Raw genomic sequence first — 57671 nt, 5'->3', positions numbered from 1 at the left:
GCGAGAAGCAAGCCATCCAACCCGGACCAGCCGCCACGCTGCAACCAGAACAAAATCGTATAATGAGTCAAAAAAAGCGTAAAACTATAACCCGCCAAAAAACCAAGCAGGTTAGAAGTGAAGGGGCGGCATTCCGCTCGATCAGAATTATAATGCACCGCTAAGAAAAGCAACCCAATGGAAAGCAGCACCCCTGAGAAAATATTATAGGCATCGAGGCTTTTCATATAACCAACTGCCGCTATGGACAAGGCAAAGAATGCTATATATTTCGGAGCAACCCTAAGCTTAAGACGCTCAAAATAAAATGCCCCTAGAGCACCGAAAAACCATATAACTTCTAAATGGCCTGCTTCGCCCTGCGAGTTTACGTAAAAAGTATAGTATCCACCGCAACCTATACAGAGGCTTGACAGGATCCAATTTCTCCTAAAAAACACGATCCCGCCAAACAGGATGTATAGCCACCATTCGAACATCAAGCTCCAAATCGGCCTCATAGTCCCCAATGGCACACTTGGTTTCAACGCAAGATTACTCAAAAAATTACTAACACTTAAATTCTTGTGAAGGTTTCCCTCCCCGACAAAAAAATTGCACGCATAATCCACTACCAATACAAAAATCAAACAAGGCACAAGAGTTGTATATATTCGAGAGAACCTATCCACAAAATACTTAATATAATCCCCCCCTTTATACTCAAAATTCGCCAACACACTTCGACAAATCAAGAAACCAGAAACAAAAAAGAAACCTACCACAGCTATTGACTGAAGATAGGGGACTTGCCGAGGAAAAAAACCGTTCCAATAACCAAAATAAAATCCAAATCCGTGGCCTACTACTACAACTTGAGCAAGCAAAAACCTAATACAGTCAAAATACGCCACACACCTAGAACTTAATGATCGCACCTCTATCCCCCTCAATAAAAAGCCAGCCGGTCATTTTCAGCTACGCATGGCTAACACTTGCCACGGTTAAAATGCCTATACTCCGCACGTAAATATAAACTTGACAGCCTCCTAAAGCAATGAGCAAAAAAAGCCGATCAACTTGATCGGCTTTTTTCAACTACTGTTTCAATTCACTTCCAGCTTGTCACGATTCCTATCGAGAATCGCCTTGCCAATTCCCTTGACTTCGAGCAATTCATCCACCGAGGAAAACGGCCCATTAGTCTCTCGGTACACAACAATCGCCTCAGCCTTGCCCTTGCCTATCCCTGACAACTCGCGCTGCAGTGTTGCGGCATCCGCCCTGTTCAAATCCACCTTGGCGCCTTGAGCTTTGGCCGACTGCTCCACTGCCTGCGGCGTGGCGATTGACTCAGGTTTGTACGCTGGGGCAGCGATAGCAGCAATCGAGGCGCTGGTAAGAAAAGCGAAGACCAGCGAATAGAAGTAGCTTGTACGCATAACTGACGCTCCATGACATGGTTAAGAAAGAAGCAGCTTTCCGAAGCTGCTCCTCAAACTTAGGCGATGATGGACCGCTGTCAAAAATGTGTACGTTACGAGGTGTGTAACAATCAGGGCTCAAGGCGGCGCTGTTGATAGATCCAATCAACGATTTCCCCATCCGGGGCATAACCACTGACTGTATCACGAAGTAACTGGCGTACCCTGGTGTAGTCATCGAGTTCAACGGCGGCCAACAACTCAGCCAGCGCGATCTTGAGCGCCTCCCAAGGCAGGAGATCCTCATTGGCACTCATGATCATTGGGTGTTGAGTCGCAACGACGTTGTCGCCAATCAGTAACTCCTCGTAAAGCTTTTCGCCGGGGCGCAAGCCTGTGAACTCGATTGAAATGTCTCCGTGCGGATTCTTTTCCGAGCGAACACTCAGACCCGACAGATGGATCATTTTTTCCGCCAGTTCAACAATCTTCACCGGCGCGCCCATGTCCAGCACAAACACATCTCCACCCAACCCCATGGAGCCCGCCTGGATTACCAACTGTGCAGCCTCAGGTATGGTCATGAAATAGCGGGTAATCTTGGGATGGGTAACCGTCAGCGGCCCACCGGACTTGATCTGTTTATGGAACAGAGGAATCACTGAGCCGGACGAACCCAACACGTTGCCGAACCGGACCATGGTAAAGCGCGTCTTGTTCACCCTTGATACATTGCTCTTGTCACCAAACAACACAGGGGCCAGCTCACGACTGAGGGCTTGCAAGGTCAACTCCGCGAGCCGCTTGGTACTGCCCATTACATTGGTTGGGCGCACTGCTTTATCCGTGGAGATCAGGACGAAGTTCGATACCCCTGCCTGCAAAGCGGCCTGCGCTGTGTTCAGTGTGCCAATCACATTGTTCAGAACGCCTTCGGCGATGTTGTGCTCGACCATCGGGACATGTTTATAAGCGGCGGCGTGATAGACCGTATCGACACTCCAAGTCTTCATCACGTCTAGCAGCTTGTCTTGGTCTCGTATCGATCCCAGAATAGGCAGCAATCGAACCGATAACGACTCCCGAAGGATGCGAGGTTCAAGTTCGGACAGAATGCTATAGAGATTGAATTCGCTATGCTCATATAGCAGCAGCGTCGTCGGCTTCAGCGCCAGGATTTGCCGACAAAGCTCGGAGCCAATCGAACCACCGGCCCCGGTAACCAGAACCGACTGGCCGGTGATGCAATGCTCCAGCAGATCAGCTTGCGCGGGTACAGGGTCTCGCCCCAGGAGATCGGCAATGTCCACCTCTTGGATGTCATCAACTTTGACCCGCCCACTGGCCAAGTCCATGAATCCTGGGACACTGCGCACATGCAGCGGAAAGCCCTCAAGCAGCGTCAGGATTTCCCGACGACGCCCACGTGACGAAGAAGGCACAGCCAGCAGGATCTCCTGCGCACCTGTTGTGTCGATCATTTTTTGGATATGTCTGGGTTCGTAGACGTGCAGCCCCGCAATCACGCGATCCGCGATGCTGTTGTCATCATCGATGAACGCAACCGGCCGCATCACCCGCCCCATGCGCAGCGCGGCCACGAGCTGGTTACCTGCGGCCCCGGCACCATAAATAGCGACCTTGGGCAAGCCATCGTCACGGTTGGTGAAAGGCACATGTTGGGCTGCGGCAAACCAGTCCCCCAGGAAATATTGCCGCATCATCAGCCGCAAACCGCCAATCATGATCAGGCTCAACCACCAATAGTTGAAGATGATGGACCGTGGCACCACGGTCTTGTGGTTGCTGTACCAATACACCAGCAGGGCCAACAGTAAGGCCGAAAGGCTGACCGCTTTGCAAATCGTGACCAGCGCGTCGTTACCGAAATAACGCATGACCGCGCGATACAAACCAAAACGGATGAAGATAGGGATAGCGACTAGCGGTGCGGAGGCGAAAAGCCACCAATGCGTGATAATCGGGCTAGACAACGCTTCGACACCCAGTCGAACGACGAACGCCAGCCAGAGGGCGATCCAGACAAGGACAATATCCGTTGCCACTTGTATCGCCCGCTTGTGACGTCTTGGCAACGCCAGCAGAGCCACTCTTAACTTATCCATAAATCCTTCATTCATCTTGCCCGCTCCGGCCTTGAATCCGTCGCCATTGTATGTAACAGCATCAGACATCACTTAATAAAAAAATTAAAAAGAACCTGCCGACATTCAGATCAGACTTCATTAACTCCAGCACGGGGCTTGAACGACCGACACCATCAACAACATCGCTCCACGGCCCCACTCAACGCTCCTCGGACTTTGGAATCAAGCGTCGTTGCTGGAATATCCAATCGACAATCTCCCCTTCGGGAGTGTACCCGCTTACGGTTTCGCGTAGCAGCATGCGGACCCGCGAATATTCGTGCTTGGTAACGGCAACCATCAGCTCATCCAATTTGGCCTTGAGTTGCTCCCACGGCAGGTGGTCTTCATTGGCACTCATGATCATGGGATGCTGTGTGGCGATTACATCGTCGCCGATCAGCAGCTCCTCATGGAGCTTTTCACCCGGCCGCAAGCCAGTGAACTCAATGGCTATATCACCGCCCTCATTAATCTCGGAGTACACACTCAAGCCAGACAGGTGGACCATCTTTTCTGCCAAGTCGGCGACCTTTATCGGATCCCCCATATCCAGCACAAACACATCACCGCCTTGGCCCATGGATCCCGCCTGGATCACCAGTTGAGCAGCCTCTGGAGTTGCCATGAAGTAGCGGGTGATATTGGGGTGCGTGACAGTGATAGGGCCGCCTGACTTGATCTGCTGCCGGAAACGCGGAATAACCGAACCTGACGAGCCCAGCACATTACCAAAGCGCACCATGACGAAACGGGTCTTATTGACACTTGCAACACTAGCGCTGTCTGCAAACAGCACCGGAGCCACCTCTCGACTCAGCGCCTGCAAGATCATTTCAGCCAGACGCTTGGTGCTGTCCATGACGTTGGTCGGGCGCAAAGCCTTGTCCGTGGAGATGAGCACGAAGTTCTCAACCTGAGTCTTCAACGCCGCTTGTGCGGTATTCAACGTACCAATGACATTGTTGAGCATCCCTTCGGCGATATTGTGCTCCACCAAGGACACATGCTTATAAGCTGCCGCGTGGTAGACAGTCTCGACACTCCAGGAGGACATGACGTCGAACAATTTGGCCGTATCACGCACCGCCCCCAGAATTGGCAGCAGGACTACTGGGATCGATTGCCGGGCGATGATCTCTTCCAATTCGCTTAAGATACTGTAGAGATTGAATTCACTGTGATCGAACAACAGCAAAGTAGATGGTTGCAGCGCAAGAATCTGACGGCAGAGTTCAGAACCAATCGTCCCGCCTGCTCCTGTGACCAAAACGACCTTTCCCCGAATACAGCGCGACAGAAGCATGGGGTGTACGGGTACCGTATCTCTCCCCAGCAAGTCGGCTATGTCTACTTCCTGGATATCGTCGACTCTCACGCGGCCGCTGGCCAGATCCATGAAGCCCGGCACACTGCGTACGTGCAACGGATAGCCTTCCAAATACTCAAGGATTTCACGACGCCGCACACGACTCGCCGAAGGAACGGCCAATAGCACTTCCTGAGCGTCAGTGAGTTCAATCATCTTCCGGATGTGTTTGGGCTTGAATACCCGCAAGCCGGAAATCATTCGATTAGCGATACTGGCGTCGTCATCAATAAAAGCCACCGGTTGCATGCCTCGACCAATGCGCAAGGCTGCTACCAGTTGATTCCCGGCAGCCCCGGCACCGTAGATCGCCACTCTGGTAAAACCGGCGCTACGGTTGGCGAAGGCGGTGCGACGGGAGGGAGTGAACCAATCGCCCATGAAGTACTGACGCATGAGTAGCCTCAAACCGCCAATCATCACCAGGCTGAGCCACCAGTAATTGAATATGAGCGAGCGGGGAACAGGCGCCATATAAGAAGCGCCCCAATACACCACCAGTGCCAGTACCAACGCACTCAAACTGACCGCCTTGATAATCGCGATCAAGGCATCGTTACCCAAGTAGCGCATGACGGCCCGGTACATGCCAAAACGAACGAACAATGGGGTAGCAATCAAAGAGGCGCTGACAAGGAGCCATGGATGGTTGGTAAAAGGGTTGACCCTGCCGTCGAAACCAAGATGCACCACAAGCGCCGCCCACAAGGCGATCCAGACCAGTACCACATCGGCCATGACTTGCAGCAGGCGTTTCTGTCGACACGGTAGATCCACCAATGCTACGCGAAGTCTATCCATGAATGTTTTCAGCACTTTGTTCCTACCGTTCTCGTTATGTCTGGCGGTCCGGTAACCTTCCATGGACCGTCTCGTAAACTTCTCGGGATACTCAGGAGCCCTCCAACTGACCGGCCTTGAACTTGAGGGCCAATAAAACCAGCGGCATATAAGCCAACACAACACCTGTCAGCCCATCGAGCTTCAAGACCACGACGCACCACGCGAGGGGAAACAACCACAACACGTTGATTGCTGCCACGGCCAACGTGACCGGCCGATGGCGACCATAACGGCGCGAGGCAAATTGATAGGCGTGACTGCGATGGGCCTCGTAGACTTTATCTCCCCGCAAAAACCTCCGAGTCAGGGTGAGCGTTGCATCGACAATAAACACCCCCAGCAGAATCAGCCACGCCCAGAACAACGCCGGAGAGACCCAGGCGGCCTGCAGGGACATGATTCCAAGCGCGATGCCCAAGAAACCGCTGCCCGCGTCGCCCATGAAGATTTTCGCTGGAGGAAAATTCCAGAACAGAAAACCCAGCACCGCAGCCGCCAAGATCAACGGAGACCAGACCAGATCGGTGAAACCAGAGAGTACGTACAGCGCACTCGCCCCCAGACAGGCCAGCACTGCCTCTATACTGGCTATACCGTCAATACCGTCCATGAAGTTATATAGGTTGAGGAGCCAGACAAGATAAAAAGCAGCCAGGGCATGTCCAAACCATGACAAATCGACATTGACACCAAACAGGTTCATTGGCGCGAGTCCGCCAAGCCACATCAGCGCCCAGACAGCCGCACTGAAATGCCCTAGCAATCGCCACCGCGCCGCAATGTGCCCATGATCATCCATAAACCCCACGATGGCGACCAGCGCACCTGCCCCACTCAACGCGACCAAGTAGTGGAGCGGTACAAGATCCAACTGGCCCAGCAAGGGCAATGTCAGCAGGAATGCCACGACGATAGCGACGCCGCCGCCCCGAGGGGTAGGAATACTGTGGGAACTGCGAGCATTCGGAATATCAATGATGCTACGTGCCAAAGCATAGCGACGGAGTCCAGCCGTCATGAGCAGCGAAGCCACTGTGATAGAGGCAAACAACCAGAAGTACATCATTTCGCTTGACCCATCCTGAAATGCCGTGCGGTTTTGGCCAGTGCATCGTCGACACTCACGGGGGGGGTCCAATTCAAAAGTGCGTGGGTTTTCTCGATATTGACCTGCAGCGAACCACACAGGCGCTGGGACAATGCTTTCCTGCCCAGCATGCTGGCGCCGCGCTCAAGTATCCAGGTGGGGACGGGAATCAACCGGGCCGGTTTGCCTAGCGCACGCCCCATCCGACTGAGCAATGCCGTGGTCGACAAGTCTTCTCCATCACTAACCAGGAAGGTCTGATTTGCCGCTGCCGGGTGATCGATGCACGTCACGATGAGGTCAACCAGGTTATCAACGCTCACCAGACTTCGACGGTTATCAATGGCGCCAAATGGCAAAGGTACGCCTTTGTCCAACCAACGCATCATGCTCAAGAAATTGGCCTTCACGCCGGGCCCATACACCAGGACCGGCCGGATGATGACAACCTCCATTCCTGTCGCCTGCGCAATCTGCCGCAGACCCTGCTCGGCCTCCTGCTTGGACACCCCATACGGGTCCGCTGGTGCAGGCATATCGTCGGCGGCGTAAGGCTGGCCGGGCGAAGTAGCTTCCCCGTTCACTTTGATGGAACTGATGAAAACAAAGCGACGGACACCAGATTCAGCCGCCTGCCTTGCGAAATTGAGTGTCCCTTCCACGTTGACCTGACGAAAGGCAGTCAGCGGATCAGCCTCCGTATCATTCATCACGTGCACGCGTGCGGCGCAATGAATGACTGTATCCACATTAGCCAGGTGCGCTTGCCATTGGGTTTGCGCGGAAAATGAATCAATCCGCACAGTGTCGATGGGTATTGATAGATGTCGATCACCGCGAACCACTGCGATCACGGATCTCGCTGCGTCTGCTTGTAACCGTAGGGATACTGCTCCACCTACAAACCCGCTCGCTCCGGTTACAAGAATACTGTTCTGCATCAGGGGTTCACCTTCCGTAGCGTGGCTTTTCTGAAGATATCTTCCAAACGCGCCAGCAAGCGTTGTTTGGAGTAGTGCTGAAGGTAATAGTCACGACCGCTCTCCCCCATGGCTTTGAGTCGGGACGGTGCGATGTCCGCCAGGGCCTGGGTGATACGGGCCAGGCCATCTGCGTCACCTGACGCACAGGTAAACCCTGCGCCGGACTCATTGATGACCCGCGCGGCCTCACCGTTGATCATACCCAGCAGAGGCCTGCCCGAGGCCAGGTAGGCCTGGACTTTGCCAGGAATGGTTTTTTCAAACACATCATTGGTCTTCAGTGAAACCAACAGCGCATCAGCGTTGGCGAACAAGGCCGGCATCGCCTCCAACGGGTGCCTGCCCAGGAGCAGGACATTATCCAAGCCGCGCGCACTTACCTGTTGGCTCAGCCACTGACTCATCCGGCCGTCTCCCACGATGACCCAACGCACGGCAACTTTGCCACGCAATTGCTCAGCAGCGTCCAGTACGGCAGGAAAATCCTGGGCCTCGCCCAGATTTCCAGCAAACACCACGGTAAATACCGACTCGTCATGTGCAAGTATCGAATCCGAGTGATCCAAGGTCGCAGAGAAATCGTCTTCAGCCCAACTTGGGAAATAGATCAAGCGCTGCGGGTCTATTGGCCGAGTGCAGTAGCCTTTAACGTTTTCGAGAAAACCATTCGATTGCAGTAGCAGATAGTCAGCACGGTTATAGATCCAGGACACCATTCGCCCCACCATGGACAACAACTCAGGCTTTTTCAGTACGCCAACGGCTCTTAGTGTTTCCGGCCACAAGTCCAGCACCCAAATGAATACAGGAGCTTTCTTCAAACGACCGATCACCAGGGCAGGAATAGCCGCCATGATCGGAGACACTGCATAGACGAATACGGCATCGAAAGCGCGTCCTCGCAACGCATAGGCACCCACGGTCGAAGCACTGGAAAAAAAACTCAGATAGTTGAGGATCAACTGGATGCTGCGCTTGCCGCGCGGGATCATGGGCACCCTGACAATGCGGGCACCCTGGTATTCGCGGAACTGCCCAGGCGCTGACTTGTAGGCCTCGAACACCTTTCCTTCCGGATAATTGGGCACTCCTGTGAGCACGGTGACCGAATGTCCTTTTTCAGTGAAATCACGCACCAGGTCGTTGATGCGCATGTTCTCCGGCCAGAAGTATTGCGTGACCACCAAAATATTCAGCTTGCTCTCAGGCATATTCACGACTCGACTCAATACCGTTTCCAAACGACACGGTTTACGTAGTCGGTATAGCTGTGCACGATTCTGGCCACTTTTTCGGAAACGTTAGGCATGCTGTAGTCCGATACCAGACGAAGACTGCGCTCGCTACCCGAGAGTTGTGTCTGGAGAATATTAAGTCCTTGCAGGACTCGCTCGACTTCCAGCCCCACCATCATCACTGCTGCTTCTTCCATCCCTTCTGGCCGCTCATGAGCTTCGCGCAGATTCAAGGCCGGGAAGTTGAGAATGGAAGACTCTTCATTGATGGTACCGCTGTCAGACAAGACTGCACGCGATTCGAGTTGCAGCTTGTTGTAGTCCATGAAGCCCAGCGGCTTGAGCAGTCGGACATTTTCATGAAACACGATGCCCATGGCATCAACACGCTTTTGAGTGCGCGGATGGGTAGAGACGATAACGGGCTGACCAAAGGTACTGGCTACAGTGTTAAGCACATCCACCAACTTGAGGAAGTTCTTATCCGAGTCAACGTTTTCTTCGCGGTGCGCACTGACCACAAAGAACTTACCCGCCTCCAAGCCAAGTCGCTCCAGGACGTTCGATGCCTCGATGCTGTTGCGATAATGGTTGAGCACTTCAAACATTGGACTGCCCGTCTTGATGACACGATCAGCAGGCAACCCCTCGCCCAGTAAATAATCGCGGGCAATGGTGCTATAAGTCAGGTTGATGTCGGCCGTGTGATCAACAATGCGTCGATTGATTTCTTCGGGGACGCGCATATCGAAGCAACGGTTTCCAGCTTCCATATGGAATGTGGGGATCTTGCGCCGCTTGGCAGGAATAACGGCCATGCAACTGTTTGTATCACCCAGTACCAGCAAGGCTTCAGGCTCAATGGTAGCCAGTACCCGGTCTACCGCGATGATCACATTGCCAATGGTTTCTGCGCCGGTACTCCCAGCGGCATTCAAGAAGTGGTCAGGCTTTCGAATGCCCAAATCCTGGAAGAAAATCTCGTTCAGTTCGTAATCGTAATTCTGGCCGGTATGCACCAGCACGTGCTCACAATACTTATCCAATGCGGCCATGACCCGGGACAAACGGATAATTTCGGGGCGAGTTCCCACTACGGTGACAACTTTCAGTTTCTTCAGTGCAGTATTCATTGCTAATCCTTCAGGCCTGAGTGCCAACAGCCATGGTGTAAGTGTCTGGCCGCTCACGATCAAAAATTTCGTTGGCCCAGAGCATTACGATCATTTCGGTTTCGCCAGTGTTGGTAATGTCATGGCTCCAACCCGGGACGGTTTCAACGATCTGCGGCGTTTCACCATCAGTGTAAAGCTCGTAGAACTCTCCGCTGATAATGTGCCGAAAACGGAAGCAGGCCTGACCTTTGATAACCAGGAACTTTTCGGTCTTGCTGTGATGGTAATGCCCTCCCCGTGTAATGCCCGGATGAGCAGTGAAATAGGAAAACTGACCGGAGTCCGGGGTCTTGAGCATCTCGACGAATACGCCTCGCGCGTCACCGTGCTTGGGCAATGGGTAGGTGAAAACCTCGGGCGTAAAATAGCTCAGGTAAGTCGAGTACAGGGCGCGGACCAACCCTGTCCCCACCCGCTCGGTCACCATTGTCTCCCGGCTGCGCTTGAAGGCCCGCAACTGATCGGCCAACGCACCGACTGTTGTGGCGTAAACCGGTTGCACATCCGGATAAGGACCTTCCGGCGCGTTTCCATCCATCACATCGATGAAGCTTCTGATTACATCGTCGATATAAACCAACCGCAGCGGCGCAGCAGGATCATTGACGGTGATTGGCAGGTCGCGGACGATGTTATGGCAGAACGTCGCCACCGCGGAGTTGTAATCAGGCCGCGCCCATTTTCCAAAGACGTTGGGTAAACGGTAAAGATAAACCGGTGAGCCTTGCTGTTTCGAGAGTTCAAGCAAGGAGCGTTCAGCGTCCCGCTTGCTCATTCCATAAGGGTTATCGACCTCAGCCTGTATGGACGAGGTATAGATCACGGGTATCGAGCGGCCAGTGGCCTTGATGGCAGCACACAAGATGGCAGTGAGCCCACTGTTCCCTTCGCTGAACTCCTCGACATGAAGGGGTCGATTGACGCCTGCCAGATGAAACACGAAGTCCACATCATCGAGCATCGAGGATAGGTCAGATGGCATATCCTGGCGCCCGAATCGAACCACCTGAACGTCCTTGCGCTCTTGCAGGTGAGCCACAAGATTCTTGCCAACAAAGCCGCCAGCCCCGGTAATAAGAACTTTCATGGGCATCACTCTTCTGGAGTGGCGGGCTCGCCACGTTGTATGGCCCGCATGAAATCCAGCTTCAACAACAACTTCTGCATGCCTTCGACATCAAGGCGCTCGGTGTTATGCGAGTTGTAGTCCTCAGTACGCGAAATTTTTTCCTCGCCTAGTTCGACGAATTTGCTGTAGTTCAGGTCGCGCAAGTCTGGTGGTACACGGAAATAGGCGCCCATGTCTTCAGCGCAAGCCATTTCCTCGCGACTGAGCAGTGCCTCGTAGAGTTTTTCACCGTGGCGCGTACCGATGATCTGAATCGGGTGGTCAGGTTGACCGAGCATTGATGTCAACGCTTGAGCAAGGGTTTCGACAGTGGCAGCGGGGGCCTTCTGGACGAAGAGATCACCATTGTTGCCATGCTCGAAGGCGTATAGAACCAGGTCGACCGCATCGGCCAGGGTCATCATGAAGCGGGTCATGTTGGGATCGGTGATCGACAGCGATTTACCTGCGCGAATCTGCTCGATAAACAAAGGGATGACTGACCCTCGGGAAGCCATGACGTTGCCATAACGTGTACCGCAAATAACCGTCTTGCTCTCGTCGACATTCCGCGACTTGGCCACCATGACTTTTTCCATCATGGCCTTGGAGATACCCATGGCGTTAATGGGGTAAACAGCCTTGTCAGTGCTCAGGCAAACCACGCGCTGGACGCTATTCTGAATGGCTGCCTCAAGCACGTTGTCGGTGCCGATAACGTTGGTTTTCACCGCTTCCATGGGATGGAATTCGCAGGACGGTACCTGTTTGAGGGCCGCAGCATGGAAGATATAGTCAACGCCACGGGTAGCATTCAGCACGCTTTGGTAGTCGCGTACATCGCCGATATAAAACTTCAGCTTGACGTTACTGTAACGCTTGCGCATGTCGTCCTGTTTTTTCTCATCGCGGCTGAAAATACGAATCTCAGCGATGTCGGTATCCAGGAAACGTTTGAGCACTGCATTACCGAAGGAACCAGTACCACCCGTGATAAGAAGTTTTTTGCCGTTGAACATATGATCTTGACCCTTGCCACGAACCGAACGAATTACCTGGCTCGTAGAGCTGAATAAATGATGTCGTCTTTCTGCTGAGTGCTCGGATAGCTGATTAACACCGCCCGGTAAGTGCCCTTGAACACAAAGAAGCTACCTGCCGCCACGCCTACCACGCCACAAGCTGCCACAACGCTGCGCATGTCTTCAAGCGAGCCGCCGCCGCCTAGAATAGTGATGGGAATGCGAACGGCTTCACGAAGCTTGATTGCAAGCTCCACATCGTAGCCTTTCATCTTGCCGTCGTTTTCGATGGAATTGAGTACGATCTCCCCGGCACCGAGCCTTTCAAACTCTTGAGCAGCCTCGAGGACGCTGCGCTTGGTATTGCGCGTGCCGTTGTGCGTCCAGACCTCTTGCTGCTTACTCAAGAGGCGCGCCTTGTGGTCTAGAACTACGACAACACTCTGCCTGCCAATCTCTTCAGCGATCTGACTGATTAACAGAGGATTCTCAAACGCCGCCGAGCTGATGGCAACCTTCTCGACACCCAGCGCGATAATATTCTTCGCCTGCTGTGCTGTACGAATACCTCCGCCATAGCACAGCGGCATCCTGCATTCCGCGGCCAGCTTGGCGATCTGGGCATAGTTAGGTTCGACAGCGTTTACGGTGGCGTCGATGTCGATCACGATCAATTCGTCGGCTTCTTTCTCATTGAAGATTTTCACCGCATTGATCGGGTCCCCCACGTACTTGGGATCCTTGAACTTCACTGTTTTCACCAACCCGCCATTTTGAATAAGCAAGCAGGGAATAATCCTGGGTCTCAACATGTCATAGTTCCGCGAAGTTTTTCAGTAATCCGACGCCGAAGTGATGGCTTTTTTCAGGGTGAAACTGAACGCCATACACATTCTGAGCGCGCACCGCGCAGCTGAACTCCAAGCCGTAGAAGGACGTCGCCTCGCTGTATTGAGGTTCGTCGCAATCAAAAAAGAACGAATGGAGAAAATAAAAACGTGCGTCAGCCTCGAAGCCCTTGAACAACGCGGAACCGCAGGATGGACTGACGTCATTCCATCCCATGTGCGGCAGAGGCAGCTCCTTCAATTCAGGAACTGAGTTGAAGGACCGAACACGTCCAGGCACCCAGCCAAGGCCCGGCAAGCTCCCCTCGTCACTGCTGTTCGCCAGAATCTGCATGCCTACGCAAATTCCCAGGACCGGCACCTTTTGACGCAGGACCAACTCTTCAAGAGTGGGCCGCATGCCCGACGCATCAAGCCGCTCAACCGCGTGATCGAATGCACCGACCCCGGGAAGGATCAACTTGGTGGCACCGTCTAGCTGCGCAGCCGTCTGAGCGACCGCCACGGGGATGTGCAAACGTCGATAGACGTTCACGAAAGCCTGGATATTACCCAGACCGTAGTCAATGATGGTGATCATCTGAACAGTCGTCTTTCCAATCCGAGAGCACTGAGGATACGAGCACCTATTCCAATCAAGAAGCGTTTGTTTTTGTAATCATGGAAGGTCTTGTTTTCGCCGTCGAAAATGCGCTGAAGCTCGGGAACAGTCAAGTCCAACTTATGCGCCACGTACTCAAACTCCGAAGTCAGAAAATTTTCATCCAGCTCGGGTTTAGAGATGCGCTCCAAGGCGGCTTCCCGCGTCATCTGTCCGGTCATGATAAGACTGGAGAAATGGGCGCGACGTTTCTCATAGCCAAATTTACGCGGCATCCAGTAGTCTTCGTAGAAACGCGTGAACCGGGATTCATGATGCTTATGCTGGAAACGCTTCCAGCCAAACAAACGCTCAAGCGTGTCCTCAGCCTCACTCTTTACATAAGGCACAAGATTCAGTGGACGGACAACCTGCATTCCCAACACATAACGATAATAAATCTTGTAGGACAATATATCTACAAGAGGAAAAGTCCTAAGTTTGCCTGTGCCAAATTTAGCGTGAATGTCATTTATGAGCGTTTTATCAATCCCAGGATACCCTCCCCACTCCTCCGGCTCACGGCAGCACTCAGTAGAGTAATTTGCCCCGGTCAGCACATACTTTATTTTATTCGCCTTGGCGAACTTATAAAGCCCTGAAAAAAAGGCAGTATCTTGCGGAATATCCTGATCGGGAATCTGCGCCTTTAAAAAAGCCACTTGCAGACTTTTCATTTCCTCCCAATTAATGACATCCGTATATAAATCCAACCCGAGGCCATCTACCAACTTCTCAATATTGCTAACAGCCTGATCCGTATTCCAGCCCGCATCAACATGAAACAACAAAGGGCGCAACCCCATAACTTCCTTAGCCACGTAACACAAATATGAGCTGTCCAGCCCACCGCTAAGACCGATTATGCAATCAAACTCTCGCCCTACACCATCAGCCTTTATTTTCTCAGCCAGAACCTTAAGCTCAGCAGAACCTCTAACATCAGCGTGCCAATTAGGCTTGATAGTCGCAGCGAAGTTATTGCAGTATTCGCAAACACCCTGCTCATCAAACTTTATATTCGGATCACTCACATCCATAATACACTTACTACAAATAGCATACCCTACAGCGCTGTTCATCTTAACCTCCCCAATTTTTTTTAACACACAAAATCTGTAACTTGATATTAATTATTATACTTCACGCAAAGGAGGGACACCTGCCACTTCGCGCACTTCAGAACAGATTAACAGACCGGACTTATAAAAACATCGCCCCCCCCTATCAATCTCCCCCTCATCCCATACGTACCAAAATCCAACTACGTAGAAAAGCTATCTAAAGACCAGCCATCTTTAAGGAACACCACTTTCTTGCCCAGCGACTTATATTCATACCCCAGGAAAGAGTCATAGGATGCCATATAGTCACTGTCGGGAAAATCCGAGCGTCCCACGACCTCATCCGCCATCCCAAGCAACACGCCGGCCGATTCCTCGTAGATGTGCTTTGGATGCAGTTTTACGAGGATATGATAGTCCAGCCGCGCCTTGACAAAACGAAGAAACTCAATCTCGATATTTACGTAAGGCCCGGATGACGCCAAAAAAAGAGTCGGCTTGGATGATGCGCAGGGGCTCAAACTGATCCTTGATGCAACCTTCCCAATCTGATCAATCGAGAAATACCGAGAAAAAACCTCGACAAATAATGGATCGAATACGTAAAGCTTAGCCAATCGCCCAAACGGCACCTCGAATTCGATGTCCCCATGGACAAAGGCATGCTGGATAAGTGAAGCACGGGACGCCAAATGGCTGATAATAAAATCCCACCGCTGCAGATTGCTATCAGTTATTGGGCGCCTCCCATGAGCATTGACCTGAGCGATAAATACCGCAAAACAACTTATAGATATCAAGTCGCGCAAATGAAGTATCAAGTCTCGAAAACGAATATCTTTATTGTATCGACGCTTTAGACAATACCAAAGCACGCATTGAACGACAAAAAACGCTCGAATAAAATCACCAACAGAGAAGTATTTCACGACAGCTAACACTTCCCTACACAAAAATTTCTGACGCTGATCAAAATCAGAAAAAAGGTAGTAATACAGCTTGAAATCATTATTAACTGGAAAACAGACGTCGTCATCAAGATCTGCGTAGCGTGACTGGCGCCCGCGACAGGCGTAAAGGACTCCCATTAAAACCAGCAAAACCGAGCCCACCCACAAAATTGGAAACAGCATCAGACTCGCAATTAACAATCCAAAAACAACGAGCCCTGGATGTCTTTTATAGAGTGGAAATATCGTCATAATTTTGTAAGACGGAAGAAAAACTGCGACAGGCTCACCCGCAAAAAACTTATTACGCAACGCGACATCTAAACGCACTTCATTCAAATACGCATTAAATACCACGCGCGCAATATTAATTATTTTCATAATTACAAATCAACCTTAACTTTAACAAACATAAAACGCCCAAAAACAATGAGAAAAACATACACCAACATAGTAAACAAATCAATCCACTCCAACATACTACCGCGAAACACACTCAAAAAATGCAAATACCCCAACGCATATATGAACAAAAAAGCGGGCCCAAACCTGAAGCGCATCGAATAAAGAAAGCACATAAACAATGAATACAGAAATACCGGAACAACCCAAAAAACAAAATACCCATAATTTAGATATAGCTCTGTTTCAATCGGCCATTGCTGTGTCGCGGACCCTTCAAACCATTGCTCAGGAAAATAAATAGACGTCAACCAGCGACTGATATCATGAAGGTACTCCTCACTCGCCACCCCAAAAAAAGTCAGCCATTTATTGACTGGAAAATCAAGAGTCTGAACAAATTGAGGATCCATGTCATGAATAATACGATCATGAAGAAATATCGTATTAAAATAACTTAAAAAATACTCCAGTAGCATCTCTGGCGTACTATAAAAACCATTGGATCGAAAATACATTGACAGCATAAAAGCAAACATGAAGGCTATGAATACACCTACACCCTTTGTAATTGAAATCCGGGCAAAAACAAGCCAGGGAACGCTAAAAAGAACGGCGAAATAGAACATCCGACTTTTAATCCCCTGAAGATATGCACAGAACACCAAAGTCGCAAATGCGTAAAAAAACAAAAACCAGCCAACACGCTTTTCAACCCGCCAATAAAAACCCAGCACAAAGGCTAAAAAATTTGCCCCAATGATTAGCAGAAAATTGAGCAACCCATAACCTTTTTTATTTTTTATATAAGTATCACTGTAATCACTCAACCACAATTCCATCCCACCCGTCACTTGAATGAAAACTAGGCACCCAAAAAGAATTAGAGACACAAATAAAAAAAAGGGAAGCTCCCTTACTGTATAACGTTCAAAAAAAGAAGTATCCACAGCGCGACACATACCGATCTCAAGCAGGCGTGTAAATATAAAAAACATCATAAACACGTAAAGATACGATAACACCGCCTCCTCAGATAGGGTGGACCAGTCGTTTGTTTTACCCCACGGCAAGACATACTCCCAATGCACAGCTTCTAAAAAATAGAATAGGCATGCAGGAAACACAAAATACAGCGCATAATTCAAGAACACTATATTAGAAGGACCGAGCGCATTTTTATTCCGAAACGCCAGATAAACGAACGCCATTATGAATGCGGTAAACAATACCATTTGTTTGCTCCGTCAGGCAGCACTACCTAAAAAGTCATACAAAGCTTTGCTTACACCATTGTAGACTTGAGTATGCCCTGCTGCATTCAGATGATGATGATCGCTCATAAACAGGTGATCCCCTTTCTCCGCGTAACAATCATTCAACACATCGTCGCCAAATAATTCGATTAGAGCTTCGTTATAATTGGCGACAGCAGATTCAATCAATGGATTCTTGACTTTGTAATCAGAGCTCGGAGGGGCGATTGGCACAATACGAAATTTCGAACCCGGAAACAGGTCGCGCAACGATTGTAAATTAGCTTTAAATTCTGCCAACTTGACATATTGAATTCGCCGCCACTTTACCAAATATCCATAATTACGCCTGACCTGTCGATGCAAGAACATGCTCAGACTCTTTGGCAGGCGAATTATAATAGACAACTCATTGCGCCTTAACGCACGCGGATAGCAATCTACAATACCAACCTGAAGAACCACCAGATCTGGCGCCATGGCTTGGTGATAATCTCGACTTGCGATTAACAATTGACGAGTATCCATACCTGGCGTACAGATAGAACGGAACTTCAGCACATGGCTAAAGGCATCTTGAAGACGATAAACCCAACATTCCGTGTCCGCTACACGCTCGGGCTTGACTCGGGGCAGCCCCAGGGAATCGGTCAAAATCAAAACGGTCTTCATCTCCGTACTACCTTGGTGATCTGCATTAACAACACGCCAAACATTAGAACAATCAAAATGCAATTTGAAAGAGGCAAGAAAACGATCATTTGCGTACCAGAGAAAAGACCGACCCACAAATTAGTCAACAACAACGAGATGCAGGTAATTACAACATAATATCCTGCCAACTGTTTCTCACCATTATTAGCCAGATAAAAATTGCATAACGTACCAAGTAAAATCATAGCGGTCTTCATCAGCAACATCGAGAATAGTAACTCGAACACTCCACTATCGAACCGCCCCAACATAAATATCAATATAGAAGCACCCGCCAAGAACAACACAAACACACCAACCAGAACAACTGCAATCATTTTCATCGAACGCAGGAAATGGGCCGCAGAAACTGCACCTGCGGAGCTGTATCGTCGTAACAAATCAGGTGTGAAGTAGTACAGTACAGCGGACAAACCGAGAAAATAGATATTCGATAACGTATCGATGTACTGAAAGTTAGCTATGAGCGTCTCTTCAGCCCGATGAAGGTTCAGTATTGCTCTGTCGGAGGTCAACAAAACCACCCCCCCGACTGCCATCACGAACATAAACTTAGAGGCCTTCAAAATCTTGAAAAATAGACTTTGATCGTAGGGCCGAAGACTAAACAGACCAACTTTGTTTCCACACATAGCATAAAACAAAGAGACCACTGAACTGCTAGCAATTAACCACGATAAAAAGAATGCCTGTTCGAGTGGCACTGGCCAAGTGAACAATTGACTCAGTGTAAACAGCAGCAAGAAGGCAACGGCACACGAAATATTAAGCAGATTGAGTCGGCTATTCTCGCCATTGAGTCTGAATACAGCCTGACATGCTGCTTTCAAATGATTGACGGCACCAATCATCATGCCTGCCATCAAGTAAAAATTTGGCTTGAAGATCAACACCCCCGTCAAGAGTCCCAAAGCCACAGCAAGAGAAAATAAGAGCTCCAACCTCAATATTTCATTACGTAGCTCCAGCGTCGCGGCAACGGCCCCATCCCGAGTGACACCATTATGAAAGCCGAACGCCAGGAACACACTGTAGGAGATCACAATAAAGGTAATACTCGACTCCGCTAACACGCTGGCCGAGGCAGTGTTAATGAAATATATGGTAAGCAATGCGCCCAGCGCAAACTCACTATAGACAAAAAACACATAACGCAGCGCACTTTTAAAGTCGGGAATATTAACCGAGCGAACATCACCCCAGCGTTTCAATCTAGCAATCATAACTGGCGATTCGCGCATAGATGACACTATTAGCTAAATGCTCATGCAACGAGCACAACACACCGTCATCATCTTCCAAAAAATGCTTAACCTGCAGATACAGTCCTGGCTTGTATTCCTGATCGAGCGAGTTATCTACTTCACAGAACTCTACGGCAACACTGTTGCGATTTTGAATTTGAAGTCGCTCCATTGGTTTTAGGATGTAACGATGCATAGGGGTCATGATCTCCACTGCCCAACGCCCCGGCGCATTCCAATCACCAGAATAAGAAAATAGAGCCCCTTGGTTAGTTTTACCGGCGCCGGCAAATCTCGAAGCCCGCGAGTGCCATTCCAACCCTCCTGCGGCATAACAGGATATGAGCTCTGGCTGTCCTCCTAAATAAAAAGCCAAGTCAGTAACATGACTGGTATTTGCAAAGAACCAATTTTCTTTAACACCTTCGGCTTTGGGTATCTTGGCGATAGTATCGGACCACTCGGTCAATTCGAAAGTGAAACTGGTTGCCCCTCCTTCGGAAGCTATCATCGTCTTGGCAAGCAGCACTGATGATAAGAAACGCCGATTGTAGGCAATAAAAACATTGGCACCGCGTTCAACCGCTAGATCTTGTAAAGCCTGAATTGAAGTGAGAGTCAAACCACCAGGCTTTTCAACAAGGATGCGCGAAACTCCATGGAGCAATAATTGTCGAGTCGTCGCTTCCAGTTGCTCGACACTTACTGCGACGATGGCGTACTCGATGACCTCATCGCACCCATTCAAGAATAGCTCTAACCCTCCAAGAACAGGTGATATACCAGTTGCGTTTTCGAAACGCGATGCGGACTCACGGCTTCGTCCTACCACACTGAATGTTCTTTTCAAACCTTTAAGAACATGCGCATAATGCTCGGCCATAGGACCGGCACCAACTAGAAGTATCATGGGAACCCTGGTATCAAGTTATCGGACAGTGATCGCGTACGACATTGTCGTACTCATTGAAAAACGCCAACAAAGCTTTAAGTAACGGCTTGTGCAATTCGGCAGATTCGTTGAACGGAGTTAACTCACACTCCCCATACGTTAACAATGAGTTTGCCACAAGATGTGTGAGCTGGCTCTGAAAGGGAGTCGAAAAAACATGTTCTTGCTCAGAATGCCCTGTCAAATCTACTATTCGACAGATCCCTCTGGACTCATAAATATCAATTGTTAATTTTTCGGTTTCGATCCGTATCGTCAAAGGTTTTTTATCGACAGCATCGAACGCCCGCGAACTTAAACGAAAGGCATGACCTGCAGCATATCCAAGCAAGGTCCCAGTGACCTCCTTATACCCCGCACGTTTACTATTGAGAATAGTGGTATCTAGGGCCGAGACATCAATTTCGTAGTCCGTGCATCCGGTCAGATAGGCCCACAGGTCAATAAAATGGATCGCGTTACAGGCTAGCCCCCAATCATCGCCGTCAACTGTGAGTAAGAGCTTCTTGGCATCCTTAAGTTGTTCCCGTAGTTCTTGGTAGATTGGAAACATACGACGTGGACAGTTGACGTAGGCGGTCGTACCTGCTTGCCCAATTAAACGCTGTGCTTGCTCCAACTGATCGACCGACTGAAATAGAACCTTCTCGAGCAAGAGATACCTGACACTAGAGTTTGCCAGCAATTGGTCGATGACATGGAGTCGGCAGTTGGCGTTAGTGGCGACTACTGAAAAATCGATGTTTGAACATCCGTCCTCTAACTTACTCGAATAACACAGCTCGACATACCCATCTTCTTTGCTCACAACTTCTTCGGCACGCTCACGCGCCATGTCCAAAGAAGCCTCGACTGGGTCGACAATTTGAATAGCCGTAGCCTGTCCTGCATGGCCAACCAATGCTTGTAAATGTCGGGTGCCCAATTGTCCGGCGCCGACCAAGAGATAATTCAATTTCAGCTGCTTGGCCTGGCTCATAATGAAAACCCGTCGTCTACTACTAAATTCTGACCGTTCACATACCGTGATTGCTCACTTAACAGGAAGGCGATAGAGCCAAGAACGTCTTCTACATCAAGCATCCCTTTGCCCAGAGTATGGTGCTGATAACGATCCAGGAAAGGTTCAGGCTGGTGGTCGAATAGCCCTCCCGGACTGACGACATTGCAACGGAAATCACTATGACCAACGTAACGGACTACATATTTGCTCAGATGAATCAGAGCGGATTTGATAGCCGCATATTCAACAGGCATCGTCATCTTGAGCCCTTCATACACATCAAAACGTGGAGCTACAACGCCGTAGATGGATGCGATGTTGACCAGCGAAAAAGGTGTTTGCACACGCTTAAAATAGGCGGCTGCTTGTTGCATAAAGAGAAAGGATGCGCCCAAATGCAACGAAACGTTCTCATTAAAGCTCGAAAGCTCTACATCGTAAAAATGCGCGCCATACTTACTATTGCGCGGATAGGAACAGTTCACGGCTCCGTCGAGATCGTTCCTCTCCCCAAAGAAACGGATTACCGCCTGCTCATCGTTCAGATCGAGGACGTCGACTTCTACAGCTATTTCGGCTGCGTATAAGTTCTGTAGTTTCTCGATATCAATATCAATGGCCAGCACCTGAGCACGTTGCGCCACCAAATAACTTACTAATTGCCTGCCCAATAAACCTGCCGCACCTGCAATCAGAAACTTTTTGCCTGCAAACATATTACTCATTCCGTATCGAATAGAAGGCTTCGGCCACTTTGAAGTCATACAGATCATCAATGTCGACAGCTCGATGCTTCGGCACTACCCACGATTTCACCCGACCAGCAAACAAACGATCATGATTCTCTATAAAGCTCGGAGTAGTTACGTACGCGACGGTCGTAATGTCATATACAACGGGGGCATCCTGACGCCGGGTGATTCTGCCGGTCGAATTGACAACATTACAGTAGCCCGCCTCGTCAATGACAACCATGTTAAAAAACGGACTTCGAGAGGCTGGCGTTACTGTGATAACCGCATCCACATCCTCAGTCAACAAATTCAAGCAACCCTGGACATCCTCTTCTGCTCGCAAAGGGCTAGTGGCTGGCAAACTAACGAATACGTCAAAATAATAATTACGCTTGGCCAAATAGGCGATAGCATGCTGCCAAGCATGCCACTCGGCAGCCGTATCAGTGGCCAGATCCGCGGGGCGCTCGATTATCTCCGCACCATATTGCCGGCCCACATTGGCTATTTCTTCCGAATCCGTCGAGACGAACACGCGATCAATAGCCGGCATGCTAGCTGCCAGCTTGATGCTATGACCGATTAGCGGAATCCCACCCAACAGACGGATATTTTTGCCTGGAAGGCCCTTGGAGTTCCCACGGGCAAAAATGAATGCTGCAATTCGCATGCTAGACCTTCTTCATATTCACAGGCAGCCCTTGATCGGAGGACTGGCGCATTGCCTCAATCAACCGCAAGGTCTGTGTTGCCTCTTGCAAGGACACATTGACCGAAACGCCATGCTCGATCACGTCGACAAAGTGTCGAAGCTCTGCCACATACATGTCATTGCGATCGTAATCATAATCCTCGTACAACCTTCGAACAGTGCCAGCAGGCCCATGGAAGTCGACGTGATTACTATTTAGGTCCCATATGAGGGTGCCTTCTGCTCCAATGATTTTGCAGGAGCGCATGGGGGCACGCTGTAAAAAATCCATATGCAACGTGGCGACTACACCCGCAGGGAAGGTAAACAATGCATCCACGCAGTCTTCGACATCAATTCCAAGCGTTCCGGTGTTCCTGACCTTGCAGTAAAGCGAATCGACAGGTCCAAATAACCAGCAGAGATAGTCGAGTTCATGGCTCAATTCCAGTAATACCCCTCCACCCAAGAACCTCTGAGCAGAAACGTTTTGCCTGAAATCTGCCATGGGCCGCCAGTCCGGCAAATACTGTCCGACATCGACATGAATGGAGTGGATGCGGCCTACCCCCCCTTGCTGGATCAGATCCTTCATACAGCGCGCAGAAGGCAAGAACCGCAAATTATAGCCGACATCGACGCACGCATTAAGCCGCTCGGCCTCTTCGGCTATCTTTACGGCGTCCTCCACCGTAGCAACCAGAGGCTTTTCGATCAGCACGGGAATGCCAGCAGCCATCAACTGAATTGCGTGCGAAAAATGCCAAGGAGCCGGGGAAGCTACGATTGCGAAAATCGGCTTGGAAGCAATGGCTTCATCCAAACTTAAATGAACTATATCGGCTGTCATCTCGCCGGGCCTCAGGGGCCGCCCGGACGCTGAAACGCAGTGCACCGAAAACTGGGGTAACACCTTTCGCAAGTTTCGTAGATGACGCTTGGCAATGCTTCCACTGCCGATAACAAGACAACAGCCTCGGGCGCTCATAGGTGCCCGAACTCTTGTTGAGCTTTCTGGAAGTCTTCCATGCGCCCAATATCCAACCAGTACTCGTGCAGAGGAAACATATTGATATCATTACCTTGCACAATCTGGTTTTCCAGCAACGTCGGCATATCAATCCGCGTGGCATAAGGCACACATTTTACTAGTTCCGGCGCTAGAACATAGATTCCGGCATTAATGAAAAACTTCTGCACCGGTTTTTCCACCATTGCACGAACCTTGTGTCCATCACTTTGAACAACGCCATACGGAACGCAATACTCATGCTCACGGACACACATGGTGGCAACCCCCCCCTTCTCATCATGAAAGTCAAGAAGGCTCCGAAAATCGAGAGTGGTCAGCAGATCACCGTTCATCACAATCAATGGTAGATTTATCTCATCGTGAGGGAGGAGACCTAGTGCACCGCCCGTTCCAAGCGGGTCATGCTCATAGATGTAATGAATCGTTACTCCCCACTGACTCCCGTCACCAAAATGAGCCTGGATCATTTCCGGCATATAGTGCGTCGAGATGTAGAAATTATGGAAGCCAGACTTGATGAAGCTTTCCAGAATCAACTCAAGAATCGGCTTTTCGCCTACTTTGAGCAAGGGTTTGGGGCAATTATGAGTTAAGGGCCTCAAGCGGGTACCGAAACCGCCAGCCATGAGAAACACAGGATTATCCTGCCTCGGGGGATTGACTAGGTCATGCAGCGTCTCGAGACCTACCACAGCGCCCTCATCGTCAAGAACCGGCAGCTGCAAAAGCTGGTACTTCTCCATCACAGACAAGACACGGTCCTTGCTCCAACCTCGCTTTGCCGTCCGCGGTGTACTGCACATGACGTCTTTCACCGGCTCGCTAAGGGTATGACGCTTTAGTAAGGCACGGCGGACGTCCCCATCGGTTAGCGTACCCAGCAAACGATTCTGATCATCGATGACCAGGACTATACGCAGAGCCACACGGTCCAGTATGGCTATGGCGTCTTCAAGCGTCGTCAGAGGCCCAGTCAGGGTCAACTCCCAAGGTCTCATCGTCATTCCTTACTCATCATGTTAGTTGAATCATCTAAGTCTTGCGCTCGGACCGATCGCACATTGCTGCTCCGCCAAGTCACGTATCAATGTCACCCCTGCGCCAACGATTGCACCACGCGCTATTGTAAGCCCAGGCAAAAGAGTAGAACCCGTAGCGATGAACGCCCCTTCCTGGACATCAACACTCCCACACACAACGGCGCCAGGCCCAACATGCACATGCGCACCGATTCGACAGTCGTGGTCAATGCTTGCTCTCGTATTGATGATTGTACCCGCCCCCAATAACACATCAGGCTGGACGATGGCACCCGCCATGACCTGAGCCCCTTCCCCCAGCACAACCGTTTCGTCGACCCAAGAGTAGGGATGGACCAGAGTGGCGAACCGAAATCCCTTGGATTTCAATCGTTCATGTATACGCTGCCTTAGACAGCTACGTGGCAACTGACCGACTCCATGAATCAACAGCACTTGCTCAGAGTCGAGCTTTTCAAGCGCGTCATCACCACCTAGCACGGTAACCCCCCGCCAACAGCTTCCGCGTAAGTCAGCGAGCTCCGGCGCGCACACACCCTCGACCTGGAGCCCCAAAGATCTCGCCAAGGCAAGCAATACCTTGGCGTGGCCGCCCGCGCCGATGATTATATGGGGGGGAGACATCACTGAATAACTTCCCCGGCCGCGTAATCGCGTAGAGAGACCTGCCCTACCAGATTCCATATATGAGTAGGCGTCAATCCTGAACCGCAGCGAGCAGTGCTCAACTGATCGGATTCGATGATGCTGCCCTTTTGGATTGATCTCGCCGCGATGATCTGTTGCCTTGCAGCCAATCGAGTGTCCCATTCGCTCGGTTGCGGTATCTTGAAAGAATCGCCAAGAGCAATTTCCAGATCTCGGATGTCTGAGATCAGGCGTCCGAGTTCATCGGGCTCCAATGAAGCTGCATGATCCGGTCCCGGCAGCGCACGATCGAGGGTAAAATGCTTTTCTATCACACAAGCCCCGCGGGCAACGGCTGCCGCGGAGATTAGCCCCCCTGCCGTATGATCCGAATAGCCAACCGGGAGAGAGAAAGTCGAAGCCAGTGTATCCATGGCTCGCAGATTGACTTCATGCATGGGCGTTGGATACTGCGACGTACAGTGAAGCAAAGTCACCCAACCTTGCAGGGTTTCACGAGCGTCTGTTTGTGCCCAGCACTTCCAAACCTCGTCCATGTGACGTGGCTCTTCTTCATTCAGCCGAGCATGCGCAATGATCGCCAGGGCTTGCTCTACCTCACTCAGAGTTGCCATACCAGTCGAAACGATCAGAGGCTTTAAGGTTCGCGCGAAGCGCCAGAGCAGGGGACCATTGGTGATCTCCCCCGATGGAATCTTGTAAATCGGCATATCCAGCCCAATCAGAAATTCCAGACTGGAGATATCGAAAGCAGTAGACAAAAATTCGATACCCCGAGCACGAGCGTGGGCTTGAAGTTCTTCGTGCCATTGTCGGGGCAATTCCAGCTTGCGCAGCATCTCTAGCTGGCTTTCCGAATCTGATGTCGTAACCTTCTGATAATTTGCCTTTGGTGCAAATTGTGAAGCGAGAACATCTGCGCTGAATGTTTGAAACTTAACTGCGTCAGCGCCAGCTGCAGCAGCGGCATCGATCAGACGGAACGCGAGATCGCGCTCCCCATTGTGATTGACACCGGCTTCTGCGATGAAATAAACCTTCTGGTTCTTCATTTTCCTACCTTATGCATCATGCATCGAAGAAGGGTTTCGTTGGCTGCATAGCATAGGTCGTCAACACTTCGACGATACGCTCTACAGTGCGTCCATCACCATAGGGATTGACAACATTACGACTGAGCTCTTGGAATGGGATGGATAATGCTTTGGTGATCGTCTCTTCGATCGCCAGAACGTCAGCCGGACAATGAAGCACCGACTCAGCAGCCAGGCGCCCTCGCTGGCGAATCCCAATATCAACTGAAGGCACCCCCACGCCGGGAGCTTCAATGATACCGCTCGATGAGTTACCAATCACAACCTGCGCATGCTTCAACGCACTGTGGTACCGCCGGAAACCCAATGATGCAATGGCTTTTACTCGTTTGGGATACCTGCTGGCGTAAGCCTCGATCAACGGTATTATCGCCCGTCCACCGTTATCAGAATTGGGGTAGGTAACGATTATCTGATGATTTGGAAACCGGTCAAGGGCAGCCAAAAGTGAGGTAAACGACTGCACTGGTTCCTCTCCCTCCAACGTGACCGGGTGGTACGTGACGAGCAAGAAGGGAGCATCGAGTTCAAACCCCAAGCTATTACCCAACGCCTCAAGGCTCATCACAGGACTGCGATTGAAATGCTCCAAACCTATGGCGCCGACGTTGAAAACCCGATCAGGTGATTCGCCTAATTGGATCACCCGCTTGCGATAGACGTCCGTAGCAACGAAATGCAGATAAGACATTTTGGTGATGCTATGTCGTATCGCGTCGTCATAAGCCCCTTCGGTGACCTCGCCCCCGTGAAGATGCGCAATGGGAATTCTCATGATCATCGCAGACTGGGCGATGGCCAAGGCCTCATAGCGATCGCCCAGAATCACCAGGCAATCGGGCTTCAGCCGCTCAAGCGCGTCGGCGAACCCTAACAGCCCGACTCCCATGGATTTGACAACCCCCACGGAGCTATCGGAGGACAATAGCATTTCCACCTTGGCGTCTATGACGAAACCATCCTGAGCAATGGCTTTCCACGTATCACCGAATTCAGGTGACAAGTGCATGCCGCTGACGATCAGTTGCAAATCAACCGAAGGGGACGCTCTTAACTCATTTAGCAACCAATACAACAGACCATATTCAGCCCGTGTGCCGGTGAACACTGCGATCCGCCGTTTCATACAATTGAGCTCAGCACAACGCTGCTCGGCAGGTTGACGACTCTAGCTTCGAGCCATTCAGCGTTACTCAGATCCCCTTTGAGACAAGCTGCATAGGCTGGCAACTTATTCATCAACGCCCAGATAGGCCTGGTCATCACATTCCGCGCGTTGGTAGCCTTGAGCAGCTCATCACGCTGCTCTGCATTTTCACAAATGACTGCATTGAGCCAGTAATTCGAACGACACTTTGGAGGTTCTTTGAAGAAGACCAATCCTGAGCCATCAAGCTCACGCTCATAAAACGCAGCCAATTGACGCTTTATTTCAATAAAATGGTCCAACTGCTCAAGCTGTGCACACCCGAGCGCGGCGTTGAGATTAGGAAGCCTATAGTTGTAGCCGATTTCGTCGTGCCGAAACTCATAGGCATGGCTAAGCTTGGCAGTGGTTGTGAGATGCTTTGCCCTGGCACCTATCTTAGCGTCTGTCAAGATCATGCCGCCCCCACCGGTCGTGATGATCTTGTTCCCATTAAAGCTCAAAGTGCCCAATGCGCCGAAGGTACCCGTATGACGTCCTTTATAGAGACTACCAAGGGATTCGGCAGCATCTTCGACTAACATCAACCCCCAGCGGGTGCAGCATTCAACTAGCGCATCGAGCTCGACAGGATGACCAAATGTGTGCATGGGCAAACATGCCTTTATGACCTTATCATTGCTCTTGGCCCGACACTGGCCATCAGTATCGCGGTAGGCATTTTGCGACAGCCAATTCTCCAGAGCATATGGAGACAATCCCATAGTGTGCAAGTCGACATCCACAAAAACCGGTTCGGCCCCGCAATAAGCGATAGCATTGCAGGTTGCGACAAAGGTCAATGGCTGGGTAACTACCAGATCACCAGGCCGAACGCCTGCGAGTAGCAAAGCCATGTGCAAAGCAGCCGTGCCGTTGACCGTTGCGACGGCACGCTCACTGCCAGTGAAGGCAGCCATACAACTCTCGAATTGATCGACGAAGGTACCGACACTAGAGACAAAGGTAGAATCGAGTGTAGCGTTGACATATTCCCGCTCTTTGCCGGCAAAAACAGGAGCGTGCAAAGGAATAAACTCCGTCGTCCCGAAGTATTCACGAATGGACCGAATCAGAGAATCGTACATATCATCCTCACACGTTGTAGATGTCGGCTTTGTACTTGGAAAGATTTTCGGGACGCACCAGCCACTCGACAGTCTTCTCCAGTCCCTGACGAATCGAATAATCAGGCTTAAAACCAGTCAAGCCTTGGATTTTTGCATTGTCGCACCACAGACGAAACACTTCCGACTTTTCTGGGCGCAAACGCTGGTCGTCGAGAAGAAACTCCACGTCACTGCCCATGATGTCCTTAATAAGATTCAGAGTATCACCTACTGAAATCTCATAATTCGAACCAATATTAACCGTCTGACCAACGGCCTCGCTGCAGTTGGCCAACATCAAAAAGCCACGACACGTATCTAGAACATAATTAAAGTCTCGTGTCGGCGAGACATCTCCCAGCTTTATCTGCTTCATCCCGCTAGCAATTTGAGTAATAATCGTGGGGATGACAGCGCGCGCCGACTGGCGAGGGCCGTATGTGTTGAATGGTCGGGCTATGGTAAGAGGCAAGTTGAATGAGTTGAAAAAACTCATCGCCATGGCATCCGCACCAATTTTCGACGCGCTGTACGGAGATTGCGCCTGGAGAGGATGATTTTCATCGATAGGAACATATTGGGCGGTACCATAAACCTCACTTGTAGAGGTATGGATAATGCGCGAAACATTATTTTCCAAGGCAGCCTGACAAATGTTTAACGTACCCTTGACATTGGTGTCGACATAGCTATCAGGGGCCACATAGGAATAAGGAATAGCTATCAGCGCCGCCAAGTGATAAATGACATCAACATCCTTTGTAATATGTTTACAAAAATGCGGATCCCTGACATCACCACTGATCACCTCAATGGAATCTCTACATTCAATATCCTCTAGCCACCCCCAACTATTAAAGGAGTTATATAGCGAAAGAGCCTTGACTTGATACCCCTCTCTCACCAGCAGTTCAACCAAGTGAGAACCGATAAAGCCGTCAGCCCCCGTCACCAATACTTTTTTCACATTTCACCTCAGTAATAGTTGAGCGTTAAATTCAGCACTAGCCGCCATGGCCATATATTTCTTCTGATGCGCTCATCGAACTTCAGGAATATTTATGCTGAGACTTGTACATCACCGCCAGAGTTTTCTGGCCACACTCCACAAAAAAAATGATTTTCATTTGACAATTAAAATGAACCAAACACATCTACATCCACAAAAATAAAAACGCCGACCCACCCAAAAAACAATAAAACCCACTACCACTATAAAATTTACACCACCATAATCAGGTCAACACCAAAAAACACAATACTCGTTCCTCTGCATGAGCGAAAATACATACACCTTAGCAACCCACTCCATCCAACCAGAAGCCTTTTACTTAGCCAAGCTACCAATAGAGACAAGTCGAACAAGGGCAACAAACACGCCCAATAAAAGCCCCATTATGCCTCCCAATATCAAAATCATACTTCGCCTTGGTTTAATCGGACTATCCGGAATTTCAACATTCCCATCCTGCCGATAAACAGAAATGCTATCAGGGTTGACACTCAACTTACGGTAGAAACCATAACTCATCTGAAGCGAACGCAAATCCGGTATAAAGGCATCATCAGAGGTTCGACTCTCCAGCGCACTGACCTCCGCCATTAACGCTTTACTGCCGCGTTGATAGTCCATTTTATTTCCGGTGTCTACGGTAATATCTACCGCAGCCGAGGAGTTTATTACTGAGGTAGTCAATCCGATTGTTTCAGCAATTTTCAACGCTTCACGTAACTGCTCAATTCGATCCTCGCGTACCCGCTGCGCGGTCTCGCGCAAGCTGATAATCCGCTGCTCCAGATTACGCGCTCTAACGGACGCTTCAGTTGTGACATTCTTGATCAACTCCAGTTCAGCCTCACCACTGGCACGCTGGACATAGGCCTTCGCCCATTCCGTCGCCCGAACGGGATCACTACCCTGGACCGTAATCGAAAAACGATCCGAAGCGTCCTTCCCGCCCCCTTTAACCACCAACTGTCGAGAGAAATGCTCGTACAAACGATCAAGCGCCCCCTTTCGCTCAGACTCATCAAGCGAGGGAAGATAGACATCATTGAAAAATTTTTGACGGAGGGACTCGCCCCGAAGATTACGAACGAATACGTCATAAACATATTCAATAGAATAAAGATCCAGCTCCGTACTGCTCCCACGACCATAATTGAGTTCAGCAATACCATTCTGCGTCGGAGGCATGATAAATAGTTCGGCCTGATAGACTGGCTTGCTGAGGAACGCATAGATACCTGCGCCCACAGTGACAAAAATAGCAACACCTAGTATCAACCATTTTTGAATCCACAACCCACGCGTAAGCGCAATCAGATCGAGCTCTCCAGCACCTTGCTCTTCAACAGATTTTTTTTGCATATACGGCCTCGCTTCCTTTTTTAAAAACTGCGCTTGCAGACAAACAGTACGCGTTAGAAGGTAAGGTTCCGCCGGACAAAATTCAAAGTACAGTTAAATCAAATATATACAAAACTTATCCAAGCCAGAAATTGCAGACAGTGATCCTTACCGAGACTGCTGGGTTCCCCCTTTTACTTCAACAACCGACGCACTCCCGTAATCCACGCGAGCAAGGGACCGAGCATCATACCAGCGAGAAGGGCCAACAGCACCAAAACCGAAATCGGAAGCTGAGGAGCGGACCATCCCAAGAATAACAGCCCGACAAGCTGAGTATTTTCAAGCATGAACAGAATAATAGCAGCGGCTACGAGTAAGGCAGCCACTGCAAACGCTAGACGTTTAAAGCTCCGCATGAATATTCCTTCATAGGTTCCCGGTTAAAGATCATCACCCTCTTCCTCGTTCACACGATCCCTGAGCTCCTTACCCGGCTTGAAATGAGGCACGAATTTCCCATCCAGGCTGACCGACTGGCCGGTCTTTGGATTGCGCCCCACCCGCGGAGCACGGTAGTGCAGGGAAAAGCTGCCGAAACCGCGAATCTCGATACGATCCCCGGTCGCCAGGCACTGGGACATTTGTTCAAGCATAGTCTTGATGGCCAGCTCCACATCCTTGGACGAGAGCAGCCCTTGATGGGTGACAATTCGCTCGATCAACTCCGACTTCGTCATGTTTTTCCCTTCTTTTTCAAGCAGCTAGGAAAATCGCTTCAAAGGTTTTAGCACGCCCGGAGGAATTTGAACAGCCCGAGTATTGACATACACCGCCAGAGCCTTACCTGCCCCTTCTTCGTGCAGATCAAGAATTTTTCCTATCGACACATGACCAGCATCGTGCGAGTCACGTAACCTGCCGGATTGAAGCCAAAGGGGTATGAGTCCTCATCCTTTGCATCGTCAGATCGGGTAATCACTTTATAGCCGACTCCCTTACACTCCTTCGCAGCGCGCTTGTAGCACCTCTCCCAGCCGGAACCCAATCCTGAGCAGTCGATTTCAATACCACTGACGCCGCGCACAGCATGGGTCTTGGCATTCGTGGAACAACCGGACAGCATCAGCAAGACCAACAAAAAGAAAACTTTGTTCATTCAAATCCTTCAAGCCAGAGGCTCGACTCGACAACCACTTCAGGTCTAAGCGTAGCCCTCGAACAGCCGACGACATACTTAATAAAGAGACAGCATTTTTGACACATTGGTTTCAAAGCAAACCACCGACTGATCGCGGTGTCGCCAAATAATCCGATAAATAGAAGCCAAAAAAAAAGGGCGACCGAAGTCGCCCTTTCTTACAGAAAATCAGAACTTAGTTCTGCTTTTCCGCTTGTGCAGCACGCAGCAGGTCACCCAGGGTGGTGGCTACTGGAGCATCCGAAGCAACTGGCTTGTCGCGCAGGCTCTGGATGGCTTCTTTCTCGTCTTCAACGTCTTTCGACTTGATCGAGAGCTGGATTACGCGGCTCTTACGATCAACGCTGATGATCTTGGCTTCTACTTCTTCGCCTTCTTTCAGAACGTTGCGCGCGTCTTCAACGCGGTCACGGCTGATTTCGGAGGCTTTCAGAGTCGCTTCGATATCGTCGGCCAGGGTGATGATGGCGCCTTTGGCGTCAACTTCTTTCACGATGCCCTTAACGATTGCGCCTTTGTCGTTCTCTTGAACGTACTCGGAGAACGGATCGCTTTCCAGCTGCTTGATACCCAGGGAGATGCGCTCGCGCTCTGGGTCAACCGACAGGATAACGGTGTCCAGCTCGTCGCCCTTCTTGAAGCGACGCACAGCTTCTTCGCCCACTTCGTTCCAGGAGATGTCGGACAGGTGAACCAGGCCGTCGATGCCGCCGTCCAGACCAATGAAGATACCGAAATCGGTGATCGACTTGATGGTGCCGGAGATCTTGTCACCCTTGTTGAACTGGCCAGAGAAGTCTTCCCATGGGTTGGACTTGCACTGCTTGATACCCAGGGAGATACGACGACGCTCTTCGTCGATGTCCAGAACCATGACTTCCACTTCGTCGCCGACTTGTACGACTTTCGAAGGGTGGATATTCTTGTTGGTCCAGTCCATTTCCGAAACGTGTACCAGACCTTCAACGCCTTCTTCCAGCTCAGCGAAGCAGCCGTAGTCGGTCAGGTTGGTTACACGAGCGGTAACGCGAGTGCTTTCTGGGTAACGGGCTTTGATAGCAACCCATGGATCTTCGCCCAGTTGCTTCAGGCCCAGGGAAACACGATTGCGCTCGCGATCGTACTTCAGAACCTTGACATCGATCTCGTCGCCAACGTTGACGATTTCCGATGGATGCTTGATACGCTTCCAAGCCATGTCGGTGATGTGCAGCAGGCCGTCGACGCCGCCCAGATCCACGAATGCGCCGTAGTCGGTGAGGTTCTTGACGATACCCTTGACTTGCTGGCCTTCCTGCAGCGATTCCAGCAGAGCTTCACGCTCGGCGGAGTTCTCGGCTTCCAGGACGCTGCGACGGGAAACGACAACGTTGTTGCGCTTCTGGTCCAGCTTGATGACCTTGAATTCCAGCTCTTTGCCTTCCAGGTGCGTGGTGTCGCGCACTGGACGGACGTCAACCAGGGAACCTGGCAGGAACGCACGGATGCCGTTAACGTCGACAGTGAAGCCGCCTTTAACCTTACCGTTGATAACGCCCTTGACCACTTCCTCAGCTGCGAAAGCCGCTTCCAGAACGATCCAGCATTCAGCGCGCTTGGCTTTTTCACGGGACAGCTTGGTTTCACCAAAGCCATCTTCAACCGAGTCCAGCGCAACGTGAACTTCGTCACCGACGTTGATGTTCAGTTCGCCAGCGTCGTTGTAGAACTGCTCAAGCGGGATGAGTGCTTCAGACTTCAGGCCAGCGTGAACGGTTACCCAGCGAGCTTGGTAATCGATATCAACGATAACACCGGTGATGATGGAGCCTGCCTGAAGGTTCAGGGTTTTCAGGCTTTCTTCAAAGAGTTCCGCAAAGCTTTCGCTCATTTTAATTCCTGTCGATGGGGGCGAAGAATACGCCCGGCTCCACACCCCAGACGGTGTGGGTTAGTTTCATATAAAGAAAGCACCGCAGAACTATGACTGGTCCCCTGCGAGGCTTCCGGGTCACCCGGCGATATCGCGAATGGCGATCTCGCTCATGATGCGTTGCAACACCTGGTCGATGGACAACTCCGTGGAATCCAGCTGTATCGCGTCAGCCGCCGGCTTGAGCGGGGCTACTGCGCGCTGGGTATCACGCTCATCGCGTGCACGAATCTCATCTAGCAGACTCGACAGACTAACATCCTCGCCTTTGCCCTTCAACTGCAAATAACGGCGACGAGCCCGTTCCTCCGCGCTGGCGGTGAGAAAAATCTTCAGCGGCGCATCGGGAAACACCACGGTGCCCATGTCACGGCCATCAGCCACCAGCCCCGGCGCTTCCAGGAAAGCACGTTGGCGCTGCAGCAAGGCCTCGCGCACCGCGGGCAGCGCAGCGACCTGAGAGGCGCCGGCACCCACGCTTTCGGTGCGAATGACATCACTGACTTCATCACCCTCCAGGACGATACGTTGCAACTGACCATCCGTCGCGGCGATGAACTGTACATCCAGATGCGCAGCCAGCGCCTTGAGCAACTCCTCGTTGGTCAGGTCGACACCGTGATTGCTGGCGGCGAATGCCAGCAAACGATACAAGGCGCCCGAATCGAGCAGGTTCCAGCCCAACTGTCGGGCCAGGATCCCGGCGACGGTGCCCTTGCCCGAGCCGCTCGGACCATCGATGGTGATGACCGGTGCCTTGATGTTCACGACTGAACCTCTTGCGCTACTCGGATACCGACCTGCGCGCACAGCGCCAGGAAGTTCGGGAACGACGTCGCGACGTTGGCGCAGTCATGGATGCGAATCGGCGCGCTGGCGCGCAACGATGCAACACTGAAGGCCATGGCGATACGGTGATCGCCGTGCCCATGGACTTCGCCGCCACCGATCTGGCCGCCGTCGATGATGATGCCGTCCGGGGTCGGTTCGCATTTGACACCCAGTGCCAGCAAGCCGTCCGCCATGACCTGGATACGATCCGACTCCTTGACCCGCAGCTCTTCGGCGCCCGTCAACACGGTCCGACCTTCTGCACACGCGGCAGCCACGAACAGCACCGGGAATTCGTCGATGGCCAGCGGAACCAGCGCTTCCGGAATCTCGATACCTTTGAGTTTAGCTGCTCGTACGTGCAGGTCCGCCACTGGCTCACCACCGACTTCCCGTTGGTTTTCCAGGGTGATGTCAGCCCCCATCAAGCGCAGGATATCGATCACGCCGGTACGGGTCGGGTTGATGCCCACGTGCTCCAGCACGAGGTCGGAACCTTCGGCGATGGAGGCGGCGACCAGGAAGAACGCGGATGAAGAGATATCGCCCGGCACTTCGATGTGGGTAGCGGTCAGCTTGTTGCCCGATTCAACGGACGCGGTGGCGTCATCGACGGTGACCGGGTAGCCAAAGCCACGCAGCATGCGCTCGGTGTGATCACGAGTCGGGGCCGGCTCGGTGACGGTGGTCTTGCCTTCGGCGTAGAGACCGGCCAGCAGCAGGCAGGATTTCACCTGGGCGCTGGCCATCGGCATGGTGTAGGTCAGGCCTTTGAGCTTGTTGCCACCACGAATGGTCATGGGTGGGCGACCGTCGGCCGCAGTCTCAATGACCGCGCCCATTTCCCGCAACGGGTTGGCGACACGATTCATCGGGCGCTTGGACAACGAGGCATCACCGGTCAGCGTGCTGTCGAAGTCCTGTGCGGCCAGCAGGCCGGACAACAGGCGCATCGAGGTTCCGGAGTTGCCCAGGTAGATCGGGCCCGGGGCAGGCTTGAGGCCGTGCAGGCCGACACCATGAATGGTCACGCGACCATGGTGCGGGCCTTCGATGACCACCCCCATGTCGCGAAACGCTTGCAGCGTTGCCAGGGCGTCTTCGCCCTCGAGGAAACCTTCCACCTCGGTCACGCCTTCGGCCAGGGAGCCGAGCATGATCGAACGGTGGGAAATCGATTTATCGCCCGGTACACGAATACGCCCGCTCAGGGAGCCACCAGGTTGTGCCAGGAAAATCAGATCGTTGGAGTTCATAGCGTCCACATAGGCCCGACGGGCCAGGATTTTACTGAAATGCTCGCGGGCCACCCTGGCGCGTGTGAAAACGCCCAGCAATTGGTGCCCGTCCCCAGCATCGACCGCGTCACGCAAGGCGTCGAGGTCGCTGCGAAATGTATCGAGTGTGCGCAGGACAGCCTCGCGGTTGGCGAGAAAGATGTCATGCCACATGACCGGGTCGCTCCCGGCGATTCTCGTGAAATCGCGGAAGCCGCCGGCAGCGTAACGGAAGATCTCAAGATTTTCATTGCGTTTGGCCAATGAGTCCACCAGGCCGAACGCCAGCAAGTGCGGCAAATGACTGGTGGCGGCCAGGACTTCATCGTGACGCTCGACCTGCATGTGCTCGACGTCGGCACCCAGCTCGCGCCACAGACGATCCACCACCGCCAGCGCGGCAGGATCGGTCTGGGCCAACGGCGTCAATATCACTTTGTGGCGACGAAACAGCTCGGCATTGGACGCTTCCACCCCACTCTGCTCGGAGCCGGCAATCGGATGACCCGGCACGAAACGCGCCGGCATCGCGCCGAACGCCTCGCAGGCCGCGCGCACGACATTGCCCTTGGCGCTGCCGACATCCGTGAGAATCGCCCGCCCAAGGTCCATGGTCGCCAGGCGCGCCAGCAACTTCTCCATGGCCAGAATCGGCACCGCCAGTTGGATCACGTCAGCGCCCTGGCAGGCGATCGCCAGATCATCCTCGCAGCGATCCACCACGCCCAGCTCGACCGCCAGCTTGCGCGATTGCGGATCCAGGTCGACACCAATCACTTCACGGCACAGGCCGCTTTCGCGCAAGCCCTTGGCAAACGAACCACCGATCAACCCCAGGCCGACCACCACCAGGCGACCGATCATAGGTGCAGCAGGTTGCAGCGAAGTGACATCAACCACGAGCCAGGACCTTGCTCAATGCTTCAAGGAAACGGCTGTTTTCCGCTGGCAGGCCGATGGTCACGCGCAAGTGGTTGGGCATGCCGTAGTTGGCCACCGGACGCACGATCACGCCTTCGCGCAGCAAGCCCTGGAACACTGGTGCCGCAACGCGCCCGACGTCGACGCAGATGAAATTGCCTTTCGAGGGGATCCAACTCAGGCCCAGCTCACGGAAACCAGCCTCGAGTTGCTGCATGCCGGCCTCGTTCAAGCGACGACTTTCAGCCAGGTAGGCGTCATCCTGCAACGCCGCGCAGGCAGCGGCCAATGCAAAACTGTTGACGTTGAACGGCTGGCGCACACGGTTCAGCACGTCAGCCACCACGGCAGTGGACAAACCGTAGCCGACCCGCAGCGACGCCAGGCCATAGGCCTTGGAGAACGTGCGCGACACCAGCAGGTTCGGGTAGGCGGCAAGGAAATCCAGGCCATCAGGCAGGTCGCTGCCCTCGGCGTACTCGATGTAGGCCTCGTCCAGCACCACCAGCACGTGCTCAGGCACGTCCTGCAGGAAATCATCCAGCGCCTGGGCATCGAACCAGGTACCGGTCGGGTTGTTCGGATTGGCAATGAAGACCACGCGGGTGTTGGCGTCGATCGCGGCCAGCATGGCCGGCAGATCATGACCCCAGTCCTTGGCCGGAACCACATGGGCATCAGCGCCGACGGCCTGGGTGGCGATCGGATAGACCGCGAACGCGTGCTCGCTGAACACCGCGTTGAGGCCCGGCGCCAGGTAGGCTCGCGCCACCAGTTCGAGGATGTCGTTGGAACCGTTGCCCAGGGTTACCTGGCCCAGCTCGACGCCACAGCGCTCGGCCAACAGGCTTTTCAAGGCGAACCCATTGCCATCGGGGTAACGGGTCAGCGCGGCCAGTTCGTCGCGGATCGCTGCCAGGGCCTTGGGACTCGGGCCCAGCGGGTTTTCGTTGCTCGCCAACTTGACGATGCTGGCCGGGTCCAGGTTCAGTTCGCGGGCCAGTTCATCCACAGGCTTGCCTGGAACGTAAGGCGAGAGTTGTTGCACGCCTGGCTGGGCCAGGGCGAGGAAGTTGCCACTCATTTGCTATCCGCCCTTAAAGAACTGCCTTGGGGTAGGAACCCAGCACCTTGAGTGCCACTGCTTCCTGACTGATTTTCTCCAGCACACCTTTTACCAGCGGATCGCGGTGGTGGCCGACGAAATCGATGAAGAACACGTAGGTCCATTTACCGCTGCGCGACGGACGGGTCTCGATGCGCGTCAGGTCGATACCGTTGTCGTGGAACGGCACCAGCAGTTCATGGAGTGCACCCGGCTTGTTGCTCATCGACACGATGATCGAGGTCTTGTCATCGCCGGTCGGTGGCACTTCCTGGTTGCCGATCATGAGGAACCGCGTGGAGTTGTCCGGACGGTCTTCGATTTTCTCGGCCAGGCGAGTCAGCCCGTAGAGACCGGCGGCCATGTCACCGGCGATCGCCGCCGAGTTCCATTCACCCTTGACCCGCTTGGCCGCCTCGGCATTGCTCGATACCGCCACGCGCTCGACGTTCGGGTAATGGGCGTCCAGCCACTTGCGGCACTGGGCCAGCGATTGGGCGTGGGAATAGATCCGGCTGATGCTGTCGGTCTTGGTGTTCTCGCCCACCAACAGATGGTGGTGGATGCGCAATTCGACTTCGCCGCAGATCACCATGTCGTGCTCGAGGAAGCTGTCCAGCGTATGGTTGACCGCGCCTTCGGTGGAGTTCTCCACCGGCACCACGCCAAAATTCACCGCGCCGGCCGCCACTTCGCGGAAGACCTCGTCAATGGCCGCCATCGGTTTGCTGATCACTGCATGGCCGAAGTGCTTCATGGCGGCTGCCTGGGTGAACGTACCTTCAGGGCCCAGGTAAGCGACTTTCAGCGGCTGCTCCAACGCCAGGCACGAGGACATGACTTCGCGAAACAGTCGCGCCATCTCTTCGTTGCTCAACGGGCCCTTGTTGCGCTCCATGACCCGCTTGAGCACCTGGGCTTCACGCTCGGGGCGATAAAACACCGGCACTTCGCCTTCGGCCAGGGAGGCCATCTTCACCCGGGCGACTTCCTGGGCGCAGCGCGCGCGCTCGCTGATCAACTCCAGGACCTTTTCGTCCAGGGCGTCGATGCGCAGGCGCAGCGCCTTGAGCTCTTGTTCAGACATCAGCCATGTTCCTTCTCGAACTCTGCCATGTAGGCGATCAGCGCATTGACGGCGTTGATGTCCACGGCGTTGTAGATGGAAGCGCGCATGCCGCCCACCGAACGATGGCCCTTGAGGTTCAACAGGCCACGTTCGTCGGCACCGGCCAGGAACGGCTTGTCGAGACGGTCGTCGGCCAGGCGGAACGGCACGTTCATCCAGGAGCGATCGGACTTGTTGATCGGGTTGCTGTACAGGCCACTGGCATCGATGAAGTCATACAGGGTGCGCTGCTTCACTTCGTTGAGCTTGGCGATGGCTTCGACGCCGCCCTGCTCTTTCAGCCATTCGAACACCAGGCCGGACAGGTACCAGGCCAGGGTCGGCGGGGTGTTGTACATCGAGCCGTTGTCTGCCGCGACCTTGTAGTCGAGCATGGTCGGGCACAGGGAACGGGCACGGCCCAGCAGGTCTTCACGGATGATGTTGACCAGGATGCCGCTTGGGCCGATGTTCTTTTGCGCGCCCGCGTAGATCATGCCGAAGCGGGAGATATCCACCGGACGCGACAGGATGTCGGAGGACATGTCGGCCACCAGGGGCACGTCACCGGTTTCCGGGATCCAGTTGAATTCCAGGCCTCCGATGGTTTCGTTCGGTGCGTAGTGAACGTAGGCCGCGTCCTTGGACAGATTCCATTCGTTCTGGCCGGGAATGGCGAAATAGTCGTAGGGCTTGGCGGAAGCCGCGACGTTGACGCGACCGTAGCGCGAGGCTTCCTCGATGGCTTTCTGCGACCAGATACCGGTGTCGATGTAGTCGGCCTGGCCGTTTTCGGGCAGCAGGTTCAGCGGGATCTGGGCGAACTGCTGACTGGCGCCGCCCTGCAGGAACAGCACCTTGTAATTGGACGGGATGTTCAGCAGATCACGCAGATCCTGCTCGGCCTTCGTGGCGATGGACACGAACTCATCGCTGCGATGGCTCATTTCCATGACGGACAGGCCCTTGCCATGCCAGTCGAGAAGTTCACCCTGGGCACGTTTCAGGACCGCTTCAGGCAGCGCCGCCGGGCCGGCACAGAAGTTATAGGCTCTCTTGCTCACATCCAATCTCGCTCTGATCTGGTGGTCACATAAATCTTTTGGTCTGCGCCGCTCCCACAGGGGTTGCCGCTCATTCAAGACATGGATGAATCCGTGGCGAGGGAGCTTGCTCCCGCTGGGCCGGTCCGACGCTTCGGGCGAAGCGGCCCCATTTCTATGAGCGCTTCGCACTCAAGCGGGAGCAAGCTCCCTCGCCACAATGAATCAAACAAACCTTTAGGGAGCAGCATTGCCCCGGCAGGGGAATGCGCAGTGTCGCAAATTTTCAAACGGGACAAACAACAAGGGGGCGAATCTTCATCCGCCCCCTGCGCGTCCGCTTAGTCCTGCGGTTCTTCTTCGTCTGCGGCAGCGTCGAGCGGTTGATCGTCGGTCACGTCATCGACATCGGCACCGATGGCGCCGTCGAATGCCACGTCCTCGTCACCCTCCAGCTCCTCACCTTCGACTTCCGACGGCTCCTGCACCCGCTCAAGCCCGACCAGCGTCTCGTCGTTGGCCAGCTTGATCAGGGTCACGCCCTGGGTGTTACGGCCCAGGCTGGAGACTTCGTCGACGCGCGTACGCACCAGGGTACCCTGGTCAGAGATCAGCATGATCTCTTCGCCATCGAGCACCTGAACGGCGCCAACCAAACGACCGTTACGCTCATTGCTGACCATGGCGATCACGCCCTGGCCGCCACGCTTGTACTCGGGGAACTCGCTGATGGCGGTACGCTTGCCGTAGCCACGCTCCGAAGCGGTAAGGATCTGGCTGCCTTCTTCGGGGATCAGCATGGAAATCAGCTTCTGGCCTTCCGGCAGGCGCATGCCGCGCACGCCGCGGGCGGTACGGCCCATGGCGCGAACGTCGGATTCCTTGAAGCGCGTTACCTTGCCACCGTCGGAGAACAGCATGACTTCGCGCTCGCCATCGGTGATGGCGGCGGAAATCAGCACGTCGCCTTCATCGAGCTCCAGGGCGATCAGGCCGACACTGCGCTGGCGACTGAAGGATTCCAGCGGAGTCTTCTTCACGGTGCCGTTGGCGGTCGCCATGAAGATGTAGTGACCTTCGGTGTACTCCTCGACCGGCAGCATGGTGGTGATGTACTCACCGTCGTCCAGCGGCAGCAGGTTGACCAGCGGACGACCGCGCGCAGCACGCGATGCCTCGGGGATTTCATAGGTCTTGAGCCAGTACACCTTGCCTTTGCTGGAGAACAGCAGCAGCGTGGTGTGGCTGTTGGCGACCAGCAGGTGGGCGATGTAGTCCTCGTCCTTGACACCCGTAGCCGACTTGCCTTTGCCACCGCGACGCTGGGCCTGGTAGGCGGCCAGCGGCTGGGTCTTGGCGTAGCCGCCGTGGGAAATAGTCACCACGCGGTCTTCTTCCGGGATCATGTCACCCAGGGTCAGGTCCAGGCGCGCATCGAGGATCTCGGTGCGGCGCACGTCGCCGTATTCGGCGCGGATCACTTCCAGCTCTTCGCGGATCACTTCCATCAGGCGCGTGGCGCTGTTGAGGATGCGAATCAGCTCGCCGATCTGATTGAGGATCTCCTGGTACTCGGCCAGCAGCTTCTCGTGCTCCAGGCCGGTCAGGCGGTGCAGGCGCAGCTCCAGGATGGCTTGCGCCTGTTCCGGGGACAGGAAGTACTTGCCATCGCGCAGACCGTATTGCGGATCGAGGTTCTCCGGACGGCAGGAGTCTGCACCGGCGCGCTCGACCATGGTCATCACCGCGCTGGACTCCCAAGGCGTGCTGACCAGCGCTTCCTTGGCTTCCGACGGCGTTGGCGAGGCCTTGATCAGGGCGATGACCGGGTCGATGTTCGACAGGGCAACGGCCTGGCCTTCGAGGATATGGCCACGTTCACGGGCCTTGCGCAGTTCGAACACGGTGCGACGGGTCACCACTTCACGGCGGTGACGCACGAAGGCTTCCAGCAGGTCCTTGAGGTTCAGGATCCGCGGACGGCCGTCGATCAGCGCAACGATGTTGATGCCGAACACGCTTTGCAGCTGGGTCTGGGCGTAGAGGTTGTTGAGGATCACCTCAGGTACTTCGCCACGACGCAGTTCGATGACGACACGCATGCCGTCCTTGTCGGACTCGTCCCGCAGCTCGGTGATGCCTTCGAGCTTCTTCTCTTTCACCAGCTCGGCGATCTTCTCGATCAGGCGGGCCTTGTTCAACTGGTACGGCAGCTCAGTGATGACGATCTGCTGGCGACCACCGACCTTGTCGATGTCTTCGACCGTCGAGCGAGCACGCATGTAGATGCGGCCGCGACCGGTGCGGTAGGCCTCGATGATGCCGGCGCGACCGTTGATGATCGCAGCGGTCGGGAAGTCTGGGCCGGGGATGTATTGCATCAGCTCATCGACCGTCAGCTCGGGATTGTCGATGAGGGCCAGGCAACCGTCGATGACTTCACCGAGGTTGTGCGGCGGGATGTTGGTCGCCATGCCCACGGCGATACCACTGGAACCGTTGACCAGCAGGTTCGGGATACGAGTCGGCATGACCGCCGGGATCATTTCGGTGCCGTCGTAGTTCGGCACCCAGTCCACGGTTTCCTTGTGCAGGTCGGCCAGCAGCTCATGGGCCAGCTTGGTCATGCGCACTTCGGTGTATCGCATGGCCGCAGCGTTGTCGCCGTCCACCGAACCGAAGTTGCCCTGGCCGTCTACCAGCAGGTAGCGCAGGGAGAATGGCTGCGCCATGCGAACGATGGTGTCGTACACGGCAGTGTCGCCGTGGGGGTGATACTTACCGATCACGTCACCGACGACACGGGCGGATTTCTTGTACGGCTTGTTGAAGTCGTTGCCCAGCTCGCTCATCGCGAACAGCACGCGCCGGTGCACGGGCTTCAAGCCGTCGCGCGCATCCGGCAGCGCCCGCCCGACGATCACGCTCATCGCGTAGTCGAGGTAGGACTGTTTCAGCTCGTCTTCGATATTGACCGGGAGGATTTCTTTGGCCAGTTCGCCCATGAGAAGCCTGATTCCTTTTTCTGGTGAAACCTCGTCACATCCAGATGGGACGAACGAAGCTCGCCGCTGCAGAACAAGTGCCGTGCAGCGACTTACGACAAATCAACGAGTTATGCCATGGATCTGCGCAGTAAAGGCCACCTCGCGAGGCGGCCTTGGAAACCGCCGGATGTTATCACAAGAGCCGCCACGCACCTATCCCCCAGATGCGCATGGAGCATAGTTAGTTGACCGGTGACAGGCTGATAGAGGACGAGAGGGGCTCAGAAGCGTTGCGAATGAAGATTCAGGGGGAAAATGGAGGGTATTTGTTGCCTGCGCAGGTCCATTCGCGAGCAAGCCCGCTCCCACAGGGAATTCTTTATGTGCCGGAGCGTTCGTCCATAACATGAATCCAAGTGTGGGAGCGGGCTTGCTGGCGAAGGCAATGGTTCAAACAACCCCCACCCTCAATGCAAGCGCTTACGGCACATCAACTGCGCAATCTTCGCGGTATCAGGCCGCTCGATGATGCCCTTTTCCGTGACGATTGCATCGATCAGGTCCGCCGGGGTGACGTCGAACGCCGGGTTGAACACCTCTACATCCGCCCCGACCCGCTTGCCGCCGACTTCCAGCAGCTCGCGCGCATCGCGCTCCTCGATGGCGACGTCGTCACCGCAGGCCAGGCTCAGGTCGATGGCCGAGCTCGGCGCCACCACCATGAAGCGCACGCCATGGTGCATGGCGCAGACGGCCAATTGATAGGTCCCGATGCTGCTCGCCACATCGCCATTGGCGGTGATGCGGTCGGCGCCGACAACGACCCAGGTCACACCCTTGGCCTTCATGATGTGGGCGGCGGCGGAATCGGCGCCGAGGGTCACCGCAATGCCGTCACTGGCCAATTCCCACGCCGTCAGGCGCGTCCCTTGCAGCAAGGGGCGCGTTTCGTTGGCATAGACGCGTTCGACCATGCCGTCGAGGTAGGCGCCGCGGATCACCCCCAGCGCCGTGCCGAAGCCACCCGTTGCCAGGGCGCCGGCGTTGCAGTGGGTCAGGATGGCCTGGGCATTGCCCTGGTGCTTGCGGATCAGGTCGACGCCCAGCTGGGCCATGGTCAGGTTGGCTTCACGGTCACTCTCGTGAAGGGCGAGGGCTTCGGCCTCGAGGCTCACCAGGGGCTCGGCGTGCTCCTTGGAGCGCTCCAGGCGATCACGCATCCGGTCCAGCGCCCAGGCAACACTGGGCGCCGCCGGGCAGGCGTCCGCCAGCAAGGCGAAATCCGCTTCCAGCGCCGTCGACCAGTCACCGCCCGCGGCGATCCTGGCCCGCGCGGCCAGCACCACGCCATAGGCCGCCACGATGCCGATGACCGGCGCGCCCTGCACCACCTTCGCACCCATGGCATTGGCCACCGCGCCCACAGTGGTGCAGGCGATCCAGTGCTCGTCGAACGGCAAGGCACGCTGATCGAGCAGGTACAGGGCGCCATCACGCCAATCGATGGCTTTCACCTTCTCCGCGGCCAACAATCGATCGCGCATCCTTCACCCCGCACTCATGAACAAAAGCCGCCGATTATAGCGATCCCTCCGCGAAGACGCTCGGGTATACTTCGCCACTCTTTATACCCCATGGAACCGCTCCACGATGCCCAAGCCTGCCATTGCGCTCGACTTATTATTGCTACCGAGCTGGCTGGTGCCTGTCGAACCCGCTGGCGTGGTACTCAAGGATCACGGCCTGGGCATTCGCGACGGTTGCATCGTATTCATCGGCCCGCGGGCAGAGGCCTTGAAATGCAACGCGGCGCAGGTCCGTGAATTGCCCGGCATGCTGCTCAGCCCAGGCCTGGTCAATGCCCACGGCCACGCGGCAATGAGCCTGTTCCGCGGCCTGGCCGACGACCTGCCCCTGATGACCTGGCTCGAACAGCACATCTGGCCAGCCGAGGGCAAATGGGTCGACGAACAGTTCGTGAGCGATGGCACCGACCTGGCGATCGCCGAGCAGATCAAGGGCGGTATCACCTGCTTCTCCGACATGTATTTCTACCCCAAGGTGGCCAGCGAGCGCGTCCATAACAGTGGCGTGCGCGCGCAAATCGCCATTCCGATCCTGGACTTCCCGATCCCCGGCGCCGCCAGCGCCGACGAGGCCATCCGCCAGGGCGTCGAGTTGTTTGGCGACCTCAAGCACCATCCCCGGATCAAGGTCGCATTCGGCCCGCACGCGCCGTACACGGTGGGTGACGAAAACCTGGAGAAAATCCGCGTGATCGCCGAGGAGCTGGACGCAGCCATCCACATGCACGTTCACGAGACTGCCTTTGAAGTTCAACAGGCGGTGGACACGACCGGCGAGCGACCGCTGGCGCGCCTGGGTCGGCTGGGCCTGCTAGGACCACGTTTTCAGGCCGTGCACATGACTCAAATCAGCGCCGAAGACCAGGCGTTGCTGGTAGAAAGCAACTGCAACGTCATCCACTGCCCGGAATCGAACCTGAAGCTGGCCAGCGGATTCTGTCCGGTGGAGCGTTTGTGGCAGGCCGGCGTCAACGTGGCGGTCGGTACCGACGGTGCCGCCAGCAACAATGACCTCGATCTGTTGGGCGAAACCCGCACCGCCGCCCTGCTGGCCAAGGCCGTTGCCGGTTCGGCCACCGCCCTGGATGCCCACCGCGCGTTGCGCATGGCAACGCTCAATGGCGCCCGGGCACTGGGTATCGAGACCTCTGTCGGCTCACTGGAAGTCGGCAAGGCCGCCGACCTGGTGGCTTTCGACCTGACGGGGCTGGCGCAGCAACCGATTCACGACCCGGTGTCGCAGTTGATCTATGCCACCGGCCGCGATTGCGTGAAACACCTGTGGGTGGCCGGCAAGCCATTGCTGGAGGATGGACGGCTGACCCGCCTGGACGAAACACAATTGATCGCCACGGCCCAGGCCTGGGGTCGCCGCATCGGCGGCCACAACGAATAACCAAGCCCCTTGAGCCACGGCTCGGGAACATGATTTTTCAAGCTTTTCGAGGATCTGTACATGAGCAACGTCGACCACGCCGAAATCGCCAAGTTCGAAGCCCTGGCCCATCGCTGGTGGGACCGCGAAAGCGAATTCAAACCGCTGCATGACATCAACCCGCTGCGCGTCAACTGGATTGACGAACGGGTCAACCTGGCTGGCAAGAAGGTGCTCGACGTCGGCTGCGGCGGTGGCATCCTCAGCGAAGCCATGGCCCAGCGCGGGGCAACGGTGATGGGCATCGACATGGGCGAAGCGCCGCTGGCGGTCGCCCAATTGCATCAACTGGAGTCCGGCGTCAACGTTGAATACCGCCAGACCACTGCCGAAGCCCTGGCCGAAGAGATGCCTGGCCAGTTCGACGTGGTCACGTGCCTGGAAATGCTCGAACACGTACCGGACCCGTCTTCGGTCATCCGCGCCTGCTACCGCATGGTCAAGCCGGGCGGCCAGGTGTTCTTCTCCACCATCAACCGTAACCCCAAGGCCTACCTGTTCGCGATCATCGGCGCCGAGTACGTCATGAAGCTGCTGCCCCGGGGCACCCACGACTTCAAGAAGTTCATCCGTCCGTCCGAGCTGGGCGCCTGGAGCCGCGCAGCCGGGCTGACCGTCAAGGACATCATCGGCTTGACCTACAACCCGCTGACCAAACACTACAAACTGGCGGCCGACGTTGACGTCAACTACATGATCCAGACCTTGCGCGAGGAATAAATCGATGCGTCTCAAAGCGGTTCTCTTCGACATGGACGGCACATTGCTCGATACCGCGCCGGACTTCATCGCCATTTGCCAGGCCATGCGCGCCGACCGTGGCTTGCCGCCGATGAATACCCAGCACATCCGCGACGAGATTTCCGGTGGCGCGCGGGCGATGGTCGCCGTGACCTTCTCCATGGACCCGGAATCGCCGGGCTTCGAGGAACTGCGCCAGGAATTTCTCGAGCGCTACCTCAAGGCCTGCGCGGTCCACAGCCACCTGTTCGACGGCATGGCCGAGGTACTGGCCGACATCGAGGCGGCCAACCTGATCTGGGGCGTGGTCACCAACAAACCGGTGCGCTTCGCCGAACCGATCATGCAGCAACTGGGCCTGGCCGAGCGCTCGAAGGTACTGATCTGCCCCGACCACGTGAAAAACAGCAAGCCGGACCCTGAACCGCTGCTGCTGGCGTGCAAGATGCTCGACCTGGACCCGGCCAGCGTGCTGTTCGTGGGCGACGACCTGCGGGACATCGAATCTGGGCGCAACGCTGGCACCAAGACCTGCGCGGTGACCTATGGCTACATTCACCCGGACGACAATCCCAGGCACTGGGGCGCGGATGTGGTGATCGATCACCCGTCGGCGCTGCGTGAAGTACTGGATAACGCGTTGTGCAGTTGCTGAGCTGACACCGGAGATACCGCTCTTGTGGCCTGAGGACTCATGGGATTCATGAGCTGTGGGAGCAAAGCTTGCTCGCGAAACAGGCGACTCGATTTCTGAGAGACCGCGCCGCCTTCATCGCGGGCAAGCCTTGCTCCCACAGGAAGATCCCACGGGCACAGTAGCGCATCACCCCGTACCTGTTTTGTTTGTTGAGGTTATTTATGTTTGATTATTCCGCCCGCCCCGACCTGCTCAATGGCCGGGTGATCCTGGTCACCGGTGCCGGTCGCGGGATCGGCGCCGCCGCCGCGAAGGCCTATGCGGCCCATGGCGCAACCGTATTGCTGCTGGGCAAGACCGAAGCCAACCTGACCCAGGTCTACGATGAAATCGAAGCCGCCGGCCATCCGCAACCGGCGGTGATCCCGTTCAACCTCGAAACGGCCCTGCCCCATCAATACGATGAGCTGGCAGCCATGATCGAGACCGAATTCGGTCACCTCGACGGCTTGCTGCACAACGCGTCGATCATCGGCCCGCGCACGCCGCTGGAGCAATTGTCCGGCGAAAACTTCATGCGTGTGATGCAGGTCAACGTCAACGCAATGTTCATGCTGACCAGCACCTTGCTACCGTTGCTCAAGCTGTCCAAGGACGCGTCCGTGGTGTTCACATCCAGCAGTGTCGGCCGCAAGGGCCGGGCGTACTGGGGCGCTTATGGCGTCTCCAAGTTCGCCACCGAAGGGCTGATGCAGACCCTGGCCGACGAAGTCGACACCGTCGCCCCGGTACGCGCCAACAGCATCAATCCGGGCGCTACCCGCACCAGCATGCGCGCCCAGGCCTACCCTGGGGAAAACCCGCTCGACAACCCGACGCCCGAAGAGATCATGCCGGTCTACCTGTATCTCATGGGTCCGGACAGCAGCGGCGTGAACGGCCAGGCGTTCAACGCCCAGTAATGGCTTTTCCCGGTGTCGCGACATTTTACCGTCGCGACACCGGTCTTCTTCGATACCCAGCCAGGCGAAGCGCCAACTCCATGTCGCCCCAGCCCTCGCGACAGCCTTCAAACCCTTGGTTTTCGGTCATTTTCATACAAATGACCGACATGGCACGACTTTCGCTCTGAATCCCCCAACACGCTAAATTCGACCGGTAACGGACGTTGAGACGAGACTGACGCTTGCGAAAGAAAGCGGACTAAACTCAAATCAGACGTCCTGCGGGACTGAAGGATCAGTACGACGCGCAGCCCAAAGCCGCCACACCCAGCCTGTCAGGACAGATCCAGCTTAGGGGCACACGCCAAATGAAAACGCCCACCCAGACCAGTACGATTGACTTCGACAGCGCCAAATTGCAGCGCTTGGGTTTCAACCAGCCGTCGCCACTCGTGGCGCGCTCAACCAGCCTGGCACAAGTCCGCCAGCAGCTCGTTCAACAGCTGCAGACCAGCCTGGAGCCACAGCGAATCCTGGGCCTGTTCTTCCGGGAGGCTCAGCGAGTCGTGCCCCTGGATGCGCTGACCTATCAGCACAAGCCCAGCGACCTGCGCCTGGAGTTCGGGCAGCGAGGCCATCACAGCCTCAGCTACAACCTCAGCCATGAGGGTGAAGACCTGGGTGAACTGGTGCTGCGCCGCAACCAACGCTTTACCGACTCCGAGCAGGGCGACCTCGAATCCGTGATGTCGACGCTGCTGTACCCCCTGCGCAACGCACTGCTCTACCGGGCCGCCACCCAAGGCGCCTTGCGCGATCCGCTGACGGGCGCGGGCAATCGCATCGCCATGGAACAGACCCTGGAACGGGAAATCGACATGGCCAAGCGGCATATGCAGCCGCTGTCGGTCCTGATGCTCGACATCGATCATTTCAAGCGTATCAATGAGCGTCATGGGCACAGCGTCGGTGACGAGATACTCAAGACCGTTGCCGAAGCGATCAAGAACCCGTTGCGCAATGTGGACATGGTGTTCAGGTTTGGCGGCGAAGAGTTCCTGGTGCTGCTGGCCAACACCAGCCGAGAGGGTGCGGCGATCGTCGGCGAACGGCTTCGCTACGCCGCCCAGGCACAGGATTATTTTGCCGCTGGCACAAGGGTTGAGCTGACGGTCAGCCTGGGATGCGCGACGCTGTTGCCGGGAGAATCGGCGCAGAGCCTGCTGCGCCGGGCCGACAGCGCGCTGTACGTGGCCAAGCGCGAAGGCCGAAACCGACTGGAAATGGCGGGCTGAATACCACCAGAGGACGCAAGCCCCTTGTAGGAGCGGGCTTGCTCGCGAATGCAGTGTGTCAGCCTGTGGTTATGTTGGATGTGCCGAAGTCATCGCGAGCAGGCTCGCTCCCAGGGTGATGCAGATAATCGGAATGATTGTGGGAGCGAGCCTGCTCGCGATGATGGCCTGACAGCCACCTCCCCGTGGCAGCAGAACCCTCTCACCTGCAGACGCGCTCCCACACACGGTTGCTTATGCGCAGTGGCGCCAATCAGCTCCCGGCGAGCGCCAGGCGCTCACGACTCGACGATGTTTTACCGACCGTTTCCGAGTGTTCCAGCTGCATGCAGCGCTCCAGGAACAGGTACATATAGTCATAGCTCTTGCATACGGCCTGACGCAGTTCCGTTTGAAGGGCCCTGCTCGGATTCATGCCGGCCAAAGTGCAGATGATTTCCAACGCTTCCCAAGGATGGGCATCGTCGTACTGGGCATGCATCTTCAGCCATTTCATGGCCCGCTTGCGATCTTCATCGGCAAACGCCGCTGCATAGACACCACTGGAACACACCAGCGCCGACCACTCCCCGGTCGCGCCCTCGATGGCATAGTTGGTCGCGGCGATCGCCACGATCAGCGAGTCCGACGAGCTGGTATGCCAGCACCAGTGGCTCAACGCATGCAGCTCCGGCGGCACGTGCTGCGCTTGCAGGTCTTCCAGGGTCACGCCGTGGGCGGCGCTCCAGTTCACCCAGTAGTCGGCATGATTGAGTTCGACACGGATATTGCGCATCAGCCAGCGACGGGCCATGTCCTCGCCGGGATGGCGGGCAAAGCGGGTCTTGGTGAGGTTCTGTGCCATGTACAAGGCAAACTGTTCAACGACCGGCCAACCACCAATGAGGTAGTGACGCATGGTCTTGGCGCTGAGCTTGTTATCGCGCATGCGTTGATACAGCTCATGTTCGACAACCCGGCGCTTGCTCTCGCGGCAATCGGCAATGAGCTGTTGTGCCCATTTCGGATAGCTGGTGGCGTCCATGAGCGGGCCTGTTCGGTTGAATGTGTCGATCACTGTCGGGCTCCTTTTGATTGTGATTTTCTTCGATCAACAAGAGGTTCAGCGGAACGTGCCGGGGGCCTTGAATAACAGCGGTTGCGGCCGAGCCGGCCTGCATTGCAACGTGTCACAGGTAAACAACTGCGGACGCTCGATCACATACCCCTGAGCGTAATCCACTCCGATCTCGAGCAATACCTGCTCGATCTGGGTCGTTTCAACAAACTCGGCAATCGTGCGCTTACCCATGACATGGCCGATATGGTTGATCACCTCGACCATTGCACGGTTAATCGGGTCGTCCAGCATATCCTTTACGAAACTCCCATCGATCTTGAGGAAGTCTACAGGTAAATGTTTCAAGTAAGCGAACGAAGACATTCCGGCGCAAAAATCATCCAGCGAGAAGTAGCAGCCCAAGCTCTTGAGTTCATTGATAAAGCGGATTGCGCTGCCCAAATTGGAGATAGCGCTGGTTTCGGTTATTTCAAAACAAATCATTTCGGGCGGAATCGCATAAGCCGCGAACTGTTTACGCAGAAAGTCGAGGAACGCCTGATCTCCTATAGTGGTGCCTGACAGATTGATCGCACAGATAGCCAGGGGCGCCTGCGGGGATTCATCCAGGCACTGGCGGATGATCTTGAATACGTTCTCCACCACCCAACGGTCCAGCAAGGTCATCAGGCCATAGCGCTCCGCCGCAGGAATGAAGCTGTCCGGCAGGATCATCCGCCCCGCTTCGTCGTGCAGCCGCAACAGGATTTCTACATGCCCACCGCCGTGCTCCCCGGGCGCCAGCGCGGCGATTTCCTGGGCATAGAGGCAGAAGCGATTCTCCTCCAGGGCCATGTGCAAACGCTGGACCCAGGCCATCTCGCCGAACCGCAGGGACAGTTCCGAGTCGTCGGCGTGGTAAACCTGGACCCGGTTGCGGCCTTTTTCCTTGGCCATGTAGCACGCCATATCAGCAGCTCGCAGTGACGCCTCCAAGGTCGTCGGGGTCTGGGCGACATGCACCAGGCCGATGCTCACCGTGGTCACGAAAGGCCGACCTTTCCAGACAAAATGCAGGTTCTGCACGGTCTGGCGCAGCCCCTCGGCGATTTTCTCGGCGGCCTCCGGCGAACAATGCTCCAGCAAGATGCCGAACTCATCCCCGCCGAGCCGGGCCAGGGTGTCGTTTTCCCGCAGCCCCGACTGCAGCAAGGCACAGATGTGCCGCAATAACTCGTCACCGGCTGCATGGCCGCTGGTGTCATTGACCAGCTTGAACTGATCCAGGTCGAGAAACATCAAGGCGTGACGCCCCGGCTGGCGAGTGAGGTTGTGCAGGGCCTGCTCCAGGCGATACTCGAACTCGCGGCGATTGGCCAGGCCGGTCAGCGCGTCATGAGTCGCCTGCCATGACAGATTGGCAATGTACTGGCGCTCCTGGGTCATGTCGTGCAGCACCAGCACCGCGCCGCTGACTTTGCCGGCGTGGCGGATCGGCGCCCCCACCAGCGTGACGGACACGGTGCTGCCGTCCAGGCGCTGGATCAACTTGGAGTGCTCGCTGCCACCGCTGAGATGCCCGCTGAGGATGTGTTCGATCAGGGTCAGCCCTTCGGCCTGGGCATTGTCATCGAGCAAATTGAACAGCGCAGCCAGGGGCAAGCCTGTCGCGTGCTCGGCTTTCCAGTGGGTCATCGCTTCGGCGGCGGGGTTCATATAGGCAATGGCCCCTTCCACATCGGTGGTGATCACCCCGTCACCGATCGATTGCAGCGTGATCTGCGCCCGCTCCTTCTCCAGCTGCAACGCATTGGCGAACACCTGCCGCTGGGCCAGCAATTTATGGGTGCGCAGCAGTGCCAGCACGATCAGCCCCAGGGCCGTGGCGAAGTTGGTCACCAGCAGCAGCCGCAAGATAAAGCGTGACCCCTCGCCCAACGCATCGCTGAAGGCCTTGGCGGCCGGGGTGACGGAATCGTTGATGGCGAAGATCTGCGCCTTCCAGCCGCGGATGTCGGTGTTCGACGCCTCGCCCGCGGCAATGCTGGCGTGCATCTGCCGAGCGACGTTATCCAGTTCGATCAGGTAGCCGTCGCCCACCGTCCACAGGTCGATGGCTTCTTCCAGGTAACTGAAGTGGCGAAAATTCAGGTAGAGCCAGATCAGGCTGGCCACGTCATCCGGGTGGTTGCCACCCTGGAGGATACCCGCCTTGGCCGCCGCCAGGTCCGGCGGCTCGCGGTCCAGCGCCACGCGAAGGTCGTGCCCCCCCTCGGGAACGGCGATGGCTTGCCGGTATTTGCGAAAAGTCGCCTCCTCGCGGCTATCGGCATAGAGATTGAGGTAATAGATGGCGTCTTTCTGCCCCTTGGACCAGAGACTTTCGCCAGCGACATAACCGCGGACTGCGGACAAGACATAAAGGCTGACGCCTCCCAGCAAGGCCTGGAATAGCACCACGGCAATAAAGGGCCAGACGATGCCCAGCAGCCGTGGAGTTGCGAAAGTCTGCTTGCGCTTCATGAAGCCCCTTGCACAGGTATCGCTGGATGAACACCCACCGCAACTCCCCCCCTGATTCCACAGCCTAGGCTAGTTTTCACCCATTCGAATGAATGGATGAACGGATCGACAGTTTTCAGGAGGAGTTCGGAATGAAACGGGGGTGTTTGCCTGCTTTTTTTCGGATACTTAGCGCAGAAAAGCGTTAGAAACTCAAGGCTGCTGTATTTGCTGCAAATGGCCGTAGAGCCGGGCATACAACCCGCCCTCGGCAATCAACTGCAAATGGTCGCCGTCTTCGGCGATCTGCCCGCCGTCGAACACCAGGACACGGTCGGCCTGCTTCACCGCCGACAACCGGTGGGCGATGATCAGCGTGGTGCGTCCGTTCAGGAAACGCGCCAGGGCCTGGTGAAGGTTGTACTCGGTGGCCGCATCCAGTGCCGAGGTGGCTTCATCGAGAATGACCACCCGCGGGTCGGCCAGGATCATGCGCGCGATGGCCAACCGTTGCCGCTGGCCGCCCGACAGGCGCACCCCGGAGCGCCCGACGACACTGTCCAACCCTTGCGGCAGCGCCCGCACCGTGGCATCCAGCTGGGCGATCGCCAGCGCTCGCCAGCACGCATCGTCAGTGCATTCGCGGCCCATGGAAAGGTTGGCGCGCACCGTATCGTTGAACAGCGCCGGGTGTTGCAGCACCACCGCGACGTTTTCCCGGATGGTGTCCAGGCCGATCTCCTGCTGCGTGGCACCGCCAAACCGGATGCTTCCCGACTGCGGCGTGTACAAGCCCAGCAACAGTTGCACCAGGGTGCTCTTGCCGCCGCCACTGGCGCCGACGATGGCGACCTTCTCACCGGGCTCGATGGACAGGTTCAATTGATCGAGCACCCGCTCCTCGCCATAACCGAAGCTCAACCCCTGGATATCGATGCCGACGGTATCGCGCCCCTTGAACGGATCGACGCTTGCCCGGTATTCAGGCTCATCAGCCCGGGCCAGCAGCTCGTTGATCCGGCTCAAGGCACCGCCCGCCGCGTAATAAGCGTATTGCAGGTTCAACAGCTGCTCGACCGGGCCGATCATGAACCAGAGGTAGCTGAACACCGCGAGCATCTGGCCGATGGACAGGTCGGAAAACACCACGGTGAGCATGGCGGCGGCGCGAAAAATGTCGATGCCAAACTGGAACAGCAAGCCACTGGCGCGGTTCGAGGCGTCGGTTTTCCACTGCGAGTTCACCGCGTAGTCACGCACCTCCCGGGCACGCAAACCCAAACGGCCAAGAAAATAACCCTGCCGATTGCCCGCGCGAATCTCCTGGATGGCGTCCAGGGTTTCGGTCAGTGCCTGGGTGAAATGCGAGGTGCTGTCGTTTTCCAGCTTCTTGAGGTGCTTGACCCGCTTGCCCAACTGCACCGTGGCATAGATCACCAACGGATTGAACAACAGGATCAGCAGCGCCAGTTTCCAGTGCATCCACACCAGGATGCCGGCGGTGCCCACCAGCGTCAGCATCGCCACCAGGAAACGACTGAGGGTTTCGCCGATGAATTTATCCAGGGTGTCCAGGTCGGTGACCAGGTGCGCCGCCACGGTACCGCTGCCCAGGCTTTCGTATTCACCCAGGGAAATACGCTTGAGACGCTCGATCAGTCGCTGCCGAACCCGATAGACGACGTCCTTGGCCAGCCCGGCAAACAGTCGCGCCTGCACCACGTTGAACAGCAAGGCGCAGCAGCGCAGGCCCAGGGTCGCCAGCAACATCAGGCCGATATAGCCGGCTGCGCTTTGCCAGCCCGTCGGCAGCACCTGGTTCATGACCTTCAAGGCGGCATCGCCACGCCCCAGCAGCACTTCGTCCACCAGTAACGGCAGGAGCAGCGGGATCGGCACACTGCACAGCGTCGCCAGCACGGCCACGCCATTGGCGATCCACAGGGCTTTTTTGTGTTTGACGGCCAGGCGTCGAATTTCTGCCCAGCTCAACCGATCGATGCGCTGCGGGGCAGGTACGCCCTCCGGGCGGTCAGGCACAGGCCGCGCGCTCCAGCCAGCGCTCGAGCAACGACGACAACTGCGCCAGCGGCTGATAACCGTTGGTGAGCAGCGCCAACTGGCCGTCGCGTTCGGCCAACAGCGTGGGGAACCCCGCGATGCCCAGGTCCTGGACCCAGGTGAAATCCGCAGCAGTGGCGGCATGCTGATCGGCACGGTCGAACGCGGCGGCGAATTCGATGCGCGGCAGCCCGGCCTGCTCGGCCAGTTCTACCAGGACACTGGCGTGGGTGACGTCGCGCCCCTGCACATAAAAAGCCTGCTGGATCAGCTTCACCAGGTTCCAGGCCAGATCCGGGGCCAGGCTGCGAGCCGTCACCACGGCCCGACAGGCCGGCTCGGTGTCGTAGACGAAACCGTCCGGTAACGCCCCTTCAAGCTTGAACGGCTGGCCGGTGGCCTGGATGACCGCCTGCCAGTGTTCGAGAATGTAGCGCCGGGTGGTCGGTTCCAACGCCGAACCGCTTCCCGTGCGCAAACCGCCCATGATCAGGTGCAAGGGCACCCCGGCGGCCTGCGCCTGCTCGACCAGTGCCTGGGCCACCGGCGCAAAGCCCCAGCACCAGGAACACATCGGGTCCATTACATAGAGCAGGCGTGACGCCATGATTCAAGCCTCGGAGGATGACTGCTTGTAGTTGTAGCCGATCGGATGCGGCATGTTGCGGGCCTTGGCCAGCTCGATCTGCTTCTGCCGGTCGATGGCGCTGCGCCGGGTCTTCTCACTCAGCGTGTCCCAGCAGTGCGGGCAGCTGATACCCGGCACATAGTGCTGCGAAGCGCGGTCCTCGACGCTCACCGGCGTGCGACAGGCATGACATTGATCATAGTCGCCTTCGCTGAGGTCATGGCGAACGGTCACGCGGTTATCGAACACAAAGCAGTCGCCGCGCCATTTGGTTTCTTCCTGGGGGACCTCTTCGAGGTACTTCAGGATGCCGCCCTTGAGGTGGAACACCTCGTCGAAGCCCTGGCTGAGCATATAGCTGGAGGCTTTTTCGCAACGAATGCCGCCGGTGCAGAACATCGCGACCTTCTTGTGCCGGGCCGGGTCGAAGTTGGCCTTGATGTAGTCCGGGAACTCGCGAAAGCTGGTGGTCTTGGGATCGATCGCCCCTTCGAAGGTGCCGATGGAGACTTCGTAGTCGTTGCGGGTATCGATCAACAGCACTTGCGGGTCGCTGATCAGCGCATTCCAGTCCTGCGGCTCGACGTAGGTGCCCACCTGCTTGTTGGGGTCCACGCCTTCAACGCCCAGGGTGACGATCTCTTTCTTGAGCTTGACCTTGGTGCGGTAGAACGGCTGCTCGTCGCAGTACGACTCCTTGTGGTCGATGTCGACCATGCGTGGATCGTTCCTGAGCCAGGCCAGCAAGCCGTCGATGCCTTCACGACTACCGGAGACCGTGCCGTTGATGCCTTCTTCGGCGATCAGCAAGGTGCCTTTGATGCCGTTGTCGAGCATGGCCTTGAGCAAGGGCTCGCGCAGCTCGACGTAATCTTCCAGGGTGACGAACTTATACAGTGCCGCCACGACAATGGGTTGTGTCATGGGTATTTCTCCAGGTGGCTACCCTCGCAAAGGGTGAACCGGATGCAAAAAAAACGCGCCGGTTGAACGGCGCGGTGCGGATTCTAGCAAAAACAAGGTAGCTTTAGGAGTGAATGCCTGTGTGGCGAGGGAGCAAGCGCTCCCTCGCCTGTCTCTTATAAACA

50 protein-coding genes (1 of these 50 running past the window's edge) are annotated in these 57671 nt (G+C 55.1%); 5 read left to right on the top strand and 45 right to left on the bottom strand.

Annotation, left to right across the window (positions count from 1 at the left end; translation table 11 throughout):
* The 40 genes from ACODSJ_RS19820 to mtnA all read right to left on the bottom strand — a co-directional run.
* Positions 1-893, bottom strand: partial view of an acyltransferase family protein gene (locus tag ACODSJ_RS19820; protein ID WP_489103333.1) — the 5' portion only. It extends 127 nt beyond the left edge of the window; the window shows 893 of its 1020 coding nt (coding positions 1-893); it begins with the start codon at positions 891-893; its stop codon lies off the left edge, out of view.
* Positions 894-1085: 192 nt separating this feature from the next.
* Positions 1086-1421: a ComEA family DNA-binding protein gene (locus ACODSJ_RS19815; protein ID WP_489103332.1), complete on the bottom strand. Its 336-nt coding sequence runs from the start codon at positions 1419-1421 to the stop codon at positions 1086-1088.
* 113 nt (positions 1422-1534) lie between these two features.
* Positions 1535-3529 (bottom strand): polysaccharide biosynthesis protein, encoded by a 1995-nt coding sequence (locus ACODSJ_RS19810; protein WP_489103340.1) that lies wholly within the window; start codon positions 3527-3529, stop codon positions 1535-1537.
* 181 nt (positions 3530-3710) lie between these two features.
* Positions 3711-5720 carry a polysaccharide biosynthesis protein gene (locus tag ACODSJ_RS19805; protein WP_489103339.1) on the bottom strand — a complete coding sequence of 670 codons (2010 nt, stop codon included), beginning with the start codon at positions 5718-5720 and terminating at the stop codon, positions 3711-3713.
* Positions 5721-5811: 91 nt separating this feature from the next.
* Positions 5812-6828 carry an MraY family glycosyltransferase gene (locus tag ACODSJ_RS19800; RefSeq protein ID WP_489103331.1) on the bottom strand — a complete coding sequence of 339 codons (1017 nt, stop codon included), beginning with the start codon at positions 6826-6828 and terminating at the stop codon, positions 5812-5814.
* Entirely contained in the window at positions 6825-7790 is a 966-nt protein-coding gene (locus ACODSJ_RS19795; RefSeq protein WP_489103330.1) for a UDP-glucose 4-epimerase family protein, read from the bottom strand. The genes ACODSJ_RS19800 and ACODSJ_RS19795 overlap by 4 nt, the downstream gene beginning before the upstream one ends.
* Entirely contained in the window at positions 7790-9043 is a 1254-nt protein-coding gene (locus ACODSJ_RS19790) for a glycosyltransferase family 4 protein (RefSeq protein ID WP_489103338.1), read from the bottom strand. Before ACODSJ_RS19790 ends, ACODSJ_RS19795 begins: the two co-directional genes overlap by 1 nt.
* Positions 9044-9057: 14 nt before the next feature.
* Positions 9058-10188, bottom strand: coding sequence for a non-hydrolyzing UDP-N-acetylglucosamine 2-epimerase (gene wecB, locus ACODSJ_RS19785; RefSeq protein WP_489103337.1), 1131 nt, complete (start codon positions 10186-10188; stop codon positions 9058-9060).
* A gap of 22 nt (positions 10189-10210) precedes the next feature.
* Positions 10211-11329 (bottom strand): UDP-2-acetamido-2,6-beta-L-arabino-hexul-4-ose reductase, encoded by a 1119-nt coding sequence (wbjC, locus tag ACODSJ_RS19780; protein WP_489103329.1) that lies wholly within the window; start codon positions 11327-11329, stop codon positions 10211-10213.
* Between the two features lie 5 nt (positions 11330-11334).
* Positions 11335-12369, bottom strand: a complete 1035-nt coding sequence (locus ACODSJ_RS19775) for a polysaccharide biosynthesis protein (RefSeq protein ID WP_489103328.1) — start codon at positions 12367-12369, stop codon at positions 11335-11337.
* Between the two features lie 32 nt (positions 12370-12401).
* The gene (locus tag ACODSJ_RS19770) at positions 12402-13184 is read right to left on the bottom strand and encodes an AglZ/HisF2 family acetamidino modification protein (RefSeq protein WP_489103327.1); all 783 of its coding nucleotides are present in this window, start codon (positions 13182-13184) and stop codon (positions 12402-12404) included.
* A gap of 1 nt (position 13185) precedes the next feature.
* On the bottom strand, positions 13186-13800 hold the full coding sequence (hisH, locus tag ACODSJ_RS19765; protein ID WP_489103326.1) for an imidazole glycerol phosphate synthase subunit HisH: 615 nt from the start codon (positions 13798-13800) through the stop codon (positions 13186-13188).
* Positions 13797-14942 (bottom strand): N-acetyl sugar amidotransferase, encoded by a 1146-nt coding sequence (locus ACODSJ_RS19760; RefSeq protein WP_489103325.1) that lies wholly within the window; start codon positions 14940-14942, stop codon positions 13797-13799. The genes hisH and ACODSJ_RS19760 overlap by 4 nt, the downstream gene beginning before the upstream one ends.
* A 182-nt stretch (positions 14943-15124) precedes the next feature.
* Positions 15125-16255 carry a hypothetical protein gene (locus ACODSJ_RS19755; protein ID WP_489103324.1) on the bottom strand — a complete coding sequence of 377 codons (1131 nt, stop codon included), beginning with the start codon at positions 16253-16255 and terminating at the stop codon, positions 15125-15127.
* A gap of 2 nt (positions 16256-16257) precedes the next feature.
* The gene (locus ACODSJ_RS19750; RefSeq protein ID WP_489103323.1) at positions 16258-17511 is read right to left on the bottom strand and encodes an O-antigen polymerase; all 1254 of its coding nucleotides are present in this window, start codon (positions 17509-17511) and stop codon (positions 16258-16260) included.
* Positions 17512-17523: 12 nt separating this feature from the next.
* Entirely contained in the window at positions 17524-18204 is a 681-nt protein-coding gene (locus tag ACODSJ_RS19745; protein ID WP_489103322.1) for an SGNH/GDSL hydrolase family protein, read from the bottom strand.
* Entirely contained in the window at positions 18201-19487 is a 1287-nt protein-coding gene (locus ACODSJ_RS19740) for a hypothetical protein (RefSeq protein WP_489103321.1), read from the bottom strand. The genes ACODSJ_RS19745 and ACODSJ_RS19740 overlap by 4 nt, the downstream gene beginning before the upstream one ends.
* Positions 19459-20400 carry a Gfo/Idh/MocA family oxidoreductase gene (locus ACODSJ_RS19735; RefSeq protein WP_489103320.1) on the bottom strand — a complete coding sequence of 314 codons (942 nt, stop codon included), beginning with the start codon at positions 20398-20400 and terminating at the stop codon, positions 19459-19461. The genes ACODSJ_RS19740 and ACODSJ_RS19735 overlap by 29 nt, the downstream gene beginning before the upstream one ends.
* Positions 20401-20413: 13 nt before the next feature.
* Positions 20414-21421 carry a Gfo/Idh/MocA family oxidoreductase gene (locus ACODSJ_RS19730; RefSeq protein WP_489103319.1) on the bottom strand — a complete coding sequence of 336 codons (1008 nt, stop codon included), beginning with the start codon at positions 21419-21421 and terminating at the stop codon, positions 20414-20416.
* Entirely contained in the window at positions 21418-22161 is a 744-nt protein-coding gene (locus ACODSJ_RS19725; protein WP_489103318.1) for an oxidoreductase, read from the bottom strand. Before ACODSJ_RS19725 ends, ACODSJ_RS19730 begins: the two co-directional genes overlap by 4 nt.
* A gap of 1 nt (position 22162) precedes the next feature.
* The gene (locus tag ACODSJ_RS19720; RefSeq protein WP_489103317.1) at positions 22163-22849 is read right to left on the bottom strand and encodes an acylneuraminate cytidylyltransferase family protein; all 687 of its coding nucleotides are present in this window, start codon (positions 22847-22849) and stop codon (positions 22163-22165) included.
* Position 22850: 1 nt separating this feature from the next.
* A complete protein-coding gene (locus ACODSJ_RS19715; RefSeq protein WP_489103316.1) occupies positions 22851-23858 on the bottom strand; it encodes a Gfo/Idh/MocA family protein in 1008 nt (335 codons plus the stop codon).
* On the bottom strand, positions 23855-24907 hold the full coding sequence (locus tag ACODSJ_RS19710; protein WP_489103315.1) for a nucleotidyltransferase family protein: 1053 nt from the start codon (positions 24905-24907) through the stop codon (positions 23855-23857). The genes ACODSJ_RS19715 and ACODSJ_RS19710 overlap by 4 nt, the downstream gene beginning before the upstream one ends.
* 24 nt (positions 24908-24931) lie before the next feature.
* Positions 24932-25567 carry an acetyltransferase gene (locus ACODSJ_RS19705; protein WP_489103314.1) on the bottom strand — a complete coding sequence of 212 codons (636 nt, stop codon included), beginning with the start codon at positions 25565-25567 and terminating at the stop codon, positions 24932-24934.
* On the bottom strand, positions 25567-26643 hold the full coding sequence (gene neuB, locus ACODSJ_RS19700) for an N-acetylneuraminate synthase (RefSeq protein WP_489103313.1): 1077 nt from the start codon (positions 26641-26643) through the stop codon (positions 25567-25569). Before neuB ends, ACODSJ_RS19705 begins: the two co-directional genes overlap by 1 nt.
* Before the next feature lie 16 nt (positions 26644-26659).
* Positions 26660-27811 (bottom strand): UDP-N-acetylglucosamine 2-epimerase, encoded by a 1152-nt coding sequence (gene neuC / locus ACODSJ_RS19695; RefSeq protein WP_489103312.1) that lies wholly within the window; start codon positions 27809-27811, stop codon positions 26660-26662.
* Positions 27808-28959 carry a LegC family aminotransferase gene (locus ACODSJ_RS19690; protein ID WP_489103311.1) on the bottom strand — a complete coding sequence of 384 codons (1152 nt, stop codon included), beginning with the start codon at positions 28957-28959 and terminating at the stop codon, positions 27808-27810. Before ACODSJ_RS19690 ends, neuC begins: the two co-directional genes overlap by 4 nt.
* Positions 28960-28966: 7 nt before the next feature.
* Positions 28967-29947 (bottom strand): NAD-dependent 4,6-dehydratase LegB, encoded by a 981-nt coding sequence (locus tag ACODSJ_RS19685; RefSeq protein WP_489103310.1) that lies wholly within the window; start codon positions 29945-29947, stop codon positions 28967-28969.
* A 360-nt stretch (positions 29948-30307) separates the two neighbouring features.
* Positions 30308-31351 (bottom strand): LPS O-antigen chain length determinant protein WzzB, encoded by a 1044-nt coding sequence (locus ACODSJ_RS19680; RefSeq protein ID WP_489103309.1) that lies wholly within the window; start codon positions 31349-31351, stop codon positions 30308-30310.
* Between the two features lie 173 nt (positions 31352-31524).
* Positions 31525-31749, bottom strand: coding sequence for a lipopolysaccharide assembly protein LapA domain-containing protein (locus ACODSJ_RS19675; protein ID WP_489103308.1), 225 nt, complete (start codon positions 31747-31749; stop codon positions 31525-31527).
* 24 nt (positions 31750-31773) lie between these two features.
* Positions 31774-32070 carry an integration host factor subunit beta gene (gene ihfB / locus ACODSJ_RS19670; protein ID WP_047226313.1) on the bottom strand — a complete coding sequence of 99 codons (297 nt, stop codon included), beginning with the start codon at positions 32068-32070 and terminating at the stop codon, positions 31774-31776.
* Positions 32071-32210: 140 nt separating this feature from the next.
* Positions 32211-32489 carry a hypothetical protein gene (locus ACODSJ_RS19665; RefSeq protein WP_489103307.1) on the bottom strand — a complete coding sequence of 93 codons (279 nt, stop codon included), beginning with the start codon at positions 32487-32489 and terminating at the stop codon, positions 32211-32213.
* 217 nt (positions 32490-32706) lie between these two features.
* Positions 32707-34401, bottom strand: a complete 1695-nt coding sequence (rpsA, locus tag ACODSJ_RS19660; RefSeq protein WP_024778729.1) for a 30S ribosomal protein S1 — start codon at positions 34399-34401, stop codon at positions 32707-32709.
* Positions 34402-34521: 120 nt separating this feature from the next.
* Positions 34522-35211, bottom strand: a complete 690-nt coding sequence (cmk, locus tag ACODSJ_RS19655) for a (d)CMP kinase (protein WP_489103306.1) — start codon at positions 35209-35211, stop codon at positions 34522-34524.
* Positions 35208-37415 carry a bifunctional prephenate dehydrogenase/3-phosphoshikimate 1-carboxyvinyltransferase gene (locus tag ACODSJ_RS19650; protein ID WP_489103336.1) on the bottom strand — a complete coding sequence of 736 codons (2208 nt, stop codon included), beginning with the start codon at positions 37413-37415 and terminating at the stop codon, positions 35208-35210. Before ACODSJ_RS19650 ends, cmk begins: the two co-directional genes overlap by 4 nt.
* A gap of 28 nt (positions 37416-37443) precedes the next feature.
* Positions 37444-38556, bottom strand: coding sequence for a histidinol-phosphate transaminase (gene hisC / locus ACODSJ_RS19645; RefSeq protein ID WP_489103305.1), 1113 nt, complete (start codon positions 38554-38556; stop codon positions 37444-37446).
* A gap of 13 nt (positions 38557-38569) precedes the next feature.
* Positions 38570-39664, bottom strand: coding sequence for a prephenate dehydratase (pheA, locus tag ACODSJ_RS19640; RefSeq protein ID WP_024778725.1), 1095 nt, complete (start codon positions 39662-39664; stop codon positions 38570-38572).
* Positions 39664-40749 carry a 3-phosphoserine/phosphohydroxythreonine transaminase gene (gene serC, locus ACODSJ_RS19635; protein WP_489103304.1) on the bottom strand — a complete coding sequence of 362 codons (1086 nt, stop codon included), beginning with the start codon at positions 40747-40749 and terminating at the stop codon, positions 39664-39666. The genes pheA and serC overlap by 1 nt, the downstream gene beginning before the upstream one ends.
* 320 nt (positions 40750-41069) lie before the next feature.
* Complete coding sequence (gyrA, locus tag ACODSJ_RS19630; RefSeq protein WP_489103303.1) at positions 41070-43733, bottom strand: DNA gyrase subunit A; 2664 nt, start codon at positions 43731-43733, stop codon at positions 41070-41072.
* Between the two features lie 449 nt (positions 43734-44182).
* Positions 44183-45259, bottom strand: coding sequence for an S-methyl-5-thioribose-1-phosphate isomerase (mtnA, locus tag ACODSJ_RS19625; protein WP_489103302.1), 1077 nt, complete (start codon positions 45257-45259; stop codon positions 44183-44185).
* A 106-nt stretch (positions 45260-45365) separates the two neighbouring features.
* On the opposite strand from mtnA, the gene ACODSJ_RS19620 reads away from it, so the two are divergent.
* The 5 genes from ACODSJ_RS19620 to ACODSJ_RS19600 all read left to right on the top strand — a co-directional run bounded on the left by ACODSJ_RS19620 (position 45366) and on the right by ACODSJ_RS19600 (position 50353).
* Positions 45366-46697 (top strand): TRZ/ATZ family hydrolase, encoded by a 1332-nt coding sequence (locus tag ACODSJ_RS19620; RefSeq protein ID WP_489103301.1) that lies wholly within the window; start codon positions 45366-45368, stop codon positions 46695-46697.
* 60 nt (positions 46698-46757) lie between these two features.
* Positions 46758-47456, top strand: coding sequence for a bifunctional 2-polyprenyl-6-hydroxyphenol methylase/3-demethylubiquinol 3-O-methyltransferase UbiG (gene ubiG, locus ACODSJ_RS19615; protein WP_489103300.1), 699 nt, complete (start codon positions 46758-46760; stop codon positions 47454-47456).
* Between the two features lie 4 nt (positions 47457-47460).
* A complete protein-coding gene (gene mupP / locus ACODSJ_RS19610) occupies positions 47461-48132 on the top strand; it encodes an N-acetylmuramic acid 6-phosphate phosphatase MupP (protein WP_489103299.1) in 672 nt (223 codons plus the stop codon).
* A gap of 203 nt (positions 48133-48335) precedes the next feature.
* On the top strand, positions 48336-49076 hold the full coding sequence (locus ACODSJ_RS19605) for a YciK family oxidoreductase (protein WP_489103298.1): 741 nt from the start codon (positions 48336-48338) through the stop codon (positions 49074-49076).
* 350 nt (positions 49077-49426) lie between these two features.
* Positions 49427-50353 carry a GGDEF domain-containing protein gene (locus ACODSJ_RS19600; protein WP_489103297.1) on the top strand — a complete coding sequence of 309 codons (927 nt, stop codon included), beginning with the start codon at positions 49427-49429 and terminating at the stop codon, positions 50351-50353.
* 253 nt (positions 50354-50606) lie between these two features.
* On the opposite strand, the gene ACODSJ_RS19595 is transcribed toward ACODSJ_RS19600, so the two are convergent.
* From ACODSJ_RS19595 to trhO, 5 genes are all read right to left on the bottom strand, one after another.
* Positions 50607-51377 carry an iron-containing redox enzyme family protein gene (locus ACODSJ_RS19595; protein ID WP_489103335.1) on the bottom strand — a complete coding sequence of 257 codons (771 nt, stop codon included), beginning with the start codon at positions 51375-51377 and terminating at the stop codon, positions 50607-50609.
* Positions 51378-51455: 78 nt separating this feature from the next.
* Complete coding sequence (locus ACODSJ_RS19590) at positions 51456-53915, bottom strand: EAL domain-containing protein (protein ID WP_489103296.1); 2460 nt, start codon at positions 53913-53915, stop codon at positions 51456-51458.
* Positions 53916-54107: 192 nt separating this feature from the next.
* Complete coding sequence (locus ACODSJ_RS19585; RefSeq protein WP_489103295.1) at positions 54108-55934, bottom strand: ABC transporter ATP-binding protein; 1827 nt, start codon at positions 55932-55934, stop codon at positions 54108-54110.
* Entirely contained in the window at positions 55927-56562 is a 636-nt protein-coding gene (locus ACODSJ_RS19580; RefSeq protein WP_489103294.1) for a DsbA family protein, read from the bottom strand. The genes ACODSJ_RS19585 and ACODSJ_RS19580 overlap by 8 nt, the downstream gene beginning before the upstream one ends.
* A gap of 3 nt (positions 56563-56565) precedes the next feature.
* The gene (gene trhO, locus ACODSJ_RS19575) at positions 56566-57507 is read right to left on the bottom strand and encodes an oxygen-dependent tRNA uridine(34) hydroxylase TrhO (RefSeq protein WP_489103293.1); all 942 of its coding nucleotides are present in this window, start codon (positions 57505-57507) and stop codon (positions 56566-56568) included.
* Between the last annotated feature and the right edge of the window lie 164 nt (positions 57508-57671).

Source organism: Pseudomonas sp. FG6 (assembly GCF_057809015.1).
The sequence above is the reverse complement of the archived record's forward strand: the minus strand, read 5'-3'. Positions and strand labels throughout refer to the sequence as shown.

What these genes read in the sequence shown, in the direction of transcription:
- ACODSJ_RS19815 (WP_489103332.1), bottom strand. Translation starts at nt 1,421, where the DNA reads ATGCGTACAAGCTACTTCTATTCGCTGGTCTTCGCTTTTCTTACCAGC.
- ACODSJ_RS19810 (WP_489103340.1), bottom strand. Translation starts at nt 3,529, where the DNA reads ATGGATAAGTTAAGAGTGGCTCTGCTGGCGTTGCCAAGACGTCACAAG.
- ACODSJ_RS19805 (WP_489103339.1), bottom strand. Translation starts at nt 5,720, where the DNA reads ATGGATAGACTTCGCGTAGCATTGGTGGATCTACCGTGTCGACAGAAA.
- ACODSJ_RS19800 (WP_489103331.1), bottom strand. Translation starts at nt 6,828, where the DNA reads ATGATGTACTTCTGGTTGTTTGCCTCTATCACAGTGGCTTCGCTGCTC.
- ACODSJ_RS19795 (WP_489103330.1), bottom strand. Translation starts at nt 7,790, where the DNA reads ATGCAGAACAGTATTCTTGTAACCGGAGCGAGCGGGTTTGTAGGTGGA.
- ACODSJ_RS19790 (WP_489103338.1), bottom strand. Translation starts at nt 9,043, where the DNA reads ATGCCTGAGAGCAAGCTGAATATTTTGGTGGTCACGCAATACTTCTGG.
- wbjC (WP_489103329.1), bottom strand. Translation starts at nt 11,329, where the DNA reads ATGAAAGTTCTTATTACCGGGGCTGGCGGCTTTGTTGGCAAGAATCTT.
- ACODSJ_RS19775 (WP_489103328.1), bottom strand. Translation starts at nt 12,369, where the DNA reads ATGTTCAACGGCAAAAAACTTCTTATCACGGGTGGTACTGGTTCCTTC.
- ACODSJ_RS19770 (WP_489103327.1), bottom strand. Translation starts at nt 13,184, where the DNA reads ATGTTGAGACCCAGGATTATTCCCTGCTTGCTTATTCAAAATGGCGGG.
- hisH (WP_489103326.1), bottom strand. Translation starts at nt 13,800, where the DNA reads ATGATCACCATCATTGACTACGGTCTGGGTAATATCCAGGCTTTCGTG.
- ACODSJ_RS19760 (WP_489103325.1), bottom strand. Translation starts at nt 14,942, where the DNA reads ATGAACAGCGCTGTAGGGTATGCTATTTGTAGTAAGTGTATTATGGAT.
- ACODSJ_RS19755 (WP_489103324.1), bottom strand. Translation starts at nt 16,255, where the DNA reads ATGAAAATAATTAATATTGCGCGCGTGGTATTTAATGCGTATTTGAAT.
- ACODSJ_RS19750 (WP_489103323.1), bottom strand. Translation starts at nt 17,511, where the DNA reads ATGGTATTGTTTACCGCATTCATAATGGCGTTCGTTTATCTGGCGTTT.
- ACODSJ_RS19745 (WP_489103322.1), bottom strand. Translation starts at nt 18,204, where the DNA reads ATGAAGACCGTTTTGATTTTGACCGATTCCCTGGGGCTGCCCCGAGTC.
- ACODSJ_RS19740 (WP_489103321.1), bottom strand. Translation starts at nt 19,487, where the DNA reads ATGCGCGAATCGCCAGTTATGATTGCTAGATTGAAACGCTGGGGTGAT.
- ACODSJ_RS19735 (WP_489103320.1), bottom strand. Translation starts at nt 20,400, where the DNA reads ATGATACTTCTAGTTGGTGCCGGTCCTATGGCCGAGCATTATGCGCAT.
- ACODSJ_RS19730 (WP_489103319.1), bottom strand. Translation starts at nt 21,421, where the DNA reads ATGAGCCAGGCCAAGCAGCTGAAATTGAATTATCTCTTGGTCGGCGCC.
- ACODSJ_RS19725 (WP_489103318.1), bottom strand. Translation starts at nt 22,161, where the DNA reads ATGTTTGCAGGCAAAAAGTTTCTGATTGCAGGTGCGGCAGGTTTATTG.
- ACODSJ_RS19720 (WP_489103317.1), bottom strand. Translation starts at nt 22,849, where the DNA reads ATGCGAATTGCAGCATTCATTTTTGCCCGTGGGAACTCCAAGGGCCTT.
- ACODSJ_RS19715 (WP_489103316.1), bottom strand. Translation starts at nt 23,858, where the DNA reads ATGAGCGCCCGAGGCTGTTGTCTTGTTATCGGCAGTGGAAGCATTGCC.
- ACODSJ_RS19710 (WP_489103315.1), bottom strand. Translation starts at nt 24,907, where the DNA reads ATGACGATGAGACCTTGGGAGTTGACCCTGACTGGGCCTCTGACGACG.
- ACODSJ_RS19705 (WP_489103314.1), bottom strand. Translation starts at nt 25,567, where the DNA reads ATGTCTCCCCCCCATATAATCATCGGCGCGGGCGGCCACGCCAAGGTA.
- neuB (WP_489103313.1), bottom strand. Translation starts at nt 26,643, where the DNA reads ATGAAGAACCAGAAGGTTTATTTCATCGCAGAAGCCGGTGTCAATCAC.
- neuC (WP_489103312.1), bottom strand. Translation starts at nt 27,811, where the DNA reads ATGAAACGGCGGATCGCAGTGTTCACCGGCACACGGGCTGAATATGGT.
- ACODSJ_RS19690 (WP_489103311.1), bottom strand. Translation starts at nt 28,959, where the DNA reads ATGTACGATTCTCTGATTCGGTCCATTCGTGAATACTTCGGGACGACG.
- ACODSJ_RS19680 (WP_489103309.1), bottom strand. Translation starts at nt 31,351, where the DNA reads ATGCAAAAAAAATCTGTTGAAGAGCAAGGTGCTGGAGAGCTCGATCTG.
- ACODSJ_RS19675 (WP_489103308.1), bottom strand. Translation starts at nt 31,749, where the DNA reads ATGCGGAGCTTTAAACGTCTAGCGTTTGCAGTGGCTGCCTTACTCGTA.
- ihfB (WP_047226313.1), bottom strand. Translation starts at nt 32,070, where the DNA reads ATGACGAAGTCGGAGTTGATCGAGCGAATTGTCACCCATCAAGGGCTG.
- ACODSJ_RS19665 (WP_489103307.1), bottom strand. Translation starts at nt 32,489, where the DNA reads ATGAACAAAGTTTTCTTTTTGTTGGTCTTGCTGATGCTGTCCGGTTGT.
- rpsA (WP_024778729.1), bottom strand. Translation starts at nt 34,401, where the DNA reads ATGAGCGAAAGCTTTGCGGAACTCTTTGAAGAAAGCCTGAAAACCCTG.
- ACODSJ_RS19650 (WP_489103336.1), bottom strand. Translation starts at nt 37,415, where the DNA reads ATGATCGGTCGCCTGGTGGTGGTCGGCCTGGGGTTGATCGGTGGTTCG.
- hisC (WP_489103305.1), bottom strand. Translation starts at nt 38,556, where the DNA reads ATGAGTGGCAACTTCCTCGCCCTGGCCCAGCCAGGCGTGCAACAACTC.
- pheA (WP_024778725.1), bottom strand. Translation starts at nt 39,664, where the DNA reads ATGTCTGAACAAGAGCTCAAGGCGCTGCGCCTGCGCATCGACGCCCTG.
- gyrA (WP_489103303.1), bottom strand. Translation starts at nt 43,733, where the DNA reads ATGGGCGAACTGGCCAAAGAAATCCTCCCGGTCAATATCGAAGACGAG.
- mtnA (WP_489103302.1), bottom strand. Translation starts at nt 45,259, where the DNA reads ATGCGCGATCGATTGTTGGCCGCGGAGAAGGTGAAAGCCATCGATTGG.
- ACODSJ_RS19620 (WP_489103301.1), top strand. Translation starts at nt 45,366, where the DNA reads ATGCCCAAGCCTGCCATTGCGCTCGACTTATTATTGCTACCGAGCTGG.
- ubiG (WP_489103300.1), top strand. Translation starts at nt 46,758, where the DNA reads ATGAGCAACGTCGACCACGCCGAAATCGCCAAGTTCGAAGCCCTGGCC.
- mupP (WP_489103299.1), top strand. Translation starts at nt 47,461, where the DNA reads ATGCGTCTCAAAGCGGTTCTCTTCGACATGGACGGCACATTGCTCGAT.
- ACODSJ_RS19605 (WP_489103298.1), top strand. Translation starts at nt 48,336, where the DNA reads ATGTTTGATTATTCCGCCCGCCCCGACCTGCTCAATGGCCGGGTGATC.
- ACODSJ_RS19600 (WP_489103297.1), top strand. Translation starts at nt 49,427, where the DNA reads ATGAAAACGCCCACCCAGACCAGTACGATTGACTTCGACAGCGCCAAA.
- ACODSJ_RS19595 (WP_489103335.1), bottom strand. Translation starts at nt 51,377, where the DNA reads ATGGACGCCACCAGCTATCCGAAATGGGCACAACAGCTCATTGCCGAT.
- ACODSJ_RS19590 (WP_489103296.1), bottom strand. Translation starts at nt 53,915, where the DNA reads ATGAAGCGCAAGCAGACTTTCGCAACTCCACGGCTGCTGGGCATCGTC.
- ACODSJ_RS19580 (WP_489103294.1), bottom strand. Translation starts at nt 56,562, where the DNA reads ATGGCGTCACGCCTGCTCTATGTAATGGACCCGATGTGTTCCTGGTGC.
- trhO (WP_489103293.1), bottom strand. Translation starts at nt 57,507, where the DNA reads ATGACACAACCCATTGTCGTGGCGGCACTGTATAAGTTCGTCACCCTG.